Origin of the sequence: Rhodococcus sp. 14-2470-1b (genome assembly GCF_002259415.1) — a bacterium.
Taxonomy (GTDB): domain Bacteria; phylum Actinomycetota; class Actinomycetes; order Mycobacteriales; family Mycobacteriaceae; genus Rhodococcoides.
On record NZ_NPFY01000016.1, the window covers coordinates 1 to 56,750 of the forward strand.

Consider the following 56,750-nt stretch of genomic DNA (forward strand, 5'->3'; position numbering starts at 1 on the left):
GCGACAACTCCTGCCCGACGCTCAACAACGGCCGCGCGGCGCTCTGCGACAGACCCAGCGACACCGCCACCTCCGTGACCACCTGCGCCAGAACAGTCGCCGGATCACCACCGATGCCGTCGGCGTCGGCGAGGCGGATGTCGGCGATCTCGCACACCGCCTCCACCGTCCTGGCGCGGGCGATGTTCTCCCGCACCCGGCACACCGCGGCATAACCCGCCAACCCCGCCACACACGCAGTACCCGACCCCGCAGTACTCGACCCCGCCGAAACCCCCGTATCGAACATACTTTCGAATATACCGAGAGGGTCCGACAGGTTCACGCAAACAGCTGGTCAGGCCTCACTGAAGCACCCGGTCGAGGAGGTGTTCGATGAGTTGCTCAGCGGAATGCCTTGTGCTGTAACCCTGCAGCATGCCTTGTGCGAGTCCGCCGACGGCCATGAGCACGAGGTCGGCATCGAGTTCGACGGCGACTGAACGAGATTCGGCGTCACGGCGCGCACGTATGAGCTGGTCGGCGACGAGTGTTGCGAGTGCTCGCGGTGCGGCGAAGGTCTCCTCTGCTGTGATGCCTTGCCCAGTGATTGCGGCCCACCCGAAGGCGCCGAGTACCAACACTTCCTCGCGGCGAGGTTCGTCCAGTGGTAGTAGTTCGGTCAGCACGGCGCGGAGGGCTTCGCGTGGCGTCGGATCGGTGCCGAGTTCTGACCAACGTTTCATGAAGCGCGCGCCTGCGTCGTCCATGACCGAGCGATGAGTAGCGAGCAGGAACTCCTTCTTGGTGCCGAAGTAGTACTGCACGAGGCGTACCGAGAATCCCGCCTCGGCAGCGACCGTCTGGAACGTGACGGACTCGAGTCCGCCGGCGCAGATGACCCGTCGCACTGCGTCGGTGACTTGACGCCGTCTTACTTCGTGGTCGACCAATCGGGGCACGAACGTCTGCCGCCTTCCTGGATGCTGGTTCAACAATGATAAGCCCGTACCAAGAAGTTTGATATGTATGTACCATCAAGAGTGATATATCCATATCAATTAGATCGGGGAGGCCGAACAATGCCGAAGATCGGGCGTTTCAGTAGCGAGAAGGACAGCCGAAGGTTCACCGACGCTTACGACGCCATCGCTGATCGGTGGCCGGTGCCGTCCACTTCGGTCGACGTCGACACCTCGTTCGGATCGACGTATGTCCGACGATCCGGCACAGGCGAAGGTCTGCCGATCGTCGTGTTGCCCGGGATCGGAGGGAATGGTCTGGTGTGGGGCCGATTCATCGAGGCTCTGGCACTTGACCACGTCGTCTACACACCGGACGTCATCGGATGGGCAGGGCGGTGCAAGCAAGCCGCCCCGGTACGCAACTCGGAGGACGTTGCCCGCTGGCTCGTAGAAGTCATGGACGGCTTGGGGGAGAGTCGATTCCATCTGGCGGGGAATTCAGCGGGCGCCTGGTTGGCTGCATGCGCTGCGGTCCACCAGCCGGAGCGTCTTGCCAGCTTGGCCATGTTGGAGCCGAGCGCTGCAATCTTCGCCAGACCGCGGATCGGTCTGCTGCTGAAGTTCCTCTCGGCGGGAATTGCGCCCACGGAGAAGCGGATGCGGAAGCTCAACGAATGGCTTCAACCTCGGACCGTGCTCAGTGACGAGGAATACGCTCTTGCACTGGCCGCGGTGAAGTTTCGTATGGCAATGCCGTGGGACCGCACGTTCACGGACGCGGAGCTCGGCGCGATCACTGCACCGAGCCTCGTACTCTTCGGTGCCGAGACTGTCGTCGCCGATCCGAACTTCGCTGCGGCACGGGCACGTCGACACATCAAGTCCGTGGACGTCGGGTTCTACGAAGTAGTTGGTCACGATCTGATGTGGGCCAACCCCGACGAAGTGATTCCGCGGTTCTTGGCCTTCACCGACAGCCATGATCCGGTTCGTGCCTGACCGAGCGTCACCAGTTCCGTAGGTACTCGAGTGCTCGTGCTTGGGCGGCGTCGGATTCGGGGTGGGTGTAGAACGCGAAGTGGGTGCCGCGGTCAAGGGTCAGCAATTCGGACTCGGCGATACCCACGTGTGCGTGCTCGCTGTTCTCCGGCAGTACGTCCGAATCCGCGCTGCCCTGCACCAGCAAGGTGGGCGCTTCGATCGCTCCCCATCCCGGGTCGGCGGATTTGGCGAATTGCACCAGATCGTTGTCCCAGCCCGCTTTGCGCCTGCCCACCTGTGAGGCGGTGAGGGCCATGTCGAGGACGAACTGTCTCTTCACCGGATCGGAGTCGATGTATTTCACGTGTTCGTCGAATTCGTCACCACTGAGGGAGCTTTCGTCCGACACGGCGCCCTGGATCACCTGAAGCGGTTGATGCGCAACGAGTTTGCGCATCAACCAATCACCGATCCTGGTGGTCTGAAAGATGCGCGACGCGATGTCCGGAGTCGGGTTGACCCAGTGTTCGCTCAGGCACGCAATGGCCACGAGCGCACCGGTTCGGTCCGGGTGTGTGGCCGCGAACTGGTAGGCCGACGGCCCGCCTCCCGACCATGCCAGCACGCCCACCTTGGCGATCCCCAACTCGTCGAGCAGCGCGGCGTACAGATCAGCCTGCTCTCGCGGCGTCGCGCGATCGCCCAGTTCGGTTCCGAGGTAGCCGGGCCTCGACACCAAGATCGCCTGGAACTCGTCGACGGGGAGGAAGCCCGCCATCGCGGCGGCGGCGTCGATCCCGCCCGGCGAACCGTGCAGCACCAACACCGGTTTGCCGGTACCTCTGACCGCGTACTCGATCGGGCCACGCGCAGTGGAGATCACCTTCACATCGACCAGTGGTTCCATGGCTCCTCATCAGCGCTCGGCGACTAGGGAACATCGTGCTCGCCCGGCAGCGGCGCCGCTTCGCCCGAATCGTGTGAAACACCGCGAGGATTCCGACAGCCCGATGTTTCGATCCGCACGATCGGTGGAAGACAAGACCGAGTTCGGACGTGATCGCCCGGGCACCGCGGTCGAGCCAGGGCCCGGAGGTTCAAAAACTCGTGCCTCCGGGCCCGCCGCTGCGGGTATTCGATCCCCCCGATGAATCAGTGACCGATGACGTCCAAGGCTGCTCCGATGATGGAGTCCGTGTCGATGTGGTGGTACTTGTACACCTCGTCCAGTGAGCCGACCTGACCGAAAGTGCTGACGCCCAACGACGTCGAAGCGACTTTGTTGACGGTGGCCAGAAACGCGAGGGTGTGCGGATGGCCGTCGAGCACGGTCACCAGCGGGGTTGCTCGATCTGCTGGTAGCAGCTGGTCGAGGATCCAGGTGTCGCCCGAACGGTGTCCCTGGCGTGCCTGGAGCGCGCGGTAGAGCTCGCCGGGGCTGGTGATGCACAGGACGTCGGCGACGACGCCGATGCCGTCGAGTCGTGCGGCAGCCTGGAGTGCCTCGGTCATCAGCGCCCCCATCGCGGCGATCGTGACCGTGGCACCGTCGCGTCGCACGAGGGGGTATCCGCCGGCGACGACCTGGCGTCGGCGCCGTTCCCGAGCAGCGGGGTCGGCGGGCACGTCGGCCAGTGTCTGATCGACGGGGCGGGTGGACAACCGCAGGTACGCGGAGCTGCCGTCAGGCCTGCCGAGGCGGCCGATGCTGGCGAGCAGCGTCCACTCGACATCGATGGCGAACGCAGGCTCGTAGGTGATGCACCCCGGTTGTTCCAGGCCGATCGACGGAGTCTTGATCGACTGGTGCGCGCCGCCCTCCGCAGCAAGAGTGACACCGGATGGAGTGCCGACGAGAATCGACTGGCCACCTGCATAGATGCCGTAGGACCAGGGTTCGAGCGCGCGTTCGACGAACGGGTCGTACATGACCCCGATCGGGAACAAGGGCTGTCCCCACCGACTCCATGTGGCGCCGAGTTCGCCCATGAGTCCGACAAGGTTGGTCTCGGCAATGCCCAGTTCCATGTGCTGACCGGTGGGCTTCTCGCGCCAGTGCATGATCGTCTCCGCGTCGTCCTCGAACCAGTCGCGACGCTCGGCCGAGGACCAGACCCCGACTTTGTTCACCCAGCCACCGAGGTTGGTGGTGGAACTGACATCGGGGCTGACGGTGACGACCCGGCTCGCGGCGTCTGGTGCCTCCCGCGTCAGATCGATGAGCACGCGCCCCAGTGCAGCCTGAGTGGTGGCTGTGCCCTTCGGTGTCCGGCCGATGTCGACCGGCACGGCGGGAGGCTCGGATACTGGGACGGGATCGCGACGAAGGCGAGCAGCTGCCGCCTCACACACCAGGCCCGACGGGCTGCTCGGAGCGAACGTCGCCCACGGATCGGCCGGATCGACGCCGAGGGATCTGCCCAGCGCCTGGTACTCGTCGACGGTCAGAAGCGACGAATGATTCTGCGGGTGACCCTGGGTCGGCAGGCCGAATCCCTTGACGGTGTAGGCGATGACGACGGTCGGCCTGGTGTCGTCGATCCGGGAGTACGCGTCGCGCAACGCCGCCATGTCGTGGCCGCCGAGATTGCGGATGGACTCGGTGAGCAGCGCGTCGTCGAGATCGGAGATCAGTTCTGCGATCGCCGACGCGTCCTGCCCGGTGCCGGGAAGCCGGGTTCGGAGTTCGTCTGCGGTGCAGCGGAGCAGCCGTTGGTACTCGGGGTTGGGCATGTCGAGTATTCGGCTGCGCAGCGTTTCCCCGCCGGGACGGGCGAAGAGATCTTCGAGGAGTCGACCGAATTTGACGGTGATCACCTGCCAGCCGGCGGCGTCGAACATCTTCTCGAGGCGCCGTGCGGCGATGTTGGGCACCACTCGATCGAGGGATTGCCGGTTCAGATCGACGATCCACACGATTTCGCCGAGCTCTGCGATGCCCGGATCGATGATCGCCTCCGAGACGGCACCCTCGTCGAGCTCGGCGTCTCCGACGAGTGAGTACTGGCGCCCGGAGAAACCCGACGGTCGTGAAGTGCCGTCGGAGTCACCGAAGCTCGTCTCGACGTATCGACGCGACATCGCACCCCAGATGGGCGCAGTGGCACCGATTCCGACCGAGCCGGTGCTGTAGTCCACCGGGTCGGGGTCCTTGGCTCGCGACGGATAGGACTGCAGTCCACCGAACGATCGCAAGGTGGTGAGGTACTTCTCGTCGAGCTCACCCAGCAGGTAGTTGATCGCGTGGAGGACCGGGGATGCGTGCGGCTTGACCGACACGCGATCCCCGGCTTCCAGCTGTTCGAACCACAGCGAGGTCATGATCGAGACCATCGATGCGCACGAGGCCTGGTGACCACCCACTTTGAGTCCTGACGGGTTGGGCCGAACTCGATTGGCGTGATGGATGATCGACGTCGACAGCCACAGCACCTTCTCGGCGATCTCGTGCAGATCGTCACGAGCGCCCCGGGGCGAATGATGTTCGGCGGGAGTGATGCTGGTCATGACTGCTCAGTCGATCAGACATCGGTGTACTGCACAATGCACGAACGGGAGACTGAGCACGATGCACGGTTTCAAGTGCACCAGGCGGCGTCGAATTGGTCGAAGTGGTCAGTAGCGCCCATGACATCTGTCATCACGTTTTCATGGAGAAGTCACTGCACAAGATGATGAGGCGCACTGTTTTTCGTTTCCGATGAACGACAGAGTCGTAGATGGAAAGAGCATCTGGCTCACAGCATCCACGAAGGAGACGAAGATGAGGAATTCGACCAAGTTCGCGCTGACCACCCTGGCCGCTGCAGCACTCTTCGGGACCGCAGGTGCCGTCGGGACTACTGCAGCATCGGCGGACACCATCGAGAACCTGACGCCGCGAGCGAACGACGGCGCGCATTGCGTGGTGGTGGACGACCACGGTCGTGAGCAGGATTTTCTGTACAGCCCCTTCGACTGCTCCAGCGCTCAGTCGGATATCGATCGCGAGGAGCGCCGCGAAGAACGACGCGAGGAGCGCGCGTCCGCGGAGTGAAGGCGTGAGCCGTTCACCGTGAGATAGTGGCCCATGCGGCCGACCTGTTCTGTGTACGTCGACACCGGTTATCTCTTGGCATCTGCCGCGACTCGGAGGACAGGCACGTCTCTGCGGAGCGGAATCTTCGTGGATTACGCAACGTTGATCGCCGCTCTGGTCGACGCCGCAGAGACTCGATCGGGGTTACCGATACTCCGTGTGTACTGGTACGACTCCGCGCGGAACGGAGTTCCGGATGCCCAACAGGAGCGGATCGGTGAACTGTCCAAGGTCAAGCTCCGGCTCGGCCGGTTCGGTGTCAACGGGGAACAGAAGGGCGTCGACCTGCGCATCGGACTCGACCTCGTCGCTCATGCGAGAAGCAATGCGTCGGACGTGTTCTTCCTGGTGTCCGGAGACGACGATCTGACCGAGGCCGTCGAGGAGGCACAGGCACACGGTGTGCAGGTGCTGCTTCTGACCGTCCCGACGAACGACGGCAAACCCCACGGCGTCAGTCGCCACTTGATCCGAGCGTCCGACGGGCTCGACTTCTTCGACGGCGCCGCCGTGGATGCGGCCGTCATGAAGATCGATCGGCAACCCGCTCCCGTGGTCGTCACCGACCCGGTGAGCGTCCCCAAGCCTGCACCCCGGCCGGGACCCAAGCCCGGCCCACGCGTGCCCACCCCGCTCGACGTCGCTTCGACCGCGCAGGCACCCGCACCCGTTCGACCCGCGAACGTTCTCGTCTACAGCGGAACCACCGGATCAGGTAGCACCGTCCAACCCGAGTACGTCATGGCGGGTGAGGAAACCGAACTGATCGACGAGGTGGTCTCTCGCGTCCTGGCATCGTTGGAAGCGAGCAGCACACCCGAGGACAAGCTGAGCCTGCAACGCACCAGGCCGAACATCCCACCGGACATCGACCGGGCGCTCCTGCTCGACGCCTCCGACGCCATGGGACACCACGACCTCGACGAGGGAATCCGATACCGCCTGCGCGCGCGATTCTGGGAGAAGTACGACGAACAGTGACGGCCGACGGGCCCTACACTCGTCGCATGCATCGCATCTTCACCACCAGCGTCGCTTCGGTGTATCCGCATTACGTCACCAAGCTGGAACGCAAGGGACGCACGGAAGAAGAGTTGCGTGAGGTCGTCGAATGGCTGACCGGATTCGACAGTGTCGCACTGCAACACCACCTCTCCACTGAAACCACGTTCGAGGATTTCTTCGCCGAAGCCCGGCTCAATCCGGGCACGTCGCTCATCACCGGTGTGGTGTGCGGGGTGCGCGTCGAGAACGTCGAGGATCCCCTGATGCAGAAGATTCGTTATCTGGACAAGCTGGTTGACGAGCTGGCCAAGGGAAAGAAGATGGAGAAGGTGCTGCGGACCTGACCGGACGGGTGTATGTACCGTGGCAGCGGTGAAATCAACTCGTGTTTCGGTGTCCGGTGTCCTCGTGTCCAGCGCGGCACTCGTATTGACCTTGGCTGCATGTGGATCCGACTCGGATGCTCCGGCGACCTCGACGACGTCCTCGGCTGCATCGTCGGTAGCGGAGGCAGCGACGTGCCCCACCGCGGAACCCGAAGACGCGGGCGACCCCGAATGGACTCTGGCGGGAGATACCGGCAGTGTGTCGGTCATCGGTTCCACGGATTCTTCGGCCCCCGTGGTGGACATCGAGGCGCCGTTCAGCGTGGCGCAGACACAGGTGCAGACATTGCAGGCCGGTGACGGACCCGTCGTGGCGGACGACGCCGAGGTCTCAGTCTGCTACATGGGCGTCAACGGACGCGACGGATCGGTGTTCGACAGCAGTTACGAGCGCGGCGCGCCCGTGGAGTTCCCGCTGACCGGCGTCGTCCCCGGATTCCAGAAGGCAATCGCAGGCCAGACGACGGGGTCGACCGTGGCTGTGGCGATGAACTCCGCCGACGGCTACCCGGACGGTCAGCCCCGCGCCGGAATCGAGGCAGGCGACAGCCTGGTGTTCGCGATCAAGATTCTGGGCGTCACCGGATAACTTCCCGGTGCGTGGCACGAATAGTTGCGTGCTGTGACCGATGTTCAGCGCCACCTACCGCGGCAGAATCGATGATGTCAGATCGAGGACTTCGGCGAAGGGCGGCCCGGGATGCGCTTGCCTGGTCTTGCACTCGGATTCGTGCCGTGGGCGCTGTTCCTCGTGATGCCGCATCGCGGAGGCGACCACGCGCTGCTCTTCTCGAGCATCCTCACCGCGCTCGTTGCGCTGGTGCTCACTCACTGGACTCGTGGGCGGGCGGGAATCAAGTGGCTCGGCGCCGCTGCGGTGCTCACCTTCGTGGGCTTCGCAGCAGCGTCGCTGCTGTCGGTCCCGTCGACGACGTGGCTGCCGGAGTACGCGTCGGGAATCGCGCTGTTCGTGCTCGCAGTCGTGATGGCGACGTCGACCCTCGGCGTCACCTTCACCGAGCAGTACGCGCGTGAAAGTCTGCCGAAGGAGTACTGGGGCGCCCCGCGGCTTCGCTCGCTGAACGTGCGGATCTCGGCCACGTGGGCAGTGTGCACCTTCGCGGCCGCCCTGAGTACGACAGGTGCGGCAGTGGTAACCGACCCGTTCTCCAAGTACTTCGCCCTCACCTGGATCGTCCCAGTGTGCTTGACGCTCTTCGCTTCTCGATACACGGCGACGTCGCTGGGGGCACTCACCTCGCGCACATGAGCAGCGTCGACGCGGCCCCGGCCTGCGCCGTGCCGTCGTCGACCAGGCCGGAACTGACAAACCCGGCTACCGCACTGTGCGCGCTCTGCACAGTGATGCGAGAGCGACGCGCAAGTTCGCTGAACGAAATCCCAGGCGTACCGCGAATATGGCCCAGCAGCCCGTACTTCCGCGTCGTCAGCCCAAGCGGCTTCAGCGCCTCCGCGAACGCCGCATCCCACACCCTCGCCACCGTGAGCAACGTGATCGTGGGACTGAACGGAACGGGCGCGGACATACCGGCAGATTACCGAGGGCCGAGTTGGCCAATGTGGTGCGGTTCGAGAATTCGTGCTCAGTTGGTCAGATGCCTTGTATCACTGAGACGAACTATCTGGCGATTGTGAAAGTAAACGTCTTCGTGCAATGTTCTGGCGCAGAACATCATCGACAGCCGAGTAGACAGGGCGGGCAAGGGCCTCCATGGTCCCGGCGCCATCGATCCCTTCGTCGTGAGCTGATCGAGCCCCGAATTCCGGGGGCGGTATGAAGCGTTCATCGAGCCAGCTCCGAGGCTTTCCCTCTGCACGACCGTACGACTTCTCCCGAAAGCGCGAATCGAGAGCAAGCGTGCCTCCCAGAACTGCGCAGATCGAACCATCCTCCGACTTTTCGCTCCACGTGATGAGTCGCCTCGGGATGGGTCACCACGAATATTGTTCTCACCGCATCTTCCTCGAAGTGTTCGGTCTCGCTCGGTTGCCATGATGGTCAGGGCGAGGCCGGCCGCAGGTGCAGGGTGTCATGGAGATTGCCGGTCGAGAACTGACATGTCTTGCTCGAGCAACGAGCGATTCACTGCAATTCCTGTCCGTGTTCCCTGCGCCGCAGCGTGAACCAGCTGAGCGGGTGAATCCACGACGTTTCCTGCTGCCCAAACACCCGCCACCGATGTTGCACCGTTCTGGTCGACGGTAATCCACCCGTCGTCGTTGTGCGTGCATCCTAGATCGAACAACAGTGCGTGGTTGGGTGAGAATCGTGGTCCGACGAACACTGCCGTTCGATCCACATCCTCGCCGTTCACGAGTTGGACGGTGAGCTTGCTGTCGACCGAGCGAACGCGTCGAACACGACCGTCGACGATCCGAACCCCCCACTGAGACAGGCTGGCCCGTTCGGATGCTGCGAGATCGATTGCGTCGGGAAAGAAAATCACGTCGTCCGACCAGAGCCGGAGCAACTCTGCCTGGTGTAGGGAGAACGAGCGGTTGGGGCCGGCGAGGACACCGATGTGGCCACCACGAACTTCGTATCCGTGACAATAAGGGCAGTGCGCAATACTTCCACCCCACGAATCCTCTATGCCCTCCGCTTCGGGTAATTCGTCTCGCAGTCCCGTTGCGACGACAACGGCACGTGCTCGGTGCACGCTGCCACTGTGCTCTACGAGTTCGAAAGTGCCGCCACTGTGCCGCCGGACTGAATCGATGGCTCCGGCTTTCCAGGTGCACCCGTAATGCTCCGCCTCATGACGACCTCGGCGATGCAACTCATCGGGTGAAATTCCGTCTAGTCCGAGGTAGTTGTGCACATGTTCAGCGGATCCGTTCCGGGTTTTTCCAGCATCGACGACCAAGACGCGTCTCATCGCGCGCGCCAGGAGTATCGCTGCGCTTGCACCTGCGGGGCCACCGCCGACGATGATCGCGTCATATGTCGGGGAGGCATTTGTCGGGGAGTTCGGCATGTCTGGCAGACTAGACACTTGTCAACTAGTTAACAAACTTGGTAGGTGTCTATGGCTTCTCTTCGTAAGCGCACCGAGCAAGCGTGGATCAACGCTCGCCCGGACTTGGATCTGAGTCCGATGGAGGTAGTCGGACAAATAAACAGGATTGCCGCGGCGCTCGAGTTGGCAGTGGAGCCGATCTATGCAGACGCAGGCGTGTCAGCTACCGAGGTACAGCTGCTCGTACCTCTCCGGTATTCCACAGAACAGACGGCAATTCGGATCGCGGAGCAACTGGGTATGACACGAGCGGGCGTCTCCAAAGCGCTGAGTGGTCTCGAGCGCAGGGGATTCGTGGAACGGATATCGAACCCGTCCGATCGTCGAAGTGCGTTCGTCCGGTTGACTGATTCAGGCAGGGCTGTCATCGACGAAGTGTTCCCCAAGGAAATACGAGCGCACGCGGTTCTGCTGGAGGCGTTGGGTGGTGAGCGCCGCCGAATCCTGTCCTCCTTGAACCTGCTTGCTGACGCGGTGGATGCCGACACAGCGCGATGATCGCGGTTCGTGCGTACTGGGCAACTATCGGAACTTACCCTCTGGCCGAGGCCTCAGGGTGCGCCGCGTGACGATTGCAGTGGAGCCCGATGCCAGGACCAGGCAGCCGGTCATGACCCAGGCGATGGTCCGCCAGGGGAGATGCAGTCCGACCTCGGTGCCGGTCAGTTGGCTCAACCCGGCGGCCATGCCCAACAAGGGTGGGATGGTCACGATCGAACCGAGTGCAGAACCGATGAGGACGATGATTACCGTCTCGAAGACTGCCGTCGACAGCAATTGTCGTGACGAGCCGCCGGAGGCTTGCAGAGCCGAGATGTCCGGCCCACGACGGTACGCTGACACAGCCATGACGTTCGCGACGGCAAGCCCGCAGTAACCAACGGACATCGCAATGAGCGTCGCTGCAAGCCAATTGGTGAGCCGAGCGTCGACTTCGTAGTCCTGCAGCGCAAAACTGTACGCATCCTTCACCGTGGCGCCCGGAGGAAGTTGTGAAGGCGTCTTTTCCTGCGGCAGGAAGACGACATCGGTCAGGGCTGATGGATCGTGCTTGCGCACCAGGTCCCGCGGCAAGACAAAGGCCCCACGCGCGGGATCGAGTGGAAGTACCTGCGAGATGGTCACGTTTTCGGACATCCCGTCCGCAAAGCGCACCGTGATCGTCCGACCGACCTGCACATCGAGCAGTGTCGCAGTCGCTTCGTCCACGACAGCGTGTCCTGCTCTGGCATAACGTTCGTCGAGGCTGCCGATGGCGTCGACGACAGTGGTGTTGCCCTGTATTCCAGGCACGAACAACCGGGTCGGTAGGCCTGCTCTAGTCCCGAGCGGGCCCGCTCCTGACTCCGCCACCACCTGGTCGCTGAGGCCCGGGGTGCCGTCGGACGTCACGAGCACCATTCCTTGCAGTTGCTCGGTCTGCTCGGCGGGATATGCCACTGCCATCGTCTCGACCATCCCGCTCAACAGCACCGCGAATCCGACGGCTGCGATGACAGGAGCAGCCGTGCCGGCGGCACGTCGCGTACTCGTGGTGAGTTCCGCTTTCAGGAGCATCGGTCCCGCCGAGCGGGATGATCGCGCGAACGGCCACGTCACCAGTTGTGCGATCGGGCCGATGACGATGGGCGCGAGCAGCGCGGCCGAGACAGTCAACAGCATGGCTGCTCCGATTGCGTTGGTGATTCTGCTGTCCGGTCCCGCGCCCGCGGTCAACGCAGTCGCCCCGACACCGCCGAGGAGTGCGGCTATTCCCGATACCCAGCGCACCTTCGTCATCGGATGTCGCTCGACGGCGGCGGTGAGCAGTGCTTCGATCGGAGCCACCCTGGTCGCGGACTCGGCAGTTGCCCAGGCGCCGATCACTGCGACGACTACTCCGACGACCACTGCCACGATCACCGGCCAAGCAGAGATACGCAGGTGGAAGTCAGGCGGCTGAACGTCAAGACTCAGCAGTACTATTCGCAGTATCGGAGCAAGAGCGAGACCGACTGTAGCGCCTATGATTCCACCGATACAACCGATGGAAGCAGCTTCGCCGAGAACCATGCGTCGAACCTGTCCCGGTGAGGCGCCGACGGTTCGAAGCAAACCGAGTTCCCGACGGCGTTCGGTCGTAGCGAGTGCGAATGTCGAGGCGACGACGAAGACGGTCGTGAACAGCCCGATGGACGACATCGCGATGATCAATTGATTACCGAGATTTCTCCGGTGGCCGACGAATTCGGGCTCGAGCGCTGCTCGATCCTCGCCGGTGACGATCCGGCCGCGGTCGCCCAACTGCAGTTGAGCTGCAGAAGAGACGGCGTCGATCTGCGCATCCGTCGAAATCACGAGTCCTATCGCCTGGACACCCGGATCGAGTTGTGCAGCACGCTCGTCGGCGAAATACAGGCCAGCACCGCTGAGCGTTCCCGTCACGGTGAAGGTCTCCAACCCCGCCGCGAGATTGACCGACACAGAATCACCGTGTTCGAAGCCCAGTGCATCCGGTACGACGACCTGGTCGCCGTTAGTCGGTGGTGTTCCGGATGTCAATCGATACGGGCTCAGATCGACACTCGCCCAGCCGTGTCCGGCCTCTTCGGCTCCCTCGTCCTCGATCGGAGTGCCGTCGACGAAGGGTTGTGCATAGAAAGAGCGGTCGGCGGCGACGCGCACTCCTGGCAGGGCGCTGAGATCGTCGGCGATCTGTTGGGCTTCGGTCGCACTCCACGGTACGAAATCCGATGTGTTGCCGAACTCGTTGTCGGCCTGAGGGGGCAGCGCGAGCGCAGTCGCCCCGGCCAAGCGTGGTTGAACCACGGGGCGTGACGAGTCGTAGACGACGAGTGTCGCACTGATCAGCGCAACACCGAAGGTAGTAGCCAGGAGCGCGGCCACATAGCTCGCCCAGTGACTGCGGAGGTTGGCCGACGCAAGCATCAGGACTCCAATCCGGCCATTCGAGTGGCGATCGCGGCAACACTGTCGGTCCGACCTCGCTGGATGCTCAGTGAGTCCACTATTCGACCGTCCGCCAGGAAGATCGTTGTGTCTGCGTAGGAGGCGGCGAGTGGGTCGTGGGTGACCATCACGGTGGTCTGCTGTTGCCGGTCCACGAGCTCACGCATCAGCGACAGAACGTGTTTCGAGGTCCGGGTGTCCACGGCACCTGTCGGTTCGTCCGCGAAGAGAACATCCGGGCGGGTGATGAGGGCACGCGCGAGGGCGACGCGCTGCTGCTGGCCACCGGACAGTTGAGCTGGACGATGAGAGGCGCGGTCCGCGAGTCCCACCTCGGCGAGGGCTGCCGCCACGTCCTTACCGAGGACTCGCCGACCGGCGAATCGTGCCGGCAGTTCGACGTTCTGCGCCGCCGTCAGCGAGCCCACCAGGTTGAACGCCTGAAAAACGAATCCAACGTGTCGTCGCCGTAGTTCGGTCCGCGCTTTCTCATCCATCTCGGTGATGTCGGAACCTGCAATCCTCACGGCGCCACCAGTCGGTGTGTCGAGGCCGGCCGCACAGTGCAGCAACGTCGATTTACCCGAGCCAGACGGGCCCATGATCGCCGTGAAACTGCCCCGTGCGAAGTCCATCGACACTCCGGAAAGGGCTGTCACCGTGCGGTTGCCTCGACCATGCACCTTGCGGACGTCGTCGAGTTGAATTGCTGCTTCTGCCTCGTGGTGCTTGTGCATTCCTTCAGTGAATCGGCTGATCCTGGCTCGCACAGTCACGCGCGCCCTATGCGACTGGGGTATGCCAGCACTACCGCGTGGATCGCGTCGAGAATCTACGATCGATACATGCGCGTCACGACGGCCTGGCAGGCACTAGCGCACCATCCTTTACGTTTTCTGCTGACACCATGGCCCTGGCGTAGCCTCCTGTATTTGCTTTCCGGCGGCATCCTCAACCTGATCGTGTTCGCAGTGCTCGCAGCCGCAACCGTCCTGGGCGTGATTTTCTTCGTTGCTGTCGTCGGCATAGTCGTGCTGCTGCTCGTAGCGCTGTCGGGCATCGTCGTCGCCCGGGTGGAGCGGTTACGGATACGGCTGGTCGATCTCGACGGAATCGCCGATCCACACCGTCGGCCCCTTGCCCCCGACGCGCGTAGCTGGGTGCGTACCCGATTCTCGGAGCCGGCGACCTGGCGTGAGTTCGGTTTTGCGGCGTTCTCCGTGACCGCGCTCTGTTGGCTGGACATCACCGTGCTTGCCTTCGCTTTCGTCCTGCCGGTCCTCAGTTTCCGCGCCCCCATTGACGACCCGTCGGCCTGGCCTTGGTGGTTCATCGGTGTGGTCACGCTCGCGGCAGGGCCGTACCTGGTGACGGCCTGGGCGGGTGCGCATGCGGCACTCGCACGCATCTTCCTGGCGCCCCGTGACGACGAGATCGGGGTCGACCTCACCGACGTCTCCAAGTCGCGCGCGCGTTTGATCGACGCCTTCGAGTCCGAGCGCGTCCGAATCGAGCGCGACCTGCACGACGGTGCTCAGCAGCGTCTGGTGACACTCGGGATGAATCTCGGGCTGGCGAGACTGGATGCGAACGATCCAGCGCTCGAGGCACGGTTGTCCGACGCTCAAGGCCAGCTCACTGTCGCGCTTGCCGAGCTTCGAGATCTGGTCCGTGGACTGAACCCGCAGGTGCTAGCCGACAACGGCCTTGCGGCGGCCGTCGCCGACGTCGCCAGCCGGTCCTCCATCGACACCGAGATCGACATCCGTCTGCCCGAGCGCGTTCCCCACCGCGTCGAGACGACCGCGTACTTCGTTGTCACAGAGGCACTCACCAACGTGTCGAGGCACAGTCGTGCGACCCGAGCCCGAGTTCACGGTCGCATTTACGCAGACATACTCGTGCTGGAAATTTCCGACGACGGAGTGGGCGGTGCGGATCCACGAGTCGGAACCGGTCTGACCGGGCTTGCCGACCGTCTCGATGTTGTTGCCGGACAACTGAAACTGTCCAGCCCTGCCGGCGGGCCGACCACGCTGAGAGTGGAGATCCCATGCCGTATCGCGTGATCCTGGCCGAGGATTCCACGCTCATGCGGGAAGGCCTCGTCGGGCTCCTGCAACGCTTCGGACACACCGTCGTCGCCGCCGTCGGCAGCGCGGACGAAATAGCTCGCGCGGTCGACGACCACGAGCCGGACCTTCTCATCACCGACGTTCGGATGCCACCCGGTCACGCGGACGACGGTTTGCGGGCAGCCGTCGCCCTGCGCGAGCACGTTCCTGGCTTTCCGGTACTGGTTCTCAGCCAGTACGTCGAGCAGTCCTACGCGTCACAACTATTGGGCGCAGAAAACGCCGGCGCAGTGGGTTACCTGCTCAAGGACCGCATCGGTGCCGTCACGGAGTTCAACGACGCGGTGGAACGAATCGCATCGGGCGGGACCATCGTCGATCCCGAGGTGGTCCGTCAACTACTTCACCGACGGACGCGCCCGCTCGACCGTCTCAGCAAACGGGAAAGAGAGGTCCTCGCCCTCATGGCCGAGGGCAGATCGAACTCCGAAATCGAAAGGTCCTTGGAACTCAGCGTCCCCGCTGTGAACAAGCACATCAGAAACGTCTTCCTCAAACTCGACCTTCCCAGCGACATCGACGGGCACCGACGCGTACTCGCCGTCCTCACGTACCTTCGAGGCTGACAGCATCACTCGGTCGGAATCGAGTGCCTTCGAGCCAAGTCGTCGGCCAATTGACCGATGCGTGTGCGGGCTGCTTCCGGAGCGAGTATCTCGATGCTGTCGCCGAACTGGAGGAGCTGACGCACTGCCTCCAGGTCGGAGTAGCGGACAACGACTGTGCACCAACCGTTTTTCGCATCGGAGACATGATGGATGCGGGTGCCGAGTATGCGCCGCGCCAGATCGATACCGTTCTCTCGCAAGCGCACGGTCACACTCACTCCACCGGGAGCCTCGGTGCGTTCCTTCAATGCGGTCCAGACCGTTCGAAGGGTTTCGTCCGGTCGAAGACCGGAGCGCTCGTCGAGTTGTTCGTAGGCTTCGAGTCGCTCCAGCGCGAACATCCGGCCGGTCCCTCGGTAATCGGCGATCAGGTACCAGCGACCCGATTTGGCGACGATCCCATACGGGTCGACCACCTGCGTCAAGCCTTGTTTCTCGGCGCTGCGCCGATACCGAATGCGCAACCTGCGTCGGTGTCGCAAGGTTGACAGCAGGTCCGACACATCCACCGATGCCATCTTGTGTGTCATCCAAGCGGTGCTCTCCATCAGTACCAAGTCCGCGAGTCGCGGCACATTCCGAGACTCGGGCACCGCAGCCTGGCGGGCCGCGATTTTGCGTGCGGCCGACTCCCACACCGCAGACAGTCCGATCCGCTCGAGCTGGTCGCTGTCCAGACCCGCCAAGGTGAGGGCCTCCAACTCGGGGGGTTCCAAATGGGACGCGTTGAGACGTGCGTCGGGTAGTAAAACGATCCCACCATTTCGCCCGCGTTCGGCGTACACCGGTACACCTGCCGTCGAGAGTGCCTCGACATCCCGCAAGATTGTTCGCCGAGACACTTCCAGTCGCTGCGACAGTTCGGCGGTAGTGATGCGGTGCCGTGTCTGTAGTAGCAGCAAAATGTGCAGCAGTCTCGAGGCCTTCATCGTGAGCAATGTTGGCAGAAATAGATGACAGATTCTGTCGTGATTGGCAGATCAACTGCTGAGGTACCGGAATCCAACGATTCGAGGAGCACTCATGTCCGCACCCAACCTCTTCCTGATCTACGTCCGCGACGCCGAGGCCGCGACGGCCTTCTACAGTGATCTGTTCCAGATCGAACCCACCTTCGTCAGTCCTCACTATGTAGCTTTCGAGATTGCTTCCGGTGTTCTTTTCGCGCTGTGGACCGGTGGTAGCGAGCACGCGATCCCGAGCACTCCCCGCACGTGCGAGGTCGGATTGATGGTGCCGGGGCCGGCGTCGGCGATCGACGAGATATTTGCGAGTTGGGTCGAGAAGGGAGTTGATGTCGCGCAGGCGCCACACGACGCTGTGTTCGGCCGTACGTTCGTGATCATGGACCCCGATGGCAACCTCGTTCGAGTCTCCCCGCTGGATTGATCATGTCGACCCTCCACAAACTGTGTTTGTCTGCGATGAGGATCGACGATCAGGTATGTGGAACGAATTCGCGAAGTACCGCGGCGAATTTCTCTGGTTGCGCAGACGACGAGAACCGGTCGTGGGAATTATGTGAGTCGAGCAGCCTACTTCAGCAATGTTGTTCGAAGAGGCGTCCCAGTCGTCGAGAATCCCGGATCGACGTCTCATGGGTCCTCCGTTGACTGGTCATCCCGGGCCTAGCCCATGCCGAATGAAAATCGGTAGAAACACAGCTGTCGGGTAAGTTGACCGGCGGAGGAGACCGTTGGGTCTGTGATTACCCGATACGGGTACACCAGGAGGTGGGGCATGTCGACGGCAGTGAACGACACGAAGCGGATCGTCCGTGTCGGCGTCCTCGTATCTGCATTGTCGATACTCTCCGCGTGCGCCACCGACCAGGGCTCGGTCGATGCCGGCCTCTATCCGGTACCCGTGGCCCCGGCTGCCATTGGTCAGGGAACGTTCATCAGGTTCGAGACCGGCTGGCGAACCGAAAGCTATCTCGCGGAAGGTGTCGAGACTCGGTGCGCGCGGCGGACCGCCGTCGACAGCACCAATTATTCTGCGACTACCAGTGCGTTCGATCTTTTCGACAGTGGGAGTGACAAACCTGGTCAAGACTTCAGTGTCGATCTGTTCAGCTATCCGGAGGATGCCGGCGCGGCAGTGTCTGGCCCTACGGCAAGCTTGACCATGGCCTACGTCAGCGAGGACGGTGTCCATCACGACCTCCGCGCGCTGGACAATCTGGTCATCGACATCCGCGAAGGCCCAGAGCCCGGGGTGGGATTCTCAGCCGTCGCCGATGTCTACGACTTGATGGAGAAGTCCAATTCCGTTGCTGTCACGGGCTTCGTCCAGTGCAGTTTGATCGAAGAGTACTGAGCCCGTTCACAGTAGGGAGCTCGGAGACCGAGAGCGCTCGACAGCCGAGCCGATTTCACGTGCGGCAATCGGATAGTCGCCGGGGTTCCGACCTGCGAAGTTGAGGCGGAGATACTTTCCTGTTGGTTCGGCCGGGAAGTAGTCGTCTCCCGCGCCGACGATGACGCCGGCCGATTTGCACTCGGCGATCACGACGTCGAGATTCGTCTCGTCGGGGAGCCTCAGCCACAGGTTCAGTCCACCTGCCGGTATGCCTTCGAGTTTCCCTGTTGGAACGTGCTCTTCGATGCTCGAAACGAGAAGATCGCGGCGGGCGGCCAATTGACTGCGGAGGCGAGTGAGATGCGTCCGCCATGCCGGCTGAGTGACGACGTCCAATGCGACGGTCTGAAGAATCGAACTCACGTACATGGATTCCGCGCTCGTGTCCGCGATGATCCGTTCCCGAGCGGGTCCGCGCGCGATGATCGCTGCGACCCGCACCGCGGGGGACACGCTCTTGGTCAATGCTCTCGAATATACGACACGTCCTGTGTCGTCTCGCGCTGCCAGGGGGCTCGGGTTCGCCGAAATTCCGAAGTCATGAGCAGAGTCGTCTTCTATGACGAACGCTCCTTGTTGTTCGGCGATCTTCAAGACCTCCTCCGCGAGTTCCGGTTTCCACAACGCGCCGGTAGGGCTCGCGAAGTTGGGTTGGGCATAGAACGCACGAGCTCCGGTGCTCTCGAACGCTCGTCGAAGTTCCTCGGGGTCGGGCCCGGTGAATCCGGAAGGGACAGGAACGACATCGACGCCGGCCTGGGCTGCTGCCAGGATTGCGCCCCAATACGTCGGCGACTCCATCAGCAGAGGCCGGCCCGCTCCGACCAGTGCTCTGAACGCAGTGCTCAGGCCTGTCTGACTGCCGGGTATAACCGTCACGTCGCTCGAGGACGGCGGATTGATTCCAGGGGACGTGATCGAAGCAAGTTCTCGAGCGAACCACGATTGCAGCTCGGGTAGACCTGCGGTCGGTGGTCGATCGATAATGGCGTCACTTCGTGCAGCCCGGGCGAAAGCACTACGTACGAGCTTCTCCGGCAGCAACGTTCGGTCCGGGTAACCCGAGTGAAGTGAGACCACGTCGTTCGACGGCGACTGAAGCGCCGCCGGTAGTTTGAGCCGTGTCACGGGGGTGCCGAGTGCGGCGGTTTGCCAACGATAATCGTTGGCTCGGACCGATGTGTTCTCACGCACGAACGTGCCCACGCCGGGCCTGCTCTCGACCACCCCCTGCGATACCAGGACGCGAAGCGCTTTCTGTACGGTCACCGGACTTGCACTGTGTTCGACGACGAGAGAGCGCGTGGACGGCAGTTGCGCGCCCGGTGGGGCGGAGGCGATCCATCGACGTAGGGATGCAACGATCCGCGAACTGCTATCGTCATACATGAGCCCACATAGTAGCGCTACTCCAAACCGCGCATCGGCGATATCGTTCGTACCCAGCCCGGGAATTGTGTGGGGGTTCCTCGGTGTCGTGGCGTTCTCCCTGACAGTTCCTTTCACTCGCGTGGCCGTCCTGGGCGGCATGCCGGCCTTGTTCGCGGGGGTGGGCCGCGCCGTAGTCGCTTCCGCGCTCGCCGCCCTGGCGCTGGGAGCTACTCGGCAGCGGCTACCGAACGGGATGCAGTGGGCTCGTTTGGCTGTCATCGCCTCTGGCGTGGTGGTCGGATTTCCACTGCTGACCTCGTATGCCCTGACGACCGCCTCGGCCAGTCACAGCGCAATAGTCATCGCACTTCTGCCCGCCACCACCGCAGTTGTCGCAGTCGTGCGAGGGAAGGAGAAGGTGCGTAGAGCATTCTGGCTCATGGCTGTTGTCGGGGCGTCGGCGGCGTCGGCGTTCTCCTTCGTTCGGAGCGGAGGATGGTCTGTGCCGCAATGGTCGGACCTACTGTTGCTGGCCGCTGTCGTCAGTGCGGCCATCGGGTATGCCGAAGGCGGGCTACTGTCAAGGGAATTGGGATCGTGGCAGACGGTGTCGTGGGCGTTGATATTGGCTTTGCCGGTAACGGTCCCGTTGACACTCTTATCGCTCGATGGATTGTCCGAGATCGAGCCAAAGGCTTGGGCTGCGTTCGGCTACTTGGCTTCGATCAGCATGTATCTGGGTTTCTTCGCATGGTACAGAGGCCTCGCCATCGGCCCGATCGCCAACGTCAGCCAGGTTCAACTTGTTCAGCCCGTTCTGAGTGTTGGTTGGGCTGCTGCCATTCTTCACGAGTACTTGACGTTGTCGTCGGCACTGGGTGGTGCAGTCGTCGTTGTATGCGCAGCGATGACCGTGCGAACGCGATCAGTCCCCGAAGGGCCGCGTGCGCGAAAGTAGGACTATGCCAACATCTTCAGATTTTTCTCGAACAGTGTCACGCTGAACCATTTTCCGTCCTGGAACTCGCGACGACCGACTTCGGTGAAACCTTGACCGAGGTAGTACCGGCGAAGCGCGAGATTGGTTTCGGCGCAATCCAATCGCACACGCGAGATGCCTGCGTCGGCTGCCGAGCGGGCTGCGTGGTCGAGCATGGCTGCACCCAGACCGATTCCCGCATGACGGCGATCGATGACGAGTCCGTGCACGTACAACGCGTCACCGTCGTCGGGCCAGATCTCGGGGTCCGACCGCATCGTGCGCATTGCGGCCACGATTGTCGACGACCCGGGAAACCGACCGACGACGAACTCACCGCGCGAGACCTGCAGTCGAACGGCGGACAGCGGAACTTCACCCGGAGTCCACTGGTCGATCGAGCGAGACGCCAGCCAGTCCTCGGCAGCATGTCGAAGAGCCGAAATAGCTGGTGCATCGTCTGTTCGGGCGGCCCGTACGTCGAGCATGGGTCCTCTCTTTCACCGGTATCGGTGAAACACCCAGGCGGACGATGCTTCGCATTCACAGGCTCCCTGATGGTGACCCATCCTTCGCCAGTCGCCTGCAGAAAATGTAGCAGTGCCGAGGGCGACGCTCGGTTAGTCTGGCCGCTGTGTCTTTCCGCATAGTTTCGGTCGACGGACGATACTGGCAGTCCTTCCGCGATCAACGGTTGGAGATGCTGGCGGATTCACCGAAGGCCTTCGTCGAGACGCTCGACTCCGCGACGGCCCAGACCGACAGTCAGTGGCAGCAGCGCGCCGAGGGCACGAACTCGACGGTGTCCTGCGGGTTCGCTGCGGTGGACGACACGGACGCGTGGCTCGGAATCATGCGTGCCCGCATCGAGGACGGCAGGGCCTTCCTGCTGGGTGTCTATGTATCGCCGGCCGCACGTGGAGGGGGCGTCGCCGACGCACTGTTGCGCGAAATCGAGCAGTGGGTGTACTGGCAAGGGCACCGTACCTTGACCCTGGAAGTCCACGAGGCGAACGGGCGGGCGCAGGCCTTCTACCGACGCATGGGGTTCGCAACCACGGGTGAGACCGTTCCCTATCCCTTGGCGCCGGACGAGCTCGAGATCGTCATGGCGAAGCAGGTCGTGTGCGCAGGGTGATTCCCCGCGTTCGGGCCGGGTAGCGGTCGACGCACTACCCTTCGAAGTATGGAGTTCGACGACGCGCTCGACGCTGCCGCCCCAGGACGGGTCTCGCGAGACGCCGACGTCATGGCCTCGTATTCGGTCGATTGGACTCGGCGTTGGAGTGGACGACCGCGTGCAGTGGTACGCCCCGAGTCTGCAGAGCAAGTCGCGGACGTGTTGAGAGCCTGCACCCAGCACGGGGTTGCGGTGACGGTGCAAGGTGGCAACACCGGGCTCGTCGGAGGTGCTGTTCCGTCCGATGAAAGTGTGGTGCTGTCGACGCGTGCGTTGCGCTCGCACGGACCGGTCTCGGCGGACGGTTCCGTCACGGTCGGGGCCGGTGTCACTCTCGTCGAACTCGAATCGCTTGCCGCCGAAGCGGGTTACACCGCAGGATTGTCACTGGCGTCGGGAGAGTCGGCGACTGTCGGCGGCGCCGCATCGACCAACGCAGGTGGGGCACGCGTGTTGCGCTACGGCTCGGCTCGCCAACGTATCTCGGGGCTGAGAGCAGTCATGCCCAGTGGCGATATCGTCGACCGTCGGACATCGCTGGTGAAGGACAACACGGGCTACGACCTGACGAATCTGCTGATCGGGGCCGAAGGAACTCTGGCCGTCATCACCGACGTCACCTGGAAGCTGGTCCGTCCGCTGACCGACCACCTGGTGGTAGCGATGTCGTTCCCCGACGTCCGAGCCGCTGTCGCTGCCCTCCCGACGATCCTGCAGCTGCCCCAGATCGACGCCGTCGAATGGGCCGAAGGTGCCGCAGTGAGCCGCGTTGCAGAACACTGCGGTACACCGACACCACTACCCGCCGAGGGTTTCTGGGTGTTCGCAGAGATGGGTGCTTCTCTCACCGGCGCGGAGCCGGTGCTGAATGCGTTGATGTCCGGCGGGCTGGACAGCAGCAGAATTGCAATCGCGGAATCTGCTCTGGAACGTCGGTCGTTGTGGTCGTTCCGTGAGCGAATCACCGAATCGATCTCCGCGGCTGGAGTTCCCGTCAAGCTCGACGTCGGTGTACCAGCCGAGCGGTTCGGCGAGTTCGTCGACTCGATCACAGACGCAGTACACTCCGTCGACGCAGATGCTGTGCCCGTTCTGTTCGGTCACTTCGCCGAGAGCAACATCCACGTCAACATCCTACCCGGCGCCGGGACATTCGCAGACGACGTTGCCGGAGCGTTGGAAGATGCTGTCCTGGAACTGGTCTTGAGTCATGAGGGCACCATCAGCGCCGAACACGGCATCGGCCGAGCCAAACGTAGATGGCTGGTCCGCCAACGTGGTGAAACACAGTTGGCAGCAATGGCGCTGCTCAAGAACGCATGGGACCCGCACCGCATCCTCAATCCTGGTGTGCTGCTGGATTGAGCGCGGAGTACGGTTGGGACTAGGTCGATTCCCTCCGGTTCGGGGCAACCGTGTACGCGCACACGTGACTCGCGATCAGCAGCACTACAAGAACTACGGCCGACGTCGGGAAACCTGCCCGGTCGAGCGACGTGTCGCCTGTACTCGCCATCGCCCACGTCATCGCGCCGAGGGCGAGAAGAGCGACCGCTGCCGTCGAACATGCCGCGAAACGGTGCTTCCACAACCGTACCGAGCGTGCCGGCAACATCCGATCGGTCGCAAGCGCCACGTGCCCTCCCGCAACCGCCCCCGCGCCGATGAACAGGCCCGCCAGTCCTCCGACGACGGCTGGGACGACGAAGCCACCGACTCCGATCACCGGAACCGTCGCCGCAGCGCCCGCCGCAGCGCCAAGTGCCGCGAACACAACGAGCACTCTTCCCACCCACGGCACGGACCAACTAGAACACGAAGGTTGCCTATCCGAAAATCCTCCTTACCGGCCCGTACCGCGCTGGAGGACGTCGGCCATCAGGCGGGCGGTCACCGATAAGGTCCTTTCATGCGAAGCAATAAAAGACGCAGCGGCGTATGGGTGGATATCGCAGTGGTGGCAGCCATCGTGGGAACGGGAGTAGCGGTTGCGGGGATCACCGACACTTCGTCGTCCACCGATCTGGCGATTCCCGGTTGCGAGGAGGTAATTCAGGAAGAGGATCTGATGCGAATCAACTACGCATTCACCACGGGCGGTGAAGTTGCTCGTACAGACGACTCGTGGATTACCGACAGCAAATTGAATGGAATGGCCGAGGCCCTCGTCGGTGTGCTGCCGGCAGGTACGGTTGTCGAACCGGAATGCTGGATGTAATCGTCGGACGCGCCTACCAACCACCGGGCCCGTGCTTCGTCGGGATTGTCGATGAGCGCGTCACGTCCCAGGACGGCGCCGTCTTCGATATCCATGATCGCGGGGATATCCGACGGGTCGTCGCCTTTACACCGGATGAAACGCAAATCGAAGTGACGTCCGTCGGGGTGTTGACGATCGACCAGCTGACTGACATCGCCTCGGCGCCCGGACTCAGAATCAACGCGCCCGGTCGATAGGCGGTTTGCTGGGCGGGGTGTAACACTTGTGCATTCTGCAAGCGGGATTCCGCCTGCACACGACGCAAGTGTTACACCAGAACCGCGAGGAACACGGTGGGCGAGGATTTCGCCTGTCGAATCTCTCGCTTCTGAGGCGCCAGCTGTTTCCCTGTTCGGTGGCCAGAAGCACGGCCGCCAGGCCTTCTCTCAGGTCTGCGACGAAATAGTCGGGGCGTTCCAATGACGGGAAGTGCCCACCCGACTCGGGTTCTTGCCAATGAACGATGTTTCGAAAGCGTTGCTCCGCCCATGGACGTGGGTTCTTCTCGATGTCGCGGGGGTACGTTGTAATTGCGGCGGGGACATCTACGCGTAGGTCGGGATCGAGTGAGTCGTGACTCTCGTAGTAGATCCGAGCCGATGAGGCGCCGGTCCGTGTGAGCCAGTAGAGGGTGACGTTGTCGAGTAGTTTGTCCAGCGGAATTGATTCCAGCGGAGAGTCTTGGTTATCGGTCCATTCAGCGAATTTGTCGAGAATCCACGCGAGCAGTCCTACCGGTGAATCGACCAGGGAATAGCCGATGGTTTGGGGGCGGGTTGCCTGCTGCTTGGCGTAAGCAATGCTGCCGACCTTGAAAGCCTGTGTCTGTGAAACCCATTCGAGCTCTGCTGGATTGAGACCGTTGGTCGTCAGGTCCGGCGGAGACTGGGCCAGAGTTGTGTGTACCCCTAACAGGCGTTCCGGAAAGCGTCCGCCGAGTAGGGTCGTGATTATCCCTCCCCAATCGCCGCCGTGCGCAACAAATCTGCCGTAGCCGAGCCTGTCCATCAGCTCGACCCAGGCAGACGCGATCCGGTCGGTTCCCCATCCCGTGGAGCTCGGTTTGTCGCTGAACCCGAATCCCGGCAGCGATGGGACTACGACGTGGAAGGCGGGAGAATCAGGTGACACGGGCTCTGCAAGCTTGTCCACTACGTCGACGAACTCGGCGATGCTGCCCGGCCAGCCGTGCGTGATTATCAGCGGGGTGGCGTCGTGCCTGCTCGAGCGTCGGTGGAGAAAGTGGATCTCGAGACCTTCGATTGTCGTGTAGAACTGACCGATCTCTGCGATTCTCGATTCGAACGACCGCCAGTTGTAACTGTGTGCCAGTAACGAACAACTTCGACAAGATCATCGAGAGGCACGCCCTGACTCCATCGGAGTGAACGTGGCACCGAATCGCGAACGGTCTCGGGTTCGGGGAACCGCGTTGCGGCCAATCTGCGTACGAGTTCGTCCAGATCTGCGTCGGACATCCGTGACCGAAACGTATGGACTTCGTCGATTCGACCGACCATGGCAACCCCTTCGTCGACGACAGTCTGTCAATCATGGGTGACTTTTCAGCGTCGTAACAGTGGCCTTCGAGCCATTGCTCGCAACATTCAGGCCATAAAGGCATCGACCTGTTTGGGTCTACAGCGCCTGAAACGCCAGAGCCTGACTGAGAGCGAAGGCGGCTACTTCGACGGCGACGGCTGCAACGAGAAGCGACATCGCAAGGCTGGGAACGGCGAAGGCCAAGACACCGATGCCCAACGCGGCAACGACATTTGCCGACATGACGGCAAGCAGCATCGGACGTAACGCGACGTGTGCTGTGCCTGTCCAGAGAAGTGTCGCCCATACCGCTACGAGCGCGGCGACGAGGAGAACAGGGAATGGGCCGACCGACAGATGATCGGCAATGAAACGCGAGCATGCTGCAATGCTCAGTGCAGCCCCCGCACAGTAGGCAGCATCCAATCGAAGCGACAAAGAACCAAATCGACGACCGTTCATGCGGACCCCTCGGTGAAATGTACGGAAATTGCCCGGCTCGGTCCTGCGCCTGAGGCCAGGTGATGCATGCCGGTTCCGGCAGCGGGTTCTTTCGTGCCGGACTCGCCGTCGATGAGGACAACGTCGACCGCATGCGAGGAAAATCGTTGGCAACCGATGTGGCTGCAGTGCATCTGAATCGATGCTATCCCGACGAGCCTTGTTTCGTCTGATTTGCGTCGAAGGATTTTCTGGCACGGGCAATCTCGGATTGATGTCGCTCGGTCCAGTGTACGAGGGCTTGTGTCGTTCCAAGCAAGGTTCGACCAAGGTTGGAAAGCCGATACTCCACCCGTAGTGGAATTTCCGGATACATTCGACGCACCACCAAACCGTCTCTCTCGAGATTGCGTAGCGTAACGGTCAACATTCGCGTACTGACGCCGTTGATCTCGCGCATGAGTTCTCCGAATCTGAATATCTTTTCATCCAGAAGCGAGATGACCAGTAAGGACCACTTGTCCGCGATCCGATCAAGTATCTGTCTTACTTCGCAGTCCTCACGAGTGTCCCATTGATACGCGTCGTTGCCGTCGCGGCAACATTGTTCTACGGCTGGTCGCTTCCCTCGGAGTAACCGACTGACTGCAAAGTGCCATCTTGTGCCATACGTCAAGGGTGGCCCACCCTTGGGCTGGTTACAAGAAGTAACCAACTATTATTTCGTCAGCAGGGAGTGCGCAGTGTCCGAACCACAAGTCAGTATCGGGGCCGGGGGGCCCTCCGATCAGCCCAAGCGCGCTTGGGCAGTGCTGAGCGTTGTTACTGGAGCACTGTTCCTCGAGGGCATCGACATTGCCATGTTGAACGTCGCAATTCCCAGCATCGCGTGGGACATCGGTCTCGCACCGGAGTCTGCGCACTGGGTCATCAGTGCGTACGTGCTGGCCTACGCCGGGTTCATGATTCTAGGCGGCAGTGTGGCTGACGCACTGGGACGGAGTCGGGTCTTTCTTGCCGCGCTGGCGGTCTTCGCGGCCTTCTCCCTTGTCGGAGGGCTAGCCCAGGAACCTTGGATCCTGATTACGGTCAGGTTTGTCACCGGGGCTGCAGCTGGCTTCATGACGCCCGCTGGCTTCGGGTTGTTGACCACTGCGTTCCCCGTCGGTGCCGCACGGAACAAGGCGCTGGCGATTTACGGTGCCATCGGCGCATCCGGATTCTTGATGGGAGTTGTTGCGGGTGGTCTGCTTACAGAGTTGGACTGGAGGCTGGTCTTCATCGCACCAGCAACACTTGCGCTCGGGTCTTTCGTCACCGGTTTGATCTCACTCCCGAGCGACCTGGAGGGCTGGTCGACGGGCAGAGGACGATTCGACCTGACTGGAGGTCTCCTGCTCACTGGGACCCTTGTGAGCGTGGTTATGGGCGTAGTCTCTGTGGGCGACGAGATCGGTAGCCCTGTCGGTTGGTCGGCATTGGTCATTGCGGTGCTGCTCTTCGCCGCGTTCACGGTGCACCAACAACGATCCGCGAATCCCCTGATCCCTGTGGGGCTACTCGTCAGTGGGTTACTACCGTGGGTGGGTTCGATAGGCCTGCTGTTCATCGGAGCGTTCTTTGCGTGGCAGTTTGTACTGACCTTGTATCTCCAAGACCTCCTGGGGTGGAGCGCAGTACAGACAGGTATCGCCTTCGCAGCAATGGGAGTGGAGCTCCTAATCGCTCCAACGTTGACGCCCTGGCTTACGACGAGGTTCGGAAATGTCGTCGTGATGACAATCGGACTGATCGCGGTCACAATTGGGTTCGCGCTAACACTGCGATTGGACTCGAACGCGGGTTTTCTCGATCTGCTGCCTTCGTTGCTTTTGCTTGGTGTTGCCTTTGCTTTCATTTACGGTCCGCTGACAGCTTCTGCGGTGGAAGGTGTCGAGGCCCGCCATCACGGTGTCGCAGGCGGCATCGTCTATACCGGCTTTCAATTCGGCGCAGCCCTCGGCGTGTCCATTGCGACCATTGTTCTCGTTGGGAACGAGCACTTGGTGCTGGACCTGGCCGATTACAGGCGCGCGCTGATCGTGCCCGCCGTTGCCGCCGCGCTCGCCCTCGTGGTCGGTGTGATGGCGGGTGTTCGTAGCAAGCAAGAGACGCAGGCGTAGGACGTTTTCACCGTCGGCAGATGCTACGCAGGAAGCGCGAAATGGCCGCTGACCTTCGATCCAGCGTCATCACGAAGACATCTTCTGTTCGATTGCCCACGGCCACAACTCGCTTCAGAGTGTTCGCAGATGCCTACGAGTGCGGGAGGGGCGGGTTGTGGCGAGCTGGTCGAGCGCAGACTGGGAGGCCGCGTCGACGGCACGGTACACGATAAGTCGCAGATTCGCGTCGCCGAGGGGATTGAGGACGTCGAAGCTCACGGTGATCGGCCCGACGTCCGGATGGTTCATCGGCTTGTTGCCCTCCGCTCGTACGGCGACGTCCCGCGATTGCCAGTACGCGGCGAACTCGGTACTACCGGTTTCGAGTTCCCGGAGCAGAACTACCAGTTCAGGATCACGAACGTGCTCGACCCACGCCGCCCTGAGGTCGGCGACAGCTCCGCGAATCACACTGTCGCGGTCGCCGTAAAAGTCAACGAATCGATCGTCCAGAAAGCACATTCGAAGTACGTTGCGTTCGCGAGCCGTCGTGCCGTCGAGGTCGAGAAGGAGAGTCGACATCGTGTCGTTCCATGCCAGGATGTCCAGTCGATAGTTCAGGATCATCGCGGGCAACGGACTGACGTCGTCGAGAAGACGTGCAAGACCCTCGGGGACTGTCGGTCTCGTGCTGCGTTCCAGTTGACGATGCCCGGCCAGCGTAAGGAAGTAGCCGACTTGATCCTCGGACAGCCTCAGGGCCCTCGACAAGGACTGCACCACTTGGGCTGACGGCCGAACATCACGTGCCTGTTCCAGACGAATCAGATAGTCCACGCTCACGCCGGCGAGTGCTGCGACTTCCTCCCGCCGCAGCCCAGGCGTCCGGGAGGATCCGAGCCGTGGCGGCAGCCCCACCATCGACGGTTGAAGCGCTTCGCGCCGCGCGCGCAGAAAGGCCGCCAACTCGTGGCGGGCGATGGGCTGCGGCGTCGAGCTCATGTCCTCGAGGATATGCCACACCGACACTAGGCAGCCTGGTACTGATCTTCCCAGGATGTCCTGAGCCTTCACGGACCAGGCGAGCGCCGGCATGGTCGACCACACATCGAACTGAGGAGTAACCGTGGCGGAATTGACCGATTATCGACTGCTGGGACGATCGGGACTGAGGGTCTCGCCGTTGTCACTGGGCGCCATGACTTTCGGCGACGCGTGGGGTTGGGGTGCGAGCAAAGACGAGGCTCGACGGATCTTCGACGCCTACCTCGATGGAGGCGGAAACATGGTGGACACGGCCAACATCTACACCGACGGCCAGTCCGAGAGCTTCCTGGGTGAATTTGTCAGGGATCGAAGAGATTCCGTGGTGATTGCCACGAAGTACGCTGGTACGCGGAACCCATCAGACCCCAATGCGGGAGGTGGTAACCGTAAGAGCCTCGTGACCTCGGTCGAGGCAAGTCTGCGCAACCTGAATACGGACTACATCGATCTGTTGTACCTCCATGCGTGGGACGGGCTGACGCCCGGCGAAGAGGTCATCGCTGCGTTGGGCGAGCTGGTACGCAGCGGCAAGGTGCTCTATCTCGGCATCTCCGACGCGCCGGCTTGGGAGATTTCACGCATGCAGACGATCGCCGAACTCCGGGGATGGCCGACCCTCTCCGCACTTCAGGTCGAGTACAGCCTCATCGAGCGAACCACGGAGCGTGACCTCCTACCGATGGCGAGCGGATCAGGACTCGGAATTGTTCCCTGGTCACCGCTGGGTGGGGGAGTGCTGACGGGCAAGTACACACCCGCTGACCTTCCTGAAGATGTGACGGCTACGCCGCGCAGTCGAAGTGATCACGCCGCGGCCGGCAACAGCTTGACCACTCGCGGACTCGAGGTCGCAAACGTCGTAGTCGACGTTGCGCAGCAATTGGGAGTCACCCCGGCTCAGGTCGCCATTGCGTGGACTCTCCACAACCCAGTGGTGACGAGCACTCTTGTGGGTGCGCGAACCGCAGAGCAGTTACAGAGCAACCTGGCTGCGCTGGACGTGGAACTTTCCGATCAGCATCTGACCCAGCTCGACGACGTCAGCGCGCCCGATCTGGGCTTTCCCCACGAGTTCCTGGCGCGTCCCATGGTGCAGGGCGTCATTCATGGGCACACGCGAACCCGCCGGCGGTGATGAGCTTGCGTTCGAGCGCGCTCGAAGTCATAGCGTCGCGGCATGACGAAGAGAAGCTGGATCATCACGGGGGCGTCGTCGGGTTTGGGACGAGCACTCGCAGAAGAGGCTTTGGCAGCCGGTGACACGGTTGTGGGGGCTGTCCGTCGACCGAGCAGGCTGGACGACATGGTGCGTCGATACCCGAATACTTTGATGGCGGTCGAGTTCGACGTACGCAACACCGCAGCGGCACCACAGCTGATTGCGGCCGCGGCGGAGCGATTCGGAGCGGTCGATGTGCTGGTCAACAACGGTGGGGTCGGGCAGATCGGCGCTGCTGAGGAGGTGACCGATTCCCAGCTGCGCGACATGCTCGACCAGCATCTGTTCGGCCCCGCGGCCCTCACGCGTGCTGTGTTGCCTGGAATGAGGCGGCGGCGAACCGGATCGATCGTGCAGGTCAGCAGTCAGGGCGGCCGAGTGTCGTTCCCCGGAGCGGGCTCGTACTCGGCCGGGAAGTTCGCCTTGGAAGGGTGGTCGGAAGCCCTAGCCGGCGAGGTCGAACAGTTCGGTGTTCGAGTCCTCATCGTCGAACCGAGCAGGTTCCGCACCGGGTTCAACGAAGCTGGCGTCCTCAACCTCGTCGACCCCAGCGACGTCTACGACGGACTGCTCAGCGCGGTCCGCGCGGACATGCTGGCCGTCGACGGGAAGCAGGAAGGCGATCCGACGCGGGCGGCCCGGATCATCATCGAACTTCTGAACGGAGAATCCGCCCCGCTACGAATCCCGTTGGGAAGAGAAGCGGTTCGGCGATTGTCGGACGGCTACAGGTGGAACCTCGACGAGGTCGAGCGCCTCGCGGAGATATCGGCCAGTGCAGATTATCCGGGGGTTGCCGAGTCCGTCCGTCCAGTCTGAACCGCTGGCCAGGACTATCGTGACGCCATGGCGACCGTTGATCTGATGGACAAGGCTCTTGCTGCGCTGGCCCAAGCGGATGTATCGATGACGATCGACATCGTCCACGGACTGATCGAACCCGGTGAAGTAACCGAGCCGATCGGGATTTCCGAGGTCGCGCAGCTCTTGGGTGTGTCGGCGCACACCCTCCGGTACTACGAACGGTGCGGGTTGATCGAGGTCGAACGAGACGCGCACGACCACCGCCTGTACGACGCCGCCGCGGTGCGCCGCTTGGTCTTTCTCACTCGAATGCGTCTGTCCGGCATGCCGATGCGTGATCTGCAGCACTACGTGGAGCTGGTCGATCAGGGGGACGATACCGTCCCGGAACGCCTGGACATACTCGTCGAACATCGGGACACAATTCGCAGACAAATTCTCGAGCTGCAATTGTCCTTGGTAGCAACCGAATACAAGATTGCAACCTACGGCGGTGCGGCCGGCGAGTAGGTCTTGCGCCCCGTCAGGACGAGCTACCGGCCAGGACGGCTGAGATGGAGGCGTCGAGGATGTCGATGCCGTCGTGTAGTTCGGTTTCGGTTGTGGTCAGTGGGGGAGCGATGCGGAAGATGCCGCCCATTCCTGGCAGCTGGACGATGTTGAGGTGCAGTCCGCGCTCCAGGCAGGCGGTGGTCACATTCTTGCCCAGGTCGTCGGCGGGGGTCTTCGACTCCTTGTCGGTGACGAATTCGAGTCCGCGTAGCAGTCCGCGGCCCCGGACGTCGCCGACGACTTCGTAGGTGTCGCGCAGTGCGTCGAGGCGGTCGGAGAGCTGTTCGCCGAGTTTTGCGGCTTGCTCGACGAGTCCGTCGCGTTCGATGACGTCGAGCACGGTGTTTGCGACGGTGGCAGCCAACGGATCCGATGCGTGGGTGGTCAGGAACAGGAAACCTTTGTCGTTGCAGACGCTTTCGATCTCGTCGCCGGTGATCACCGCGGCGACGGGAAGCCCTGCGCCGAGTGTCTTGGACAGAGTGAGGATGTCCGGGGCGACCCCGTCGCGTTCGAATGCATACATCTGGCCGGTCCGACCGAGACCGGTTTGCGCTTCGTCGAGAATGAGCAGCATTCCGCGTTCGACACAGAGTTCTTTGAGCCGTGCCAGGTAGCCGACGGGCGGATCGATGATGCCGCCGGACGACAGAATGGGCTCGATCAGACAGGCCGCAAGTGCACCGGTGGATTGCCGGTCGATGAGCGAGAAGCCGTAATCGAGCTCGGTCTCCCAGTCGTAGGAGCCGTCGGCACGCCGAAACCGAGGCCGGTAGGAATCAGGCGTCGGCAACGTCAGATTGCCGGGGATCACCGGGCCGTACCCTCGGCGTCCGGCGGAGAAGGTCGCGGCCGCAGCGCCGGACGTCATGCCGTGCCAGGACCGATCGAACGAGACGACCTCGTATCCACCGGTGTACAGCTTGGCCATCTTCAGAGCCGCTTCGTTGGCCTCCGCGCCGGTGGTGAGCAGAAGGGTCCTGCTGAGTTTCGACGGGAGCGTGGCGGCGAGCTTCGTGGCGAGGTCGACCACGGGTCTGCTCAACATCCCGCTGAAGAGGTGGTCCAGCGATGCGACGGACTGCGACACCGCTCGAACGATGTCCGGGTGGGAATGACCGAGGACTGCGCTCATCTGGCCCGAAGTGAAGTCGAGGATCGCCCGGCCGTCGCTGTCGTACACGTACGTGCCTTCGGCCCGTTCGATGATGCGGGGAGTGAACTTCACGCCGTAACGAATCAGGTGGCGATCGGCGTCGCTCCAGAAGCTGTCGGTGCTCATGGGCGTCTCCTCGATTCGGCGGACCTCCGGTCACGCACAGACTAAGCCACGCGGTGCCGATCCGTCCGCCCATGACAAACGTCATCTCGATTACCTGACGATGTCAGTCGAGCTCATGATTCTGCGCACTGTTGCCGGGCAATTGTCGACGACAAGATGGAAAGTGACCGAAAACCAAGCTGCAGAACGGGATAGAAGGAGACGTCATGAAGAAGCTCGCCATCCGCACCGCAACCGTCGCCGCTTTGATCGGAGGGCTCGGGGCCGCGGGCTCAGCAGTCGCCACGGCCGATACTGTGACCGACCTCGTCCCGGCCATGAACGGCGGCGCTCACTGTCTGGTCGTCCAGGAAGACGGGACCGAGCAGTTGCTGTACAGCAGCTTCCGCTGCGACGAAGTACAGGCCGACATCGACGACAAGGCCCGCCAGGACGAGCGTCGCGAAGAGCGCAAGGAAGAACGACGCGAAGAGCTCCTTCGAGACGGCTGATCGCACGGAAAATGCATGGACGAAAGGATCAAGATGGCTCTGCCCGAACTTATTTCGATCGAACAGTTCGTCAGTCCGCCCGAGCGGACCGGCGCGTCGATTTCACCGGACGGCACACGTATCGCCTACTTGGCGCCATGGAGGAACCGGTCCAACGTGTGGATCCAGAACATCGACTCCGATGACGAACCGCGCTGCGTCACAGCCGACGACACGCGAACGGTGCAACGGTATTCCTGGACCGACGATCCAAGATATTTGGTGTACCAGCAGGACGACGGTGGCGACGAGAACTGGCATGTCTTCCGCATCGATCTCGATGATCCGTCGGCCGACGCGGTGAACCTGACCCCGTATCCCGGAGCGATGGTAATGGGATTCGAGAAGGTAAATGCTCGGCCGGGGAAGTTCACGTTACAGCTCAACGCGAGGACGCCCAGTGAGTTCGATCTCCATGAACTCGACATCGTCACAGGTGAACTCACGATGCTGGTGCAGAACCCGGGCAACGTCTCGGGTTGGCTGTACGCAGGCGACGGTCGACTCTTCGCGCGTTCCGTCACCGACAGGGGAGAACTTGTTCTGTCGCGCCTCGACAACGAGACCGGGGAGCTGCATACGATCAGAACGTTCGGCGGAGAGGGCTACCCGATCGACATCTATCCGTTCGAGCTCACTCCCGATGCATCCGGTGTGTGGATCGGGTCCAACGACGGGACCGACCGGACCAGAATCGTCCGCATCGATCTGGAGACAGGTGAACAGAGCGAAGTCGACGACCACCCGACCTTGGACGTCGACACCCGACACGCGGCATTCCCGACGTGGCCGCCTGCTCTGATCAGAGCGCGTGGAACCACACAGCTGCTCGGCGTGCGCTATCTCGGCCACAAGCAGGTCATCCAGACCGTGGACGATCAGTTCGCCGACGTGTTGACCAACCTGGAAGAACTGTCCGACGGAACGGTCGCCGGCCTGTCCTCGGACTGTGAGGGCAGACGCTGGGTGGTGACGTTCACCCATGACCGCGATCCAGGAGTCACATGGTTGTACGACCACTCGACCGGTTCGGCCGAGATGCTGTTTCGACGCTCGACCGACATCGATCCCGACGACATGGCACCGATGCTGCCCGTCACGATCACCGCGCGCGACGGATTGGAACTACCCTCCTACCTGACGTTGCCCATCGGTATCGAGCCGACCGGGCTACCCCTGGTGTTGGTCGTCCACGGAGGGCCGTGGACCCGCGACGCATGGGGATTCGATCCGACCGTTCAGGTGCTCGCCAATCGTGGATATGCAGTGTTGCAGGTGAACTTTCGTGGATCGGCAGGCTTCGGCAAGGCTCATATGCGTGCCGCGATCGGTGAGTTCGCAGGCAAGATGCACGACGATCTGATCGACGCGGTCGACTGGGCCGTCGATCGAGGTTACGCAGATGCGGGTCGAGTTGCGATCTTCGGTGGCTCCTACGGCGGATACGCGACATTGGTCGGTGTCACGTTCACCCCGGACACGTTCGCCGCAGCCGTCGAGTACGTGGGTATTTCCGACCTGACGAACTTCATGCAGTCGCTGCCCGAGCACGCCAAACCAAGCCTGGTCAACAATTGGTACTCCTACGTCGGTGACCCCAACGACCCGGATCAGGCAGCCGATGCTCTCGCTCGATCCCCGATCACGCACGTCGACAAGATCCGAACGCCATTGATGGTCGTGCAGGGGGCCAACGATGTTCGCGTGGTCAAGGCGGAATCGGACAACATGGTGGACGCTCTCCGGGCCCGAGGAGTGGACGTCGACTACATCGTCTTCGAGGACGAGGGGCACATCTTCGCCAACCCCGAGAACCTGATCACCATGTTCAAGGCCGCGGACGCCTTCCTGGCCGAACACCTCGGCGGGCGATCAGGCTAGTGCGACTGAGCAATTCGCTCATCGCACGGCGTCGACGAGGGCTCGAACGGCCGGGCTGGAATCTGCGCTACGGCGCCAGACGGCGTGCAGTTCACGCGTTGGTGGGCGACGCAGTTCGAGTGCTACCAGGTGTTCGCCCAAAGGTGGGCGCGCGAGTCGGGGGATGAGTGCGACGGCGTTCGTCGATGCCACCAAGGCGAGTTGGCTGGAGAAGTCGTCGACCAGGTGCCGGACGTCGGGACTGTCCGGCAGGTCGGCGACGACGCGTCGAAACCATTGGTGGCACACGGTTCCGGGTGGACTCGTCACCCAGGTGAGACCGGTCAGTGCGGAGGTGGGCAACGGGTGAACTTCGCGGGCGAGCAGGTGATCTCGATGTACGACGATGTCGCCGATGTCGGTGTGCAACGACTGCCGGTTCAGCGACGGCGGTATGGGGGCGATGAGTCCGTCTGCGTCGTGGACGAGGGCGACGTCGGCGGTACCCGAATCGACGCTGTGAATCGCCCGGTCGGGATCTTGTTCGGTGATCTGCAGGGTCAGCTGTGGGCATGCCGCGCCGAGTGCGCGCATCGCCGGAGCAAGCACACCGCGAATGGCGGTGGAGAAGGCTGCGACCCGCAGAGTGCCGCGCGGTGCACCGTCGGCCACGGAACGAGCGGCTTCGGCGCATCGTTCGAGTGCATCGAAGACGTCGGGAGAGGAGTCGACGAGTGCCTGGCCTGCCGGCGTCAGCACGACACCGCGCCCTGCCTGGGCGAGAACGCGAAGACCCAATTGGCGTTCGAGTCGTTTGATCTGCTGTGAGACGGCAGAGGCCGTGAAGCCGAGTTCGTCGGCGGCCTTTGCCAGGGTGCCGAGGGTGGCCACCGACTTCAGGGCATGTAGCGATGCGACGTCGACCATGAAGCGATGCTACTCATTATCCGCGAAAAACCATCGCTGGACCGAAGGCTTACTGCGTCGCACACTTCTGTGCATGACCACCGAACAACTCTTCGGCACCAACTGCGTCGCCATGGTGACGCCGATGACCAGCGATGGACAGCTCGACGATAATTCCCTCGGCAGGCTCGTCGACCATCTCGTCGCTACGGGGTGCGACGGAATCGTCGTCGCAGGCACGGCGGGGGAGGCGCCCACTCTGACCGACGCCGAGACGGAGAAACTCGTCGCCGCGGTGGTGTCGCGAGTCGACGGTCGAGCCACGGTGACGGCCGGTGTCGGAACCTATGACACCGCGACGAGCATCGAAAGGGCTCGTCGCGCGGAAGCGGCGGGTGCCGACGGGTTGCTCGTCGTCTGTCCCTACTACTCGCGGCCGACGCAGGCGGGCATCCTCGCGCACTGTGCTGCCGTCGCCGACGCGACCGATCTGCCGGTGATGCTGTACGACGTGCCCGCGCGGTCCGGCACGGCGTTCACGCCCGAATCGCTGACCTTGCTGGCCGAGCATCCGCGAATCAGAGCCGTCAAGGACGCCAAAGGGGACCTGTACGAGGCCTCGACGGTGATGTCTCGTACATCGCTCGCCTACTACTGCGGAATCGACGAGCTCAACCTGGCGTACTTGGCAGTCGGCGCAACCGGACTCGTCAGTGTTGTGGGCAATCTCGTCGCCGATCGGAACGCGGCCCTCGCGGATGCGGTGCGGCGAGGTGACCTCGTCTCCGCTCGTCGAATCCAGGTCGAACTGCTCCCGCTTACCGACGCCGTCATGCGTACCTCCCAGGGCGCGATCATGGCGAAGGCCGCGCTGGCGGAAATCGGCGTCATAGACACTGCGGCAGTGCGGCTTCCGCTGCTCGAATCACCTCCGGAGGACCTTCTTCGCCTCGCAGTCGCGACAAGCAATCGCTGAGAAGCGTTCTATTGCTTTCTGAGCCTTGTCAACTGGACAGCGCTGCCGATTGCCACGATGGGCCAACATACGATGGCGATCCATTCGCTGGTGGACCGTTCGCCGTGGGTGATGTCGTAGATCGCCAGTACGGTCAGTGCGATACCGATGACGAGAGTGATCCAGTTGAGCCGCATGCGCGTTGCCGTCGACGTGGTGGTCATGGAAGGAATGTACGACGGGACGGCGGGTTCGACTCCCGAATTGTCCAGATGAGCGTGCCGGTGCGGTACGCCGACGGCGCATGGCGTCAGGTCCGGGTTAGTGTGACCGTGAGACTCGGACAAAGGGTGTGGGATGAGCGTCGTCGACGAAAAAGCCGGTAGATCTCCGTGGGAACCGCAGGAGATGCCGCGGCCGAACCGAGCAGCACGGCCGGATGCGGACCCGTTCTACGTCGCGCCCGACGGCTTCGAGGAGGCTGCGCCGGGTGATGTCCTGCGGTTCCGTGAGGTCCAGGTGGCGCTGTACGGGAAGATTCCGCAGCAGGTCGACGCGTGGCAACTGCTGTATCGGACGTCCGATCTCCACGGATCGCCGCAGGTCAGCGTCACCACCGTGTTGATGCAGCGCGGAGCGGTTGCCGAAACTCCGCGCCTGCTGTCGTATCAGTGCGCGATCGACGCGGTCTCGGCCACGTGCTTTCCGTCGTACGCGCTGCAGCGGGGCGCACGAGCGTGGGGCGCGGTGCCGCAGTTCGAGTTCGTCCTGGTGCTGCATGCGCTGCGCCGCGGCTGGGTCATCTCGATCCCGGACCACGAGGGCCCGGACGGGCACTGGGGCTCGCCCCGGGAGCCTGGCTTCTTCACCCTGGACGGGGTCAGAGCCTCGCTGCGGTTCGCACCCGCCGGTCTCACCGACGACACCAAGGTCGGTCTGTGGGGCTATTCGGGTGGAGGGCTCGCGACGTCCTGGGCCGCGGAGATGGCCCCCGAGTACGCACCGGAGATCGCGCTGGTCGGGGCGGCCCTCGGCTCACCCGTCGGCGATCCTGCATCGGCCTTCACCCGGCTGAACGCGACCCTGCACGCGGGTCTGCCCACGCTGGTGGTCGAGGGGCTGCGCAGAACATACCCGGATCTCGACAGGGTGGTCAGGGCCCACGTCAACGCCGACGGGCTCGCTCTGCTCGAGTCGGTGGACGATCTGACCACCGTCGCTGCCGTGCGCAAACTCGCGAAGCACGATCTCGACCGGTACATCGACATCCCTCTCGCCGATCTGCTCGCCACACCGGAGATTCTCGAGGTGTTCGAGGCCATTCAGCCCGGTCGAACCGCTCCCACCGTCCCGATGCTCGTGGTGCAGGCCGTCCACGACCAGATCATCGCCGTCGACGACGTGGACGGACAGGTCGACCGCTACCTCGACAACGGGGTCCACGTCACGTACCTGCGAGACCGACTCAGCGAACACCTGTCCTTGCACCCCCTGTCCGCTCCGCTCACCCTCGACTGGCTACAGGACCGGTTCGACGGACGCCCCGTGCCGCCGTCGGGCGTCACCACGGTCTGGTCGACGGCGTCGTCCTTCGGTGCCGTACGTGACCTTCTCGCGCTGGCGTGGTCGACGACGATGGCGGTCCTGGGCCGTCGGCTGTGAGTGGAAATGTGTCCTGGGGGACACATTTTCACTCACCTGGGGTCTTGCTTCTGATGCTCTCGTTCGGTGCGGGTGCGACGGATGCGTTCGCCTTCCTCGCACTCGGCGGCATCTTCACCGCGAACATGACGGGCAATCTGGTGCTCGTCGGACTGGTCGGCCGGGACGACTACCTCGCCAGCCTGGTCGGCGCCGCAATCGCCATCGCAGTGTTCTTCGTGGTGCTGCTCGCTGGGTTCCGGTACGCGCACCGCTCCGTGCGCGCACCTACGTTGCCGTTGCTGGCGACGGCCGCAGCCGTCCAGGTGCTCACTCTCGTGGGATGGTGGCTCGATGTGGGCGCCGTCGTCGCTCTGGTGGCCATGTCGGCCTCGGCGATGGCATTGCAGACGGTGGTCGCGCGCTCGTCGCTCCCCGAAGGGGGATTGTCGTCGACGTTCGTCACGGGAACGCTGGTCAACATCGCCGACGACCTCGCCCGGGGCAGGACCGAGCATCTCGCACTCAGGCTCGGGGCGATCGCAGCCTTGATCGCGGGATCGTTTGCCGGTGCTCTGTCGATCTACGCCGCACCCCGACTCGGTCCCCTCGTGGCCGCAGTAGTCGCCTGCATCGGCCTGGCACTGGCCACCTTCGGCGCTCGTCGCTGACTTTTTCCTGGGTCGCTCCGGCGGTGTTGCGTCTTGCTGGTGGAAGCGACCGACCTGGAGTCGTCGGCTACGGCGCGCACACATGGCGCCTGCAGCCGTTCGCTCGTATACGCAAAGCTGCCGACGTGTGTCCTGGGTTGGCCTACGGGTCGAGGACTGACCGAGGCGGCGGCCATGTATCGGACGCACACTCTGATCGCCGCATCATGGGTCTTCAGCACATGGTGACCCTTGCTCCCTACTCATACAGTGATACAGGACACACACCTGGTATGGGCTCGATCGAGGCGGTGTACTCCGCCTCGATCGACAATAAGGAGCGATTCAATGCCGATTCATGTCGGAATCGATGTGGGCGGAACGTTCACCGACGCAGTGGCGATCTCGGACGGCCGCACCGTACGAGGCAAAGCGTTCTCGACGAAGGACGTCACAACAGGCATTCTCGGTGCTCTGACGGTCCTTCGATCGGAGTTGGGCCTCGGTGAAGCCGAGTTCTTCGCGGGAGTCACCCGTTTCGTGCTCGGAAACACCATCGTCACCAACGCCGTCGATGAGCACAAGTTCGCTCCCGTCGGCCTGCTCACCACCCGCGGATTCCGCGATACTCTACGCATCAGCAGGTCGGCGCGAGGGAGCTCACGTGACCCGCACGAGTTGGTACCGCGTGCAGATATTTTGCAGCGGAGCAATATTCGTGAGATTTCGGAGCGAATCGACTCGAGTGGCGTCATTCTCGCTCCCATCAAGGAAGACGACATCAGGGATGCCGTCGATGATCTGATCGAGGCTGGTGCCCAGGCGATTGCCGTCTGCTTCCTCTGGTCGTTCCGCAATCCCGCACACGAGCGTGCCGTTGCCGACTATCTCGACAAGTACCACCCCGAGATGCCGTATTCGACGTCCACGGACCTGACGCCTGTCTATCGAGAGTACGAGCGGATGATCACGACGACACTCGACGCCGCGGTCAAGCCGATCGTCAGCACCCACTTCGGGCACCTGGCCCACGACTTGGAAGAACGCGGCCTGACGTGCCGCGTACAGATCATGCAGGTGCACGGTGGGTTCCTCTCGGTGGAGGAGACGAGCAAGGCACCGATCGCGATGTTCAATTCCGGGCCCGTCGGGGGCGTCACCGGTGCTCGGTTGTTGGGTTCACAGCTCAATCGAACGAAGGTCCTGACCGCCGACATGGGTGGCACGAGTCTGGACGCGGCCGCAATCGTCGACGGCAACTTCCGCGTGTCGCCTCGTGCTCAGGTCGGCGAATGGCCCACTAGCCTGACGGCCGTGGATATCGAATCCATCGGTGCCGGCGGAGGTTCCATCGCGTGGGTCGACGAGCGTGGACTCCTGCGCGTGGGTCCGCACAGTGCAGGGTCGACTCCCGGTCCCGCGTGCTACGGGCGGGGCGGCACGCGCCCGACGGTTACCGACGCGACACTGACCATGGGGCTGATCAACCCCGACTACTACCTCGGTGGCACCGTGGAGCTGGATTCGAGCAGCGCGGCAGACGCGATCGAGAACGAGGTCGGAAAACCACTCGGCTTGTCGGTCGACGATGCAGCGCAGGGAATCTATCGACTGACGGTTGCACAGATGGCCAACGCGCTACGCAAGATCACTGTCAATCGTGGGCACGACCCACGAGAGTTCACTCTCGTTGCGTTCGGCGGTGCGTGTGGGCTCTTCGCTGCGGCCATAGGCGCGCAAGCGGGGGTGCGCGAGGTGGTGATCCCGAGGAACGCAGCGGTCTTCTCCGCGTACGGTTTGATGCACGCGGACAGCATCTATTCGATCGTGCAGACGAGCCCATGGAACTTCGGTCTTCCCGCGGCCGATCTCGAACGCACCTTCGCGGGTCTGGAGAACCGAGCGACGGCATGGTTCGACGCGGAGGGAATCCCCGAGGATCGGCGTGAACTCGTCCGAGAAGCAGACATGAAGTTCGCGGGCCAGATATTCGAGGTCACCACACGTTTGTCCGACGAGGTCTTCACCGACGCCGACAAGGACAGTCTCCGAGCACGTTTCATCGCCGACTACGAGGCGGAGTTCGGATTGGGCACCGCGTGGACCGAAGCCGAGATCGTTCTGATCAACACTCGGGTGCGAGCAACGGGAATCAGCGACGTCCAGGAAGCGACCGTCACAGGAACCGGTACGACGCATTCCCAGAGCACCCGCGAGATCGTCGATCCGTCGACCGGTGCACGTGTCACGGTCCCGATTCATCGCAATGCTTTCGCGGCAACCGAACCGCTGCAGGGCCCGTGTGTCCTCGAGGAGCCCGACACGACGATCTTCGTGCCCGCCGGTGCCACTCTGCACAACCACATCGACCACCTGCTCGTCGAGCTAGCTTCGAACTGACCGAAAAGAGGCGACATTTCCATGACCACCACCGCGCACGACACCGCCCACGATCCGGTCACACTCGAAGTAATTCGAATGCGCCTCGATTCCATCGTCGAGGAGATGGGTATAGCGATGATCCGCTCCAGCGGATCACCGGTCATCACCGAGGCCGGTGACTTCAACACGGCCCTGTTCACGCCCGACGGACGCATCTACAGCTACTCCGACTACGTCCAGTTCCACATCGGCTCCGGTGGCGTTGCCGTCCGAAACCTCGTGGCGACGATCGGCGACGAGCAACTACAGCCGGGCGACGCCTTCATCTGCAACGATCCACACACCTCCGGTTCGAGCCACCCGCCTGACACGACGGTGATCTCACCGATATTCCACGACGGGAAGCTGATCGCATGGGCGCAATCCCAGGCGCATCTCGTCGACGTCGGCGGCATGACGCCGGGTGGTTTCGCGCCGGCAGCACTCGATTGCTACAGCGAGGCCGTACGAATCCCGCCCGGTGTCAAAGTGTTCGAGGCGGGCGTTCCCGTCGAGTCCACGAAGCGGCTGTTGCTCAACAACGTTCGTGTACCTGTGCTCTACTGGAACGATGTTCGAAGCCTGGTTGCGAGCAACAACACCGGTATCACGCGATTGCTCGAGGCCGTGGAAGAGTTCGGTTACGAAGAATTCCATCGATACTCGGAGCTGAGTTTCGAGCTGGCCGAACACGTCGTACGTGAGCGCGTCGGCAAGCTGCCCGACGGCACGTGGGACGCGGACGAGTGGACGGAGCACAACGGGCACGAGAACGGTCTGTACCGAATCCACTGCACTCTGACGAAGGTCGGGCAGTCCATCACGTTCGATTTCAGCGAATCGAGCGATCAAACCGGTGGATTCGTCAACTGTTCCTACGGGGCTCTCCTCGGCAGTGTCGCGAGTGCGGTGGTGCCGATTCTCGCGTGGGACGTTCCGTTCAACGAGGGCGTCGTCGCAGCGATCGACGTGAAGACACGGAGGGGAAGTATCGTCGACCCGGTCCCGCCTGCCCCGATCAGCAACGGCCACTTGACCACCGGTGCCCGAGTCAGTCGCGTCGTGACGAAACTGCTCAACGAACTCTGCCGGGGGAGCGATGACCGCATACTGCGCGGGCGGACTCAAGGGGTATGGGCCGACTCGTGGACCGGCGGCATTTCCGCCGGTACCACCGACGACGGCGAGTACACCGTGCTCTTCAATATGGACGGCGGTGCGGTCGGTGCAGGGGCCCAACCCGATTCCGACGGTCTCGACTGCGCAGGGATGATGACGCAGGTCAACAACTTGCTGCCGGATGTCGAGATGAACGAGATGTTGTATCCGGTGCTCTATCTGTGGAAGCGGTTGTCGCTTCCCAGCGGTGGGCACGGGCGCACGCGCGGCGGACTCGGCGCGGAGTTCGCGTGGACGCTGCACGGAGCGCAATCCGTGGTGCAGACGGTGTTCGCCCCCACTGCACAGGTTCCAGCCGAGGGATTCGGCGGCGGATTCCCCGGGGGCGGGAGCGGTCATGAAATCTGGCGCGACAGCAACGTCAATGGGTTGCTAGGTGAAGGCCTGGTCCCGACGGAGGAGCTCGTCGAGGCTCGGGACCGGCAGCTTCTCGACATCAACCACACCGGATTGACCGTCGATGCAGGGGATGTATTCGTCCAGTGGTGTGCAGGGGGAGGAGGGTACGGAGATCCGTTGTTGCGCGCCGCGACGTCGGTCGCGCAGGATGTGCGTGACGCGTATATCACCGCTCTCGCAGCATGTTTCGTGTACGGAGTGGAGCTCGATGGCGCAGGTGACGTGGACGAGAGCGGTACTCGAACACGTCGTTCCGCGATGCGAGACGAGCGTCTGGGGCACACCCCGGCCCGAGCTGTCGTCCATTCCGACGCGTCGGTCTTCGTGTCCCCGAGCCGTCTGAGCGGATCGTGGATGTGTCCTGCCTGTGACGGTGACCTCGGCGCTACCGAGTCCTGGCAGGATGGCTGTGTGACCACTACAGCAGTCGCATCGGACGCTCTGCACACGATGGGTGTACGCATCCGTCCACGCATCGACGAAGGACAGGTGTATCTCGACCAGAGCATCTGCGCGCACTGCGCAACGCAACTCGACGCTCGAATCCGAGTGGACGGCGTCACCACAGCAGTATCGGAGGCAGTGTCATGACCGTGCCCGAAGCAGTGCAGGGCGTGGGTTCGTTGGAAGGTGTCGTGGTACTCGACGTATCGCGCGTCGTCGCCGGCCCCTACTGTTCGCAGATCCTCGCAGATCTCGGCGCGACCGTGATCAAGGTCGAGAATCCGCGCGATCCCGATTACACCCGGACGTTCCCACCGTTCCTCGGCGGTGATCCCGACGGCTTCAGCGCCTTCTACGCGCAGTACAACCGCGGCAAGTTGGGAATAACGATCGACCTGGGCACGGACGAGGGCAAACAGGTTCTGCGCGATCTCGTGGCCAAGGCTCACATCCTGGTCGAGAACTTCAGGCCAGGAACGATGGAGAAGCTGGGCGTCGGGTACGACGTGCTCCGCGAGGTGAATCCGGCCCTCGTCTACACCGCCATCTCGGGCTACGGCCAGACGGGGCCGCTGAGTAGACGTCCCGCGTACGACAACACCGCGCAGGCAGCGGGAGGATTGTGGTCGATGAACGGGTACGCCGACCGGCCTGCGGTACGCGTCGGCACGATCATCGGCGACCTGTCGGCCACGATGTTCGGCGTCATCGGCACATTGGCTGCGTTGCGTCATGCCGAGCGGACGGGAACGGGGCAACTCGTCGACGTCGCCCAGACCGATTCGGTCGTGGCGATGACGGAGTCGGCGGTCGTCGATTACACCGTCGCAGGCAAGGTCGCAGGGCGACTGGGCAATCAGCACCCGTTCGTTCGTCCGTACGAATTGTTCCCGTGCAAGGACGGATTCGTGTTCTTCGGTGGGTACACCGACAAATTCTGGCGCATCACCTGCGAGATGTTCGGACAGCCCGAGATCGCCGACGATCCGGAAATCGGTTCGATGACACAGCGATTCGACGACGAGGTGTACGAACGACGAGTCAAGCCGCTGATCATCGGTTGGTTCGCGAGCTACACCAAGGCCGAACTCGAAGAGATAGCGGGCGATCGCGTGCCGATGACAGCGGTGAAGTCGATGGACGAAGTGGTGGCGGACGAGCAAACTGTCGCACGCGAGATGATCGTCGACGTGGACTACGACGAGTTGGGTACTTTGCGGATGTTCGGTCAGCCCATCAAGCTCGGCGAGACACCTGCGACGCCTGCGCGGAAAGCCAACCTCGTCGGCGAGCACACCGAGTCGGTCCTGCAGGACTTCGCCGGCTACAGCGCATCCCACATCGAGAAGCTTCGTGAGCTGGGTGCCATCTGATGTCTGTCCGCTACGAAAAGACCGGCACGACAGCGCTAATCACCCTCGACCGTCCGGACAAGCTGAATTCGTTGACGCTGTCCATGTACGAGGAGCTCGGGCAGGGCTTCGACGAGGCCCGCGACGACGACTCGGTCGCAGCGGTGGTTCTCACGGGTTCAGGACGCGCATTCTGCGTCGGAGCAGATCTGACCGAATCGATCCCGGCCCTCGCGGAGGGACGGTTCGACATTTCCGAATGGGACTCTGCGCACCAGAAGCACTCTCGGCTGTTCAAGCCAGTGATATGCGCAGTAAACGGTCTTGCACTGGGCGGTGGTTTCGAGATCATGTTGTCCACCGATCTGCGCGTCGCGTCGGAGGACGCACGCTTCGGTCTTCCCGAGGCCGGGGTGGGCGTCGTACCAGCCGGAGGCACCCTCGCGCGACTGACGAGACAGATTTCCTACGCCCACGCGATGGAACTACTGCTGCTCTCGGACCAGATCGACAGTGCAACGGCGTACCGGATGGGTCTGGTGAACGCCGTCGTCGAACCGGGACAGGTCGTCGAGACCGCCATGCGATGGGCCGATCGAGTCGCGGCGCTGTCCGGTGACGCTCTGGCGGTCACCAAGCGTGCGGTGGCTCAGCTGTCCGAGATGCCCCTCGAGGCCGCATTCCACGCTGAGGCACTGTTCGGGCAGCAGGCCTTCACCTCCGCTGACGCCAAGGTGGGTCTCGCGGCGTTCGCGAACCGGTCGACCCCGAAGTTTCCGAGCCGAGGATAGGTTCCCCTATCGCTCGGATGGTCCATTCATGTTGACTGACAACATGAATGGACCATTCGAGCCATGATGCTATGGGAGATCAGCGAGCCGCAGCCAGAGCCGTCACCACAGCAGACGGGCTCGGGCGGCCGATCTGCTCGGCCATCCACAGCGATGTGTCGACCAGCAGATCCAGATCGATACCGGTGTCGATGCCCATGCCGTGCAGCATCCACAGCAAGTCCTCGGTCGCGAGATTTCCCGTGGCGCCCTTCGCGTACGGGCATCGGCCGAGACCGCCCGCCGAACTGTCGAACTCGGTGACACCTGCCTGCAGCGATGCGTACACGTTAGCCAATGCTTGGCCGTAGGTATCGTGGAAATGCATGGCGACCGAGTCCACGGTGATACCGCTGCCGAGCACCGCATCCAGCACCGAGTGCACGTGGCCTGGGGTGGCTACGCCGATGGTGTCGCCGAGCGAGAGCGAGGTGGTCCCGAGTTCAGCGAGTCGAACCGCGACGTCGGCAACCTGCTCGACGTCGACGTGACCTTCCCACGGATCGCCGAAGCACATCGATATGTACCCGCGCACCGGGAGGCCGCTGGCCAATGCTCCCTCGACGACCGGCCGCGCTGAGTCGAGCGCTCCCTGCACCGTCGTACCGAGGTTCTTGGTAGCGAAAGTCTCTGTTGCGCTGACGAACACCGCGATCTCGCGTGCGCCCGCTGCGAGTGCGCGTTCGAGACCGCGCTGGTTGGGAGCGAGGACCACCTGGCGGACGGAACCGGGCAGGGTCAACGTCGACATCAGATCTTCGGCGTCGGCGAGCTGTGGAATCCATTTCGGCGACACGAAACTCGTCAGCTCGAGGCTCTCGACGCCCGCGTCGACGAGCCTCCGGCAGAACTCCGCCTTGACGGACGTGGGCACGGGTTCGGCCTCTGCTTGCAGGCCGTCACGAGGCCCGACCTCGTACACGCTCACGGCCGAGGGCATTCCGCTCTCGAACTGCGGCATCAGTTCCCGCCGCGAATCTCGGCCAGCACCTTCTCGGCGTGCTCGACGCGGATGGTGCGGTCGTCGATCAGTCGCTTGACCACGAGGTCCATTTCCGTCGTTGTGGCGCCTGCCGTGGCCGCGATGGTGCGCGCGTGCAAACTCATGTGACCGCGCTGAATTCCCTCCGCAGCGAGCGCACGGCATGCGCCGAGGTTCTGCGCGAGACCGACCGAGACGATGATCCGTGCGAGCTCGGACGCCGAGGTGACACCGAGAATCTTGACTGCCGTGCGTGCAACCGGGTGGACTTTCGTTGCACCGCCGACGAGCCCGACCGCCATCGGTACTTCGAGCGTTCCGACGAGATGTCCGTCGGTGTTCTTCTCGAAGTGCGAGAGCGCCGTGTACCGTCCGTCCTCTGCGACAGCGTGCGAGTGGCATCCGGCTTCCACTGCGCGCGTGTCGTTTCCGGACGCAAGAACGGCTGCGGTGATGCCGTTCATGATGCCTTTGTTGTGCGTCGCCGCGCGGTACGGATCCGATTCGGCCAGAGCCGACGCGTGCACGATGTTCTCGACCACGTCGTCGCCGCCGAGGAGGTCTCGGTCGAAGATCGCACGAGCGCGTACGAGACGCAGATCTGCCTTGTTGGTCAGAATGCGGAGAAGTGAACGACCCCCGGCGATCTCGGCGAGGCGGGGTGCGATGGCCTCTGCCATCGTGTTGACTGCGTTGGCGCCCATGGCGTCGCGCACGTCGACGACGAGGTGCGCCACGACGTGGGTACCGGTTCGGGTTGCCACGAGTCGGACGGACAGGTCCGACGCTCCGCCCCCTAACTTCACGAGCATCGGATCCTGCTCGTTGGCCGACGCGACGATCTCCTCGCGTGCTTCGAGAAGGCGCAGACGTGCGCCCTCGGGATCGGGCGTGTCGAGAAGTTGGATCTGGGCCTGCATGACAGATCCGGAGTCGGAGGTGAAGAACCCTCCGTGTGCCCGCGCCATGCGAGCGGCGTTGCTTGCCGCTGCAACGACGGAGGGCTCCTCCGTCGCCATCGGAACGAGGTGGTCGCGGCCGTCGACGGTGAAATTGGTTGCGATACCGACGGGGATCCCCATCACGCCGATGACGTTCTCGATCATGTGATCGGCATGCTCGACGTCGAGTCCACTGCCGGGTTCGAGGACGCCGATCTCGTCTGCGCTCAGACCCGTTCGTTCGGCGACGAGCGCCCTCCGTTGTTCGGGCGTCGAATCCTTGAGTCCGGGAATCCGGCTGTTGACAGTCACTGCTTCCTCCGCATTGTCGCAGGCCACCTGAGTCGAGGCCGTGATCGTGTGCTGCTGATCACGCTATTCCCGACCGGACGGTCGCCGACATGTGCGATAGACACGGGATGTGCTCGTTTTCGTGTGTGATGAATCTACTCGCCGCCGCCGTGATCAGTCGCGGGGTCGACGCCTGGCGACAGCCCTGAGCTCGTCGAGCCGTACCGCCGTCGAGATACGGAACAGGATCTCGTCCTGCCGCCAGTCCTCACCCAGCAGCGATTTGAGGCGTTCGAGTCGCTGGAGAATCGTGTTCGTGTGATAACTCAACGCACGCGCAGTCTTCGTTGGGCTCGCATCGTTGCGGACGAACGCTCGTAGCGTCGAGACCAAGTCGGTCCGGTGGACCGCGTCGTACTGTACGACTGGTCCGATCGTCTGGTCGATGAACGCGTGCAGGGCTTCCGGGTCGGACCCGAACATCACCATGTAGGGCGCATAGGCCTGCGTTCCGACGGCACCGTCCTCGACCCCGAGGGCGTCGAGCAACCGGGCCGTTCTGTGGCCCGTGTCGAATCGCCCCGAGAAGTCGTCGATCGATGATGCGGACGGCGTGGCGACGACGAGCACCGGATCGTCGGCGCCCGCGACGAGGTGTGCATGCAGGGCGCGGGCGGTGGCGAGAGGGTCCGCGGAAGGAACTGCGGCTGCGATCGTGCCCTCGTGCTCGCCGACGATTCCTCGGCCGTCGAAGTACGACGCCGTCGCGCGTTCGACGGCCGAGCGTCGTTCAGGTTCGACGACCACGACGAGGACAGTCGTCAGATCGGTCAGGACGACGCGGCGTGCACGCGCTCGCCGATCGAGGTCCCGTCGACGTTCCGGGGAGGCGTCGAGAAGGTCCGATATCAGATCGCCGCGCGTGCGGCGGTCCGCGTCGGCAACCGCATTGTGCTGCAGGACCAGCAGCGCGGCGACCTGCGCCGCACGCTCGATCGTGCGCTCGTCGACGGGGCCCAGTTCCAGCTCTCCCGCGCTGAGCAGCACCGCGCCGAAAAAGAGCTCACCCGCGGTGACGGCTGCGACTACCTCGACCGAGGGATCGCCGTGTACTCGACAGCAGTGGCCGCTGGAGCGGCTCGTGGTCACCGCGTCCCGAACGGCAGGCGGGAGAGTGACCGCGGTGGTTCCTGGGTCATCCGACGACGAGGCAACAGGGAACGATTCTGCGTCGAGGATCGTGACGGTTCGTCCCAGCGCCGTCGCCAGTGTGTCGGCGACCTGTGGGAAACCTCCGCCGAGTAGGACAGCATGGACGAGCTCTTGGTGAACTACGTTGGATCGGTCTCGGGTCTCGACGTGATCGGTCAGCGTATCGAGGGCTGCCCGCGCCTCGTCCTCCGAACTACGGAGCTGCGCAAGGTTGTTCGCCGTCTGCAGTACGACGGACGCGTGGTCGGCCAATGCCGACAGGACAGCGATTTCCTCGGGCGTGAACTCGTGCTCCTGCCGAGTCGCGGCGAACAGAACACCGAGGACGCGACCTTCGGACAGCATCGGCACCCCGAGGATCGAGATGATTCCCTCGGCGGAGACGGCGTCGTCGATGGTGTGTTCGTGAATGCCCTCGAGGTACTGGCTGTATCTCGGTACCCACAGCGCTGCCCGTGTGTCGGCTACCTGGCTGGCGAGGCCCATTCCGGCCGGGACTCTCAGTTTTTGAAATTGCGGCGTAACCGATCCGACCGTTTTGCGGACGTGGAGCTCGCGCGTCGCGATGTCGAACTCCGAGAGGTAGGTGACGTCGGTGCCCATCATCTCGTGTGCGCGGGTCACCAGGCGGGCCAGCAGCGCATCGATGTCGCGTACCTCGGCAAGCTCTCTGGCGCTGGAGAACAATGCTGCGAGTTCGTGTTCACGCCTGCGCAACCGGGTGAGCTCGTCTCGGTGACGCTGGACACGCGCGAGGATGCCTGTACGGTCGGCGTCGTCGATGCCCAGTTCGGACAATGTTGCAGTGATGGTGTCGTCGGCGCCTGCTCGCGAGGAGGCCGCGTCGAGTACCTCGCCGATCACTCGTCCGAGGTCTGCGGCATCCATGTCCTCAGAATGCCTCGAGCCGGCGCAGTACGCTCCACCGACCCGAGGCATCGTCGTCGCAGGCTCGCTCACGCGTCGGATCGGACCGTCCGACGCGTTGCCATGAGTCCCTGAACCGAGAAGATCGAGATGACTCCGGTTGCAACGATGTAAAGGCTGATAGCCCATGAACCGCCGAACACGTCGAGCAGCTCGAGGTAGATGATGGGGACGAATGCCGACCCGACGACGGTGCCGATTCCCAGCGCCAACGACATACCTGTGTACCGGATCGATGCGGTGAACGATTCCGCGTACAGCACGCCGAGTGTTCCGTAGGAAGCGCAGAACCCGACGGTCGCCAGAAGGTAGCCCAGGACGGTCAATGCGACGTTACCGCTGTCGATCAGCCAGAACATAGGGAATGCGACCAGGACGGTGAGCACGATTCCTGAGGTGAACACCGCACGCCGACCGAACCGGTCCGACAGACTGCCTGCAAACGGAATTCCGAAGAACGCCACCGTCGAACACGCCACTGCGACGAGCAACATGGTGGTTCGCGAGAGTCCGATGTAGGTGGTTCCGTAGGTGATGCTGAAGGTGAAGAGGGCGTAGAAGATCGCGCCGACGTTGGCAAAGCAGAACGCGGCGAGCAGCACGGGCTTCCAGTGATCGCGCAGCGTCTCCACGATCGGCATCTTGGCGCGAGTCCCGGACTTCTGAAGTTCCTGGAATGCAGGCGTTTCCGAGATCTTGAGCCGAATGACGAGACCGACGATCACCAGAGTGGCGCTGAGCAGGAATGGAACTCGCCACCCCCAGGACCGGAACGCCTCGTCGGGAAGAAGGCCGAGAGCGAGGAATGTGAGAGTGGACAGGGTCAGGCCGAGCGCAAGACCGGATTGCGGTGCGCTCCCGAAGAGGCCTCGCTTGTTCTTGGGGGAGTGCTCGACGACCATCAGGACCGCTCCACCCCATTCGCCGCCGAGCGCGAAGCCTTGGATGAACCGAAGCGTCATCAGCAGGATCGGTGCGGTGACGCCGATTGCCTCGTACGTGGGGAGCAAGCCGATTGCGAATGTCGCACCGCCCATCGCGATCAGCGAGATGACGAGCATCGACTTGCGACCGATTCGGTCGCCGAAGTGCCCGAACACCACTGATCCGAGCGGTCGACCGAAGTACCCGACGGCGATGCCGCCGAACGCGAGGATGGTCCCGACGACGGGGTCGTAGGTGGGAAAGAACAGTGCGTTGAGGACGAGAGCGGCGGCAGTCGAGTAGGCGAAGAAGTCGAACCATTCGATCGTCGTCCCGATCAAACTCGACGTGACGATCGTCCGCATACGGCTGGACCCATGCGTGTCGGACGGTGCTGAGCTCGGCTGAGGGCGTGCGACGGTCGCGGGCGACTCGGAGGATTCGTACACCGGTGTGGTGTCCATGGGCGTCTACTTTCGGAATGAGTCTTTCGGTGATGAACGGACCGGGTTCGGCTGTCCACTCCGCATCAATCTGTGTCGGCGATCACTTTACGGTCGGCCTAAGTCCCCGAATATGTGTGTTCGGCCCATGGAATAGAGCATTCGATGGGTGTGAAGCACAGCGTGCGCCCTGCGTGGACGAGTTCCGATTTGCACTGGGCCGCGACGCGATCAATACTCGAACTAATAGTTGTGTATCTACAAGTATTGGATTTCGATGAGCGAACTGACCAAGCGGCACCGCTACCTGGTGCTCGCAATCTGCTGCATGAGCCTGTTTCTCGTCAGCATCGACAACACGATCGTCAATGTCGCGCTGCCGTCGATCGGGTCCGACCTGCAGGCATCGGTGTCGGGCCTGCAGTGGATCATCGACGCCTACACGCTGGTTCTAGCGTCATTGCTGATGCTGGGAGGCTCGAGCGCTGATCGATTCGGCCGCAAGAAGTTCTTCATGATCGGCACGGCACTGTTCATCGTCGGATCACTGCTGTGCAGTGTCGCGCCGTCGCTGGGCTGGCTCGTCGCGTTCCGCATGGTGCAGGCCGTCGGAGGATCGATGATGAACCCGGTGGCCATGTCGATCATCACCAACACGTTCACCGATCCGAAAGAACGCGCGGGGGCTATCGGAGTGTGGGGTGGCGTGGTCGGAATCTCCATGGCAGGAGGACCGCTCATCGGGGGTGCACTCGTCACGTCGGCGGGCTGGGAGTCGATCTTCTGGGTGAACGTCCCGATCGGTGTGATCGCCTTGTTCTTGACGTGGAAGTTCGTTCCCGAATCCAGAGCCGCGCATGCACGACGCTTCGACCCGGCCGGGCAGGTGCTGATGATCGTGCTGCTTGCCAGCGTTGTGTTCACCATCATCGAGACACCGGCGAAGGGATGGTCCTCGCCGACGATTCTCGTCACAGCCACCGTTGCTGTGGCGTCACTCGTCGCATTTCTGCACGTGGAAACGCACCGGACCGAACCTCTCGTCGAACTGAGCTTCTTCCGCAGCGTTCCGTTCTCCGGGGCGACGGTCATCGCCGTGTGTGCGTTCGGATCGCTCGGCGGATTCCTGTTCCTGAACACGCTGTATCTGCAGGACGTTCGTGGCTACTCGGCGCTTCACGCCGGCCTCTACACGCTTCCGATGGCGTTGATGACACTGATACTCGCACCGATATCGGGACGCCTCACGGGTTCTCGCGGACCTCGGACCTCGCTGGTGGTGGCCGGAGTCGGCTTCGTCGTCTCGTCCCTGATGCTGACCCAGCTGACGGCGACGACGTCGTTCGCGTGGCTTGCCTTGCCCTACATCGTGTTCGGAATCGGATTCGGAATGGTCAACGCGCCCATCACCAACACCGCCGTGTCCGGAATGCCCCGCAGTCAAGCAGGAGTCGCGTCGGCGGTGGCGTCGACGTCGAGACAGGTCGGCCAATCTCTCGGTGTCGCGGTGGTGGGGTCGATCATCACCTCCGGTCTCGTCGGTACCTTCGCCGACGGGTTCGTCGACGCTGCGCGTTCGGCGTGGTTCGTCATGGCAGGTGCCGGAATCGTCGTCTTCGTACTCGCCTTCGTCACGACCGGGTCGTGGGCCCGCGGCACCGCGCAGCGGGTTGCCGATCGGTCGCCGGAGCTCGTGTCATGAGTGCGGAGGACGTGTGGGGTGACATCCGTACGCTCGTCTTCGATCATGCCGATCCGCACCGCGCCGTGGTCGCGGCGACAGGGGAGAGCTTCTACCGATGCAAGGTGCTTCGGCGACTGGTGGCCGGCCCGCTGTCTGCGGGAGCGCTCGCGGATCGATTGAACACCGATCCGCCGTACCTCTCGGTCACGTTGAAAGAGTTGGAATCCCGCGGATACGTGATACGGACCGAAGACCCTGCCGACCGTCGGCGTCGGGTCGTGGACCTCACCCCCGCCGGACGTGAGGTAGCCGACCGAGCGAACGCCGCACTGAACGCACCGCCCGCGGGGTTCGCGAACCTTTCTTCGGACGAACTGGGGCAACTCGGGACACTGATGGGCAGGCTGCTCCGAAGCTGACACCTTTTTTGCCGAGCTGCCACACGCACTATGACGCGAACTGCGGTGGCAACCCGGCAGAACCGGTGCTAACTCTCCGACTCCGGCATCCGATCCGCACCCCAGCTGCGTTCGATGTAGCCGATGGTGTCCTGCACTGCCGATGCGGGCACCTTGTCCGGCTCACCGTTCTCCAGCGGATCGGTGTGGAAGATGTACAGCCGAGATGCGAACTGCTCGAACGGAAGTGAGCCTTCGCCCGCTCTCTCCCCGTTACCGGCCGTGCCGACGACGACGCCGTCGCCCCAGTCCTGACCGCTGTCGTTGTTCGGGTTGAAGAAGTAGACCCGCATGACAGCATCCGGGTCGGGGGCGACGCGCAGGATCGTGATGGCGTGCCATCCGATGTACCGCGCGGCGCTGTCGGTGACGGCGACACCCGCCGGCTGGGGGTGCACCAGCGGTTGGCCGCCGTTGTATTCCAGGTGGTACGACGCGTAGAACTGCCGAACGAAGTCGTCCAGATCGATCAGGTTGCCCGTTGCGACGTCGACGTCGATGTTGAATCCGCGCGCGGACCACCATCCGTGGAACTCCGGATTGACCCACTTGTGCGGATCCCCGGGGCGGTCGGCGCACCGACGAATCATCTCTGCGTAGATGCGATCCAGATGCGGAACCAGGAGCTGCGACACTGGATCGAGGTCGACGGGCGATGCCGTGGCAACACCTCCCGAGCTGTCCTTCGACGAGAGCGATTGGCCCTCGAAGTGCATGACGATCTCGTCGTCGCGGGCCGCCCACACGACCATCTGCAGCAGGTAGTCGGGATCGTTGTACGCCCACATCGACAGTGCGCGCGCCGATTGGCACGTGGGATTGTCGCCCTGCCCGACGCCCAGAGGCTGCCCGAGCATCGAGAGCAGCCCGCCGAGCAGTCTCGACTCCGGATCCGGTGTGGGGCCGAACACGTCGACGAGCCGCTGACGTACGCCTGGTTCCAGTCGAAGCGCCAACTGCCGCCATAGTGACGGCACGATCGGGGGTTGGTGCAGGATGCCGCGGTCGAGCAACAGTGCGATTCCGTAGAGGCATTGCGCCGACTCGGGGTGCACGGCTTCGTTGATCAGGCAGTGCACCAGTTCCGGGTATCGCTGAAGGCAGGTCCGTCCGGTTTCGGAGACTCCGAGTGCCTCGCCGAGCAGATATGTGTTGTGCTCGATCAGGAACCGAACCAGCGTCGCGTGGTACGGCGAGACCAGGCCGGTGTCGTGCATGGCGCGGGCGAACCCACGAGCCTCGAACTCGAGACCTTCGGCGTCCATGGCGTCGAGGCGGGCGCGATACATGTCGACGCCCGGATCCTCTCGGCACGCTTCAGTCGGACCGAACAGCGCCGAGATCAGTCGATCGAGACCCTGGCCCGACGCACCGAGATCCACATCGGGGTCCTCCCGGTACACCGCGATGCGTGTGACCATGGCTTTGATGTGGTCGACCTGAATGGGTCGCTGCCGCAGTACCCGCCAGATCTCGTCGCCCAATTTGTCGAGGACGCTGTCGTAGCCGATCTGATCGGCGACGTAGCCGAACAGATCACGGATGAGGTGCGCGATGCGGCCGAGTTTCACGCGCTCGGCCTCCGACGGTGCGGAGAACAGCACTTCGAGGTTCATCGCCAACACTTGCGACAGATAGTGCTTCGCGTCCTCGGCACTGACCGCCGGGTGTGTGTACTCGCCCGCAGCGATTGCGACCAGCCGAAGCTCGCTCGTTGCCTCGAGGACGACGGTATCGATCACACCGCTGCGCAGCGACGGTCCGACGAAACCGGGCACCAGGATGTCCGGATGCGCCCAGTCGGTGCCCGCGAACAGCCCCGCCTCGTCCAGCGCTGCGGCACGTTCACGGACTGCTGCGCATCCACCGCGTTGCAACAGAACTCGATGCAGCGCGTCGAGGACACGTTTGACCTTGGTGTTCTTGGAGAATTCAGGTGCCGCCGCCAATGCTTCGGTGGCGTGGTCGAGTTGCGCGACTCGACTGACCAGCGCCTGGTCGACAGGTGGGTCCAATGTCTGTGACGGACCGGTCGAGAAGTCCCCGAAGTCTTGCCTCACACGTAGAAGTCCAGTTCTTCCTGATGCTTCAGCAGGTCACGCATGCGGTACGGGTCGTCGCCGAAGAAGTACAGCAGACCCCAGTGCGTTCCGAAAGCTGTTCGCTTGGTGACGGTTTCCTCGACTGGTGCCGAGAGGTCGTTGGTTTCGTAATAGTCGTGCTCGGCGGTCTCGGCCGGAATCTCGAGGTGGCTGACGACGCGTCGGCGTGGGTACACGCCGAAGCAGCCGGCGATGCCGGTGGCGTCCTCGACCTCGGTCGGGAAGAACGCGTCGATCTCTTCCTCTGTGGTCTTGGGGTCGAACGCCAGCGCAAGCCCTTGGTAGGCGTTGAAGCCGTAGGCGCGCTCGA

Annotated in this window: 53 protein-coding genes, 3 pseudogenes and 1 riboswitch (1 of these 57 running past the window's edge); of the genes and pseudogenes, 31 read left to right on the top strand and 25 right to left on the bottom strand. The window is 63.0% G+C overall.

Annotated features, from left to right (window positions below; translation table 11 throughout):
- Nucleotides 1–289 (bottom strand): annotated as a pseudogene (locus CH293_RS12080) (hypothetical protein); the annotation flags it as partial.
- A 55-nt stretch (nt 290–344) separates the two neighbouring features.
- Nucleotides 345–941: a TetR/AcrR family transcriptional regulator gene (locus tag CH293_RS12085; RefSeq protein ID WP_094720361.1), complete on the bottom strand. Its 597-nt coding sequence runs from the start codon at nt 939–941 to the stop codon at nt 345–347.
- A gap of 120 nt (nt 942–1,061) precedes the next feature.
- Here CH293_RS12085 and CH293_RS12090 point away from each other — a divergent pair, with 120 nt between their 5' ends.
- Nucleotides 1,062–1,943 (top strand): alpha/beta fold hydrolase, encoded by an 882-nt coding sequence (locus tag CH293_RS12090; RefSeq protein ID WP_176459989.1) that lies wholly within the window; start codon nt 1,062–1,064, stop codon nt 1,941–1,943.
- Nucleotides 1,944–1,950: 7 nt separating this feature from the next.
- Here CH293_RS12090 and CH293_RS12095 read toward each other — a convergent pair whose 3' ends face one another.
- Both CH293_RS12095 and CH293_RS12100 read right to left on the bottom strand, forming a co-directional pair.
- Nucleotides 1,951–2,832 carry an alpha/beta fold hydrolase gene (locus tag CH293_RS12095; RefSeq protein WP_094720363.1) on the bottom strand — a complete coding sequence of 294 codons (882 nt, stop codon included), beginning with the start codon at nt 2,830–2,832 and terminating at the stop codon, nt 1,951–1,953.
- Nucleotides 2,833–3,077: 245 nt separating this feature from the next.
- Nucleotides 3,078–5,432: a pyruvate dehydrogenase gene (locus tag CH293_RS12100; protein WP_094720364.1), complete on the bottom strand. Its 2,355-nt coding sequence runs from the start codon at nt 5,430–5,432 to the stop codon at nt 3,078–3,080.
- Between the two features lie 256 nt (nt 5,433–5,688).
- On the opposite strand from CH293_RS12100, the gene CH293_RS12105 reads away from it, so the two are divergent.
- The 5 genes from CH293_RS12105 (at nt 5,689) to CH293_RS12125 (ending at nt 8,664) form a co-directional block, all read left to right on the top strand.
- A complete protein-coding gene (locus tag CH293_RS12105; RefSeq protein ID WP_255122830.1) occupies nt 5,689–5,961 on the top strand; it encodes a hypothetical protein in 273 nt (90 codons plus the stop codon).
- 33 nt (nt 5,962–5,994) lie between these two features.
- Nucleotides 5,995–6,984 (top strand): NYN domain-containing protein, encoded by a 990-nt coding sequence (locus tag CH293_RS12110; protein ID WP_080732914.1) that lies wholly within the window; start codon nt 5,995–5,997, stop codon nt 6,982–6,984.
- A 26-nt stretch (nt 6,985–7,010) separates the two neighbouring features.
- Complete coding sequence (locus CH293_RS12115; protein ID WP_094627967.1) at nt 7,011–7,352, top strand: DUF2200 domain-containing protein; 342 nt, start codon at nt 7,011–7,013, stop codon at nt 7,350–7,352.
- A 28-nt stretch (nt 7,353–7,380) separates the two neighbouring features.
- Nucleotides 7,381–7,983 carry an FKBP-type peptidyl-prolyl cis-trans isomerase gene (locus CH293_RS12120; protein WP_176459990.1) on the top strand — a complete coding sequence of 201 codons (603 nt, stop codon included), beginning with the start codon at nt 7,381–7,383 and terminating at the stop codon, nt 7,981–7,983.
- 111 nt (nt 7,984–8,094) lie between these two features.
- A complete protein-coding gene (locus CH293_RS12125; RefSeq protein ID WP_037107888.1) occupies nt 8,095–8,664 on the top strand; it encodes a hypothetical protein in 570 nt (189 codons plus the stop codon).
- A gap of 1 nt (nt 8,665) precedes the next feature.
- Here the strand turns inward: CH293_RS12125 and CH293_RS12130 are convergent.
- A pseudogene (locus tag CH293_RS12130) lies at nt 8,666–8,941 on the bottom strand (MarR family winged helix-turn-helix transcriptional regulator); the annotation flags it as partial.
- Between the two features lie 504 nt (nt 8,942–9,445).
- Nucleotides 9,446–10,393 (bottom strand): NAD(P)/FAD-dependent oxidoreductase, encoded by a 948-nt coding sequence (locus CH293_RS12140; RefSeq protein ID WP_037107891.1) that lies wholly within the window; start codon nt 10,391–10,393, stop codon nt 9,446–9,448.
- A gap of 51 nt (nt 10,394–10,444) precedes the next feature.
- Here CH293_RS12140 and CH293_RS12145 point away from each other — a divergent pair, with 51 nt between their 5' ends.
- Nucleotides 10,445–10,933: a MarR family winged helix-turn-helix transcriptional regulator gene (locus tag CH293_RS12145; RefSeq protein ID WP_037107892.1), complete on the top strand. Its 489-nt coding sequence runs from the start codon at nt 10,445–10,447 to the stop codon at nt 10,931–10,933.
- Nucleotides 10,934–10,957: 24 nt separating this feature from the next.
- Here CH293_RS12145 and CH293_RS12150 read toward each other — a convergent pair whose 3' ends face one another.
- Nucleotides 10,958–13,363, bottom strand: a complete 2,406-nt coding sequence (locus CH293_RS12150) for an FtsX-like permease family protein (RefSeq protein WP_255122831.1) — start codon at nt 13,361–13,363, stop codon at nt 10,958–10,960.
- Nucleotides 13,363–14,121 (bottom strand): ABC transporter ATP-binding protein, encoded by a 759-nt coding sequence (locus CH293_RS12155; RefSeq protein WP_094720365.1) that lies wholly within the window; start codon nt 14,119–14,121, stop codon nt 13,363–13,365. The genes CH293_RS12150 and CH293_RS12155 overlap by 1 nt, the downstream gene beginning before the upstream one ends.
- Nucleotides 14,122–14,229: 108 nt before the next feature.
- Between CH293_RS12155 and CH293_RS12160 the strand changes: the two genes are divergently transcribed.
- Both CH293_RS12160 and CH293_RS12165 read left to right on the top strand, forming a co-directional pair.
- The gene (locus CH293_RS12160) at nt 14,230–15,453 is read left to right on the top strand and encodes a sensor domain-containing protein (RefSeq protein WP_094720537.1); all 1,224 of its coding nucleotides are present in this window, start codon (nt 14,230–14,232) and stop codon (nt 15,451–15,453) included.
- Nucleotides 15,438–16,085 carry a response regulator transcription factor gene (locus CH293_RS12165; protein ID WP_037107895.1) on the top strand — a complete coding sequence of 216 codons (648 nt, stop codon included), beginning with the start codon at nt 15,438–15,440 and terminating at the stop codon, nt 16,083–16,085. Before CH293_RS12160 ends, CH293_RS12165 begins: the two co-directional genes overlap by 16 nt.
- Before the next feature lie 5 nt (nt 16,086–16,090).
- On the opposite strand, the gene CH293_RS12170 is transcribed toward CH293_RS12165, so the two are convergent.
- Nucleotides 16,091–17,056 (bottom strand): YafY family protein, encoded by a 966-nt coding sequence (locus CH293_RS12170; RefSeq protein ID WP_094720538.1) that lies wholly within the window; start codon nt 17,054–17,056, stop codon nt 16,091–16,093.
- 94 nt (nt 17,057–17,150) lie between these two features.
- On the opposite strand from CH293_RS12170, the gene CH293_RS12175 reads away from it, so the two are divergent.
- On the top strand, nt 17,151–17,516 hold the full coding sequence (locus tag CH293_RS12175; RefSeq protein WP_094720366.1) for a VOC family protein: 366 nt from the start codon (nt 17,151–17,153) through the stop codon (nt 17,514–17,516).
- Nucleotides 17,517–17,867: 351 nt separating this feature from the next.
- The gene (locus tag CH293_RS12180; RefSeq protein WP_094720367.1) at nt 17,868–18,446 is read left to right on the top strand and encodes a hypothetical protein; all 579 of its coding nucleotides are present in this window, start codon (nt 17,868–17,870) and stop codon (nt 18,444–18,446) included.
- Between the two features lie 6 nt (nt 18,447–18,452).
- On the opposite strand, the gene CH293_RS12185 is transcribed toward CH293_RS12180, so the two are convergent.
- Nucleotides 18,453–19,877 (bottom strand): PLP-dependent aminotransferase family protein, encoded by a 1,425-nt coding sequence (locus CH293_RS12185; RefSeq protein ID WP_037107900.1) that lies wholly within the window; start codon nt 19,875–19,877, stop codon nt 18,453–18,455.
- On the opposite strand from CH293_RS12185, the gene CH293_RS12190 reads away from it, so the two are divergent.
- Nucleotides 19,876–20,817 carry a DMT family transporter gene (locus CH293_RS12190; RefSeq protein ID WP_094720368.1) on the top strand — a complete coding sequence of 314 codons (942 nt, stop codon included), beginning with the start codon at nt 19,876–19,878 and terminating at the stop codon, nt 20,815–20,817. The two genes, CH293_RS12185 and CH293_RS12190, sit on opposite strands and share 2 nt — an antisense overlap.
- Nucleotides 20,818–20,819: 2 nt before the next feature.
- Here the strand turns inward: CH293_RS12190 and CH293_RS12195 are convergent, their stop codons facing one another.
- Nucleotides 20,820–21,326, bottom strand: a complete 507-nt coding sequence (locus CH293_RS12195) for a GNAT family N-acetyltransferase (protein WP_094720369.1) — start codon at nt 21,324–21,326, stop codon at nt 20,820–20,822.
- 24 nt (nt 21,327–21,350) lie between these two features.
- A riboswitch (ZMP/ZTP riboswitch) is annotated at nt 21,351–21,431 on the bottom strand.
- Nucleotides 21,432–21,472: 41 nt separating this feature from the next.
- Here CH293_RS12195 and CH293_RS12200 point away from each other — a divergent pair.
- A complete protein-coding gene (locus tag CH293_RS12200) occupies nt 21,473–21,976 on the top strand; it encodes an N-acetyltransferase (RefSeq protein ID WP_255122832.1) in 504 nt (167 codons plus the stop codon).
- Between the two features lie 48 nt (nt 21,977–22,024).
- Entirely contained in the window at nt 22,025–23,383 is a 1,359-nt protein-coding gene (locus CH293_RS12205; RefSeq protein ID WP_094720370.1) for an FAD-binding oxidoreductase, read from the top strand.
- A gap of 19 nt (nt 23,384–23,402) precedes the next feature.
- On the opposite strand, the gene CH293_RS12210 is transcribed toward CH293_RS12205, so the two are convergent.
- The gene (locus CH293_RS12210; RefSeq protein WP_141217174.1) at nt 23,403–23,792 is read right to left on the bottom strand and encodes a hypothetical protein; all 390 of its coding nucleotides are present in this window, start codon (nt 23,790–23,792) and stop codon (nt 23,403–23,405) included.
- A gap of 135 nt (nt 23,793–23,927) precedes the next feature.
- On the opposite strand from CH293_RS12210, the gene CH293_RS28570 reads away from it, so the two are divergent.
- Nucleotides 23,928–24,236 carry a hypothetical protein gene (locus CH293_RS28570; RefSeq protein ID WP_255122833.1) on the top strand — a complete coding sequence of 103 codons (309 nt, stop codon included), beginning with the start codon at nt 23,928–23,930 and terminating at the stop codon, nt 24,234–24,236.
- A complete protein-coding gene (locus CH293_RS28575; protein WP_255122834.1) occupies nt 24,224–24,475 on the top strand; it encodes a hypothetical protein in 252 nt (83 codons plus the stop codon). The genes CH293_RS28570 and CH293_RS28575 overlap by 13 nt, the downstream gene beginning before the upstream one ends.
- Before the next feature lie 160 nt (nt 24,476–24,635).
- Here CH293_RS28575 and CH293_RS12220 read toward each other — a convergent pair.
- The 3 genes and pseudogenes from CH293_RS12220 to CH293_RS12230 all read right to left on the bottom strand — a co-directional run.
- A pseudogene (locus tag CH293_RS12220) lies at nt 24,636–25,756 on the bottom strand (epoxide hydrolase family protein); the annotation flags it as partial.
- Nucleotides 25,757–25,916: 160 nt separating this feature from the next.
- Nucleotides 25,917–26,258, bottom strand: coding sequence for a hypothetical protein (locus CH293_RS12225; protein ID WP_094653373.1), 342 nt, complete (start codon nt 26,256–26,258; stop codon nt 25,917–25,919).
- Nucleotides 26,259–26,466: 208 nt separating this feature from the next.
- Nucleotides 26,467–26,976 carry a winged helix-turn-helix transcriptional regulator gene (locus CH293_RS12230; protein ID WP_369597564.1) on the bottom strand — a complete coding sequence of 170 codons (510 nt, stop codon included), beginning with the start codon at nt 26,974–26,976 and terminating at the stop codon, nt 26,467–26,469.
- 28 nt (nt 26,977–27,004) lie between these two features.
- On the opposite strand from CH293_RS12230, the gene CH293_RS12235 reads away from it, so the two are divergent.
- Nucleotides 27,005–28,423: an MFS transporter gene (locus CH293_RS12235; protein ID WP_217900761.1), complete on the top strand. Its 1,419-nt coding sequence runs from the start codon at nt 27,005–27,007 to the stop codon at nt 28,421–28,423.
- 114 nt (nt 28,424–28,537) lie between these two features.
- Here CH293_RS12235 and CH293_RS12240 read toward each other — a convergent pair whose 3' ends face one another.
- On the bottom strand, nt 28,538–29,407 hold the full coding sequence (locus CH293_RS12240; protein WP_094720541.1) for a helix-turn-helix transcriptional regulator: 870 nt from the start codon (nt 29,405–29,407) through the stop codon (nt 28,538–28,540).
- 124 nt (nt 29,408–29,531) lie between these two features.
- Here CH293_RS12240 and CH293_RS12245 point away from each other — a divergent pair, with 124 nt between their 5' ends.
- From CH293_RS12245 to CH293_RS12255, 3 genes are read left to right on the top strand one after another with little or no spacing between them, the layout of a single operon-like run.
- Nucleotides 29,532–30,587, top strand: a complete 1,056-nt coding sequence (locus tag CH293_RS12245) for an aldo/keto reductase (protein WP_094720373.1) — start codon at nt 29,532–29,534, stop codon at nt 30,585–30,587.
- A gap of 42 nt (nt 30,588–30,629) precedes the next feature.
- The gene (locus CH293_RS12250; RefSeq protein WP_037107922.1) at nt 30,630–31,490 is read left to right on the top strand and encodes an SDR family NAD(P)-dependent oxidoreductase; all 861 of its coding nucleotides are present in this window, start codon (nt 30,630–30,632) and stop codon (nt 31,488–31,490) included.
- A gap of 27 nt (nt 31,491–31,517) precedes the next feature.
- Nucleotides 31,518–31,985, top strand: coding sequence for a MerR family transcriptional regulator (locus CH293_RS12255; protein ID WP_094627930.1), 468 nt, complete (start codon nt 31,518–31,520; stop codon nt 31,983–31,985).
- 13 nt (nt 31,986–31,998) lie between these two features.
- On the opposite strand, the gene CH293_RS12260 is transcribed toward CH293_RS12255, so the two are convergent.
- Entirely contained in the window at nt 31,999–33,309 is a 1,311-nt protein-coding gene (locus CH293_RS12260; RefSeq protein WP_094720374.1) for an aspartate aminotransferase family protein, read from the bottom strand.
- 206 nt (nt 33,310–33,515) lie between these two features.
- Here CH293_RS12260 and CH293_RS12265 point away from each other — a divergent pair, with 206 nt between their 5' ends.
- Complete coding sequence (locus tag CH293_RS12265) at nt 33,516–33,800, top strand: hypothetical protein (protein ID WP_094720375.1); 285 nt, start codon at nt 33,516–33,518, stop codon at nt 33,798–33,800.
- Nucleotides 33,801–33,833: 33 nt separating this feature from the next.
- Nucleotides 33,834–35,720, top strand: coding sequence for a S9 family peptidase (locus CH293_RS12270; protein WP_094720542.1), 1,887 nt, complete (start codon nt 33,834–33,836; stop codon nt 35,718–35,720).
- Between the two features lie 18 nt (nt 35,721–35,738).
- Here the strand turns inward: CH293_RS12270 and CH293_RS12275 are convergent, their stop codons facing one another.
- A complete protein-coding gene (locus CH293_RS12275) occupies nt 35,739–36,626 on the bottom strand; it encodes a LysR family transcriptional regulator (RefSeq protein WP_037107931.1) in 888 nt (295 codons plus the stop codon).
- 73 nt (nt 36,627–36,699) lie between these two features.
- Here CH293_RS12275 and dapA point away from each other — a divergent pair, with 73 nt between their 5' ends.
- Nucleotides 36,700–37,581 carry a 4-hydroxy-tetrahydrodipicolinate synthase gene (gene dapA, locus CH293_RS12280; RefSeq protein WP_094720376.1) on the top strand — a complete coding sequence of 294 codons (882 nt, stop codon included), beginning with the start codon at nt 36,700–36,702 and terminating at the stop codon, nt 37,579–37,581.
- Between the two features lie 8 nt (nt 37,582–37,589).
- On the opposite strand, the gene CH293_RS27890 is transcribed toward dapA, so the two are convergent.
- On the bottom strand, nt 37,590–37,784 hold the full coding sequence (locus CH293_RS27890) for a hypothetical protein (protein ID WP_141216828.1): 195 nt from the start codon (nt 37,782–37,784) through the stop codon (nt 37,590–37,592).
- A gap of 133 nt (nt 37,785–37,917) precedes the next feature.
- Between CH293_RS27890 and CH293_RS12290 the strand changes: the two genes are divergently transcribed.
- The 6 genes from CH293_RS12290 (at nt 37,918) to CH293_RS12315 (ending at nt 46,437) form a co-directional block, all read left to right on the top strand.
- On the top strand, nt 37,918–39,222 hold the full coding sequence (locus CH293_RS12290; RefSeq protein WP_037107936.1) for a lipase family protein: 1,305 nt from the start codon (nt 37,918–37,920) through the stop codon (nt 39,220–39,222).
- Between the two features lie 53 nt (nt 39,223–39,275).
- Nucleotides 39,276–39,872: a YoaK family protein gene (locus CH293_RS12295; RefSeq protein ID WP_241483696.1), complete on the top strand. Its 597-nt coding sequence runs from the start codon at nt 39,276–39,278 to the stop codon at nt 39,870–39,872.
- Between the two features lie 327 nt (nt 39,873–40,199).
- Entirely contained in the window at nt 40,200–42,251 is a 2,052-nt protein-coding gene (locus CH293_RS12300) for a hydantoinase/oxoprolinase family protein (protein WP_094720378.1), read from the top strand.
- A gap of 21 nt (nt 42,252–42,272) precedes the next feature.
- A complete protein-coding gene (locus tag CH293_RS12305; RefSeq protein ID WP_094720379.1) occupies nt 42,273–44,441 on the top strand; it encodes a hydantoinase B/oxoprolinase family protein in 2,169 nt (722 codons plus the stop codon).
- Nucleotides 44,438–45,667, top strand: coding sequence for a CaiB/BaiF CoA-transferase family protein (locus CH293_RS12310; RefSeq protein WP_094720380.1), 1,230 nt, complete (start codon nt 44,438–44,440; stop codon nt 45,665–45,667). Before CH293_RS12305 ends, CH293_RS12310 begins: the two co-directional genes overlap by 4 nt.
- Nucleotides 45,667–46,437 carry an enoyl-CoA hydratase/isomerase family protein gene (locus tag CH293_RS12315; protein WP_094720381.1) on the top strand — a complete coding sequence of 257 codons (771 nt, stop codon included), beginning with the start codon at nt 45,667–45,669 and terminating at the stop codon, nt 46,435–46,437. Before CH293_RS12310 ends, CH293_RS12315 begins: the two co-directional genes overlap by 1 nt.
- Nucleotides 46,438–46,516: 79 nt before the next feature.
- On the opposite strand, the gene CH293_RS12320 is transcribed toward CH293_RS12315, so the two are convergent.
- From CH293_RS12320 to CH293_RS12335, 4 genes are all read right to left on the bottom strand, one after another.
- Complete coding sequence (locus CH293_RS12320) at nt 46,517–47,437, bottom strand: hydroxymethylglutaryl-CoA lyase (protein ID WP_094720382.1); 921 nt, start codon at nt 47,435–47,437, stop codon at nt 46,517–46,519.
- The gene (locus tag CH293_RS12325) at nt 47,437–48,711 is read right to left on the bottom strand and encodes a hydroxymethylglutaryl-CoA reductase, degradative (RefSeq protein ID WP_094720543.1); all 1,275 of its coding nucleotides are present in this window, start codon (nt 48,709–48,711) and stop codon (nt 47,437–47,439) included. The genes CH293_RS12320 and CH293_RS12325 overlap by 1 nt, the downstream gene beginning before the upstream one ends.
- Before the next feature lie 153 nt (nt 48,712–48,864).
- Nucleotides 48,865–50,790, bottom strand: a complete 1,926-nt coding sequence (locus tag CH293_RS12330) for a GAF domain-containing protein (RefSeq protein ID WP_094720383.1) — start codon at nt 50,788–50,790, stop codon at nt 48,865–48,867.
- Between the two features lie 68 nt (nt 50,791–50,858).
- Nucleotides 50,859–52,217 carry an MFS transporter gene (locus CH293_RS12335; RefSeq protein WP_094720384.1) on the bottom strand — a complete coding sequence of 453 codons (1,359 nt, stop codon included), beginning with the start codon at nt 52,215–52,217 and terminating at the stop codon, nt 50,859–50,861.
- Nucleotides 52,218–52,473: 256 nt separating this feature from the next.
- Between CH293_RS12335 and CH293_RS12340 the strand changes: the two genes are divergently transcribed.
- Both CH293_RS12340 and CH293_RS12345 read left to right on the top strand, forming a co-directional pair.
- Nucleotides 52,474–53,898, top strand: coding sequence for a DHA2 family efflux MFS transporter permease subunit (locus tag CH293_RS12340; RefSeq protein WP_094720385.1), 1,425 nt, complete (start codon nt 52,474–52,476; stop codon nt 53,896–53,898).
- Nucleotides 53,895–54,299, top strand: a complete 405-nt coding sequence (locus tag CH293_RS12345) for a MarR family winged helix-turn-helix transcriptional regulator (protein WP_094720386.1) — start codon at nt 53,895–53,897, stop codon at nt 54,297–54,299. The genes CH293_RS12340 and CH293_RS12345 overlap by 4 nt, the downstream gene beginning before the upstream one ends.
- Before the next feature lie 68 nt (nt 54,300–54,367).
- On the opposite strand, the gene CH293_RS12350 is transcribed toward CH293_RS12345, so the two are convergent.
- Together CH293_RS12350 and CH293_RS12355 are read right to left on the bottom strand one after the other, a co-directional pair.
- Nucleotides 54,368–56,353 (bottom strand): hypothetical protein, encoded by a 1,986-nt coding sequence (locus CH293_RS12350; RefSeq protein WP_094720387.1) that lies wholly within the window; start codon nt 56,351–56,353, stop codon nt 54,368–54,370.
- 41 nt (nt 56,354–56,394) lie between these two features.
- Nucleotides 56,395–56,750, bottom strand: partial view of an acetyl-CoA carboxylase biotin carboxylase subunit family protein gene (locus CH293_RS12355; RefSeq protein WP_020111081.1) — the final stretch only. The gene runs 886 nt beyond the window's last position; only the last 356 of its 1,242 coding nucleotides appear in the window; its start codon lies beyond the right edge, outside the window; the stop codon is at nt 56,395–56,397.

Excerpts from the sequence above, each read along its gene's own strand:
- CH293_RS12165 (WP_037107895.1), top strand. The coding sequence starts at position 15,438 with ATGCCGTATCGCGTGATCCTGGCCGAGGATTCCACGCTCATGCGGGAA.
- CH293_RS12110 (WP_080732914.1), top strand. The coding sequence starts at position 5,995 with ATGCGGCCGACCTGTTCTGTGTACGTCGACACCGGTTATCTCTTGGCA.
- CH293_RS12195 (WP_094720369.1), bottom strand. The coding sequence starts at position 21,326 with ATGCTCGACGTACGGGCCGCCCGAACAGACGATGCACCAGCTATTTCG.
- CH293_RS12145 (WP_037107892.1), top strand. The coding sequence starts at position 10,445 with ATGGCTTCTCTTCGTAAGCGCACCGAGCAAGCGTGGATCAACGCTCGC.
- CH293_RS12125 (WP_037107888.1), top strand. The coding sequence starts at position 8,095 with ATGCGCTTGCCTGGTCTTGCACTCGGATTCGTGCCGTGGGCGCTGTTC.
- CH293_RS12190 (WP_094720368.1), top strand. The coding sequence starts at position 19,876 with ATGAGCCCACATAGTAGCGCTACTCCAAACCGCGCATCGGCGATATCG.
- CH293_RS12090 (WP_176459989.1), top strand. The coding sequence starts at position 1,062 with ATGCCGAAGATCGGGCGTTTCAGTAGCGAGAAGGACAGCCGAAGGTTC.
- CH293_RS12260 (WP_094720374.1), bottom strand. The coding sequence starts at position 33,309 with ATGAGCACCGACAGCTTCTGGAGCGACGCCGATCGCCACCTGATTCGT.
- CH293_RS12265 (WP_094720375.1), top strand. The coding sequence starts at position 33,516 with ATGAAGAAGCTCGCCATCCGCACCGCAACCGTCGCCGCTTTGATCGGA.
- CH293_RS12340 (WP_094720385.1), top strand. The coding sequence starts at position 52,474 with ATGAGCGAACTGACCAAGCGGCACCGCTACCTGGTGCTCGCAATCTGC.
- CH293_RS12305 (WP_094720379.1), top strand. The coding sequence starts at position 42,273 with ATGACCACCACCGCGCACGACACCGCCCACGATCCGGTCACACTCGAA.
- CH293_RS12175 (WP_094720366.1), top strand. The coding sequence starts at position 17,151 with ATGTCCGCACCCAACCTCTTCCTGATCTACGTCCGCGACGCCGAGGCC.
- CH293_RS12290 (WP_037107936.1), top strand. The coding sequence starts at position 37,918 with ATGAGCGTCGTCGACGAAAAAGCCGGTAGATCTCCGTGGGAACCGCAG.
- CH293_RS12345 (WP_094720386.1), top strand. The coding sequence starts at position 53,895 with ATGAGTGCGGAGGACGTGTGGGGTGACATCCGTACGCTCGTCTTCGAT.
- CH293_RS12155 (WP_094720365.1), bottom strand. The coding sequence starts at position 14,121 with ATGCACAAGCACCACGAGGCAGAAGCAGCAATTCAACTCGACGACGTC.
- CH293_RS12270 (WP_094720542.1), top strand. The coding sequence starts at position 33,834 with ATGGCTCTGCCCGAACTTATTTCGATCGAACAGTTCGTCAGTCCGCCC.
- CH293_RS12275 (WP_037107931.1), bottom strand. The coding sequence starts at position 36,626 with ATGGTCGACGTCGCATCGCTACATGCCCTGAAGTCGGTGGCCACCCTC.
- CH293_RS28570 (WP_255122833.1), top strand. The coding sequence starts at position 23,928 with ATGCGAAGCAATAAAAGACGCAGCGGCGTATGGGTGGATATCGCAGTG.
- CH293_RS12170 (WP_094720538.1), bottom strand. The coding sequence starts at position 17,056 with ATGAAGGCCTCGAGACTGCTGCACATTTTGCTGCTACTACAGACACGG.
- CH293_RS12105 (WP_255122830.1), top strand. The coding sequence starts at position 5,689 with ATGAGGAATTCGACCAAGTTCGCGCTGACCACCCTGGCCGCTGCAGCA.
- CH293_RS12115 (WP_094627967.1), top strand. The coding sequence starts at position 7,011 with ATGCATCGCATCTTCACCACCAGCGTCGCTTCGGTGTATCCGCATTAC.
- CH293_RS12150 (WP_255122831.1), bottom strand. The coding sequence starts at position 13,363 with ATGCTTGCGTCGGCCAACCTCCGCAGTCACTGGGCGAGCTATGTGGCC.
- CH293_RS12160 (WP_094720537.1), top strand. The coding sequence starts at position 14,230 with ATGCGCGTCACGACGGCCTGGCAGGCACTAGCGCACCATCCTTTACGT.
- CH293_RS12310 (WP_094720380.1), top strand. The coding sequence starts at position 44,438 with ATGACCGTGCCCGAAGCAGTGCAGGGCGTGGGTTCGTTGGAAGGTGTC.
- CH293_RS12185 (WP_037107900.1), bottom strand. The coding sequence starts at position 19,877 with ATGTATGACGATAGCAGTTCGCGGATCGTTGCATCCCTACGTCGATGG.
- CH293_RS12250 (WP_037107922.1), top strand. The coding sequence starts at position 30,630 with ATGACGAAGAGAAGCTGGATCATCACGGGGGCGTCGTCGGGTTTGGGA.
- CH293_RS28575 (WP_255122834.1), top strand. The coding sequence starts at position 24,224 with ATGCTGGATGTAATCGTCGGACGCGCCTACCAACCACCGGGCCCGTGC.
- CH293_RS12140 (WP_037107891.1), bottom strand. The coding sequence starts at position 10,393 with ATGCCGAACTCCCCGACAAATGCCTCCCCGACATATGACGCGATCATC.
- CH293_RS12315 (WP_094720381.1), top strand. The coding sequence starts at position 45,667 with ATGTCTGTCCGCTACGAAAAGACCGGCACGACAGCGCTAATCACCCTC.
- CH293_RS12295 (WP_241483696.1), top strand. The coding sequence starts at position 39,276 with ATGCTCTCGTTCGGTGCGGGTGCGACGGATGCGTTCGCCTTCCTCGCA.
- CH293_RS12300 (WP_094720378.1), top strand. The coding sequence starts at position 40,200 with ATGCCGATTCATGTCGGAATCGATGTGGGCGGAACGTTCACCGACGCA.
- CH293_RS12240 (WP_094720541.1), bottom strand. The coding sequence starts at position 29,407 with ATGAGCTCGACGCCGCAGCCCATCGCCCGCCACGAGTTGGCGGCCTTT.
- CH293_RS12320 (WP_094720382.1), bottom strand. The coding sequence starts at position 47,437 with ATGCCGCAGTTCGAGAGCGGAATGCCCTCGGCCGTGAGCGTGTACGAG.
- CH293_RS12095 (WP_094720363.1), bottom strand. The coding sequence starts at position 2,832 with ATGGAACCACTGGTCGATGTGAAGGTGATCTCCACTGCGCGTGGCCCG.
- CH293_RS12335 (WP_094720384.1), bottom strand. The coding sequence starts at position 52,217 with ATGGACACCACACCGGTGTACGAATCCTCCGAGTCGCCCGCGACCGTC.
- CH293_RS12330 (WP_094720383.1), bottom strand. The coding sequence starts at position 50,790 with ATGGATGCCGCAGACCTCGGACGAGTGATCGGCGAGGTACTCGACGCG.
- CH293_RS12255 (WP_094627930.1), top strand. The coding sequence starts at position 31,518 with ATGGCGACCGTTGATCTGATGGACAAGGCTCTTGCTGCGCTGGCCCAA.
- CH293_RS12180 (WP_094720367.1), top strand. The coding sequence starts at position 17,868 with ATGTCGACGGCAGTGAACGACACGAAGCGGATCGTCCGTGTCGGCGTC.
- CH293_RS12205 (WP_094720370.1), top strand. The coding sequence starts at position 22,025 with ATGGAGTTCGACGACGCGCTCGACGCTGCCGCCCCAGGACGGGTCTCG.
- CH293_RS12100 (WP_094720364.1), bottom strand. The coding sequence starts at position 5,432 with ATGACCAGCATCACTCCCGCCGAACATCATTCGCCCCGGGGCGCTCGT.
- CH293_RS27890 (WP_141216828.1), bottom strand. The coding sequence starts at position 37,784 with ATGACCACCACGTCGACGGCAACGCGCATGCGGCTCAACTGGATCACT.
- dapA (WP_094720376.1), top strand. The coding sequence starts at position 36,700 with ATGACCACCGAACAACTCTTCGGCACCAACTGCGTCGCCATGGTGACG.